This is a genomic window from Gordonia sp. SMJS1 (assembly GCF_029866425.1).
GTDB lineage: Bacteria > Actinomycetota > Actinomycetes > Mycobacteriales > Mycobacteriaceae > Gordonia > Gordonia hongkongensis.
Map to the genome: position 1 here is coordinate 2,993,132 of NZ_CP123381.1, position 57,097 is coordinate 3,050,228.

The 57,097-nt window shown below is 68.7% G+C and carries 54 protein-coding genes, 2 pseudogenes and 1 riboswitch (1 of these 57 only partly in view); of the genes and pseudogenes, 34 read left to right on the forward strand and 22 right to left on the reverse strand.

The genetic code is table 11. The features are described 5' to 3' along the window. Positions 1 to 4: 4 nt before the first annotated feature. The 7 genes from QAD21_RS13750 to QAD21_RS13780 form a co-directional block, all read right to left on the reverse strand. Entirely contained in the window at positions 5 to 733 is a 729-nt protein-coding gene (locus QAD21_RS13750; RefSeq protein ID WP_165630001.1) for an urease accessory protein UreD, read from the reverse strand. A 2-nt stretch (positions 734 to 735) separates the two neighbouring features. Beyond that, positions 736 to 1,422 (reverse strand): urease accessory protein UreG, encoded by a 687-nt coding sequence (ureG, locus tag QAD21_RS13755; RefSeq protein WP_068972432.1) that lies wholly within the window; start codon positions 1,420 to 1,422, stop codon positions 736 to 738. Positions 1,423 to 1,482: 60 nt separating this feature from the next. Then, complete coding sequence (locus tag QAD21_RS13760; RefSeq protein WP_068972433.1) at positions 1,483 to 2,148, reverse strand: urease accessory UreF family protein; 666 nt, start codon at positions 2,146 to 2,148, stop codon at positions 1,483 to 1,485. Beyond that, positions 2,148 to 3,866: an urease subunit alpha gene (locus tag QAD21_RS13765; protein WP_137810008.1), complete on the reverse strand. Its 1,719-nt coding sequence runs from the start codon at positions 3,864 to 3,866 to the stop codon at positions 2,148 to 2,150. Before QAD21_RS13765 ends, QAD21_RS13760 begins: the two co-directional genes overlap by 1 nt. A gap of 3 nt (positions 3,867 to 3,869) precedes the next feature. Further along, positions 3,870 to 4,244 (reverse strand): urease subunit beta, encoded by a 375-nt coding sequence (locus tag QAD21_RS13770; protein WP_068972435.1) that lies wholly within the window; start codon positions 4,242 to 4,244, stop codon positions 3,870 to 3,872. Between the two features lie 85 nt (positions 4,245 to 4,329). Beyond that, positions 4,330 to 4,632, reverse strand: a complete 303-nt coding sequence (locus QAD21_RS13775; protein ID WP_068972436.1) for an urease subunit gamma — start codon at positions 4,630 to 4,632, stop codon at positions 4,330 to 4,332. A gap of 132 nt (positions 4,633 to 4,764) precedes the next feature. Continuing rightward, entirely contained in the window at positions 4,765 to 5,187 is a 423-nt protein-coding gene (locus tag QAD21_RS13780) for a PaaI family thioesterase (RefSeq protein WP_058253196.1), read from the reverse strand. Between the two features lie 342 nt (positions 5,188 to 5,529). On the opposite strand from QAD21_RS13780, the gene QAD21_RS13785 reads away from it, so the two are divergent. The 9 genes from QAD21_RS13785 to QAD21_RS13825 all read left to right on the forward strand — a co-directional run bounded on the left by QAD21_RS13785 (position 5,530) and on the right by QAD21_RS13825 (position 17,001). Next, positions 5,530 to 5,928: a BlaI/MecI/CopY family transcriptional regulator gene (locus tag QAD21_RS13785; protein WP_068972449.1), complete on the forward strand. Its 399-nt coding sequence runs from the start codon at positions 5,530 to 5,532 to the stop codon at positions 5,926 to 5,928. Positions 5,929 to 5,972: 44 nt separating this feature from the next. After that, positions 5,973 to 6,926: a M56 family metallopeptidase gene (locus tag QAD21_RS13790; RefSeq protein WP_058253194.1), complete on the forward strand. Its 954-nt coding sequence runs from the start codon at positions 5,973 to 5,975 to the stop codon at positions 6,924 to 6,926. Positions 6,927 to 7,012: 86 nt separating this feature from the next. After that, positions 7,013 to 8,470 carry an NADP-dependent phosphogluconate dehydrogenase gene (gene gndA, locus QAD21_RS13795; protein WP_068972437.1) on the forward strand — a complete coding sequence of 486 codons (1,458 nt, stop codon included), beginning with the start codon at positions 7,013 to 7,015 and terminating at the stop codon, positions 8,468 to 8,470. Positions 8,471 to 8,486: 16 nt separating this feature from the next. Continuing rightward, positions 8,487 to 9,920 carry a GuaB1 family IMP dehydrogenase-related protein gene (locus QAD21_RS13800; protein ID WP_068972438.1) on the forward strand — a complete coding sequence of 478 codons (1,434 nt, stop codon included), beginning with the start codon at positions 8,487 to 8,489 and terminating at the stop codon, positions 9,918 to 9,920. A gap of 1 nt (position 9,921) precedes the next feature. Next, positions 9,922 to 11,391, forward strand: coding sequence for a hemolysin family protein (locus tag QAD21_RS13805; protein ID WP_083229503.1), 1,470 nt, complete (start codon positions 9,922 to 9,924; stop codon positions 11,389 to 11,391). After that, positions 11,381 to 12,457: a hemolysin family protein gene (locus tag QAD21_RS13810; RefSeq protein ID WP_058253190.1), complete on the forward strand. Its 1,077-nt coding sequence runs from the start codon at positions 11,381 to 11,383 to the stop codon at positions 12,455 to 12,457. The genes QAD21_RS13805 and QAD21_RS13810 overlap by 11 nt, the downstream gene beginning before the upstream one ends. 5 nt (positions 12,458 to 12,462) lie before the next feature. Continuing rightward, positions 12,463 to 13,398 carry a 3-methyladenine DNA glycosylase gene (locus tag QAD21_RS13815; RefSeq protein ID WP_137810010.1) on the forward strand — a complete coding sequence of 312 codons (936 nt, stop codon included), beginning with the start codon at positions 12,463 to 12,465 and terminating at the stop codon, positions 13,396 to 13,398. Between the two features lie 36 nt (positions 13,399 to 13,434). Beyond that, positions 13,435 to 15,627 carry a malate synthase G gene (locus tag QAD21_RS13820; protein ID WP_068972439.1) on the forward strand — a complete coding sequence of 731 codons (2,193 nt, stop codon included), beginning with the start codon at positions 13,435 to 13,437 and terminating at the stop codon, positions 15,625 to 15,627. Between the two features lie 138 nt (positions 15,628 to 15,765). Then, on the forward strand, positions 15,766 to 17,001 hold the full coding sequence (locus QAD21_RS13825) for a substrate-binding domain-containing protein (protein ID WP_280359723.1): 1,236 nt from the start codon (positions 15,766 to 15,768) through the stop codon (positions 16,999 to 17,001). A gap of 134 nt (positions 17,002 to 17,135) precedes the next feature. On the opposite strand, the gene gcvP is transcribed toward QAD21_RS13825, so the two are convergent. The 8 genes from gcvP to secA2 form a co-directional block, all read right to left on the reverse strand. Beyond that, positions 17,136 to 19,982 carry an aminomethyl-transferring glycine dehydrogenase gene (gcvP, locus tag QAD21_RS13830; protein ID WP_280361725.1) on the reverse strand — a complete coding sequence of 949 codons (2,847 nt, stop codon included), beginning with the start codon at positions 19,980 to 19,982 and terminating at the stop codon, positions 17,136 to 17,138. 278 nt (positions 19,983 to 20,260) lie between these two features. Further along, positions 20,261 to 20,364, reverse strand: a riboswitch (glycine riboswitch). A 29-nt stretch (positions 20,365 to 20,393) separates the two neighbouring features. Further along, positions 20,394 to 21,038: a MerR family transcriptional regulator gene (locus QAD21_RS13835; protein WP_055475395.1), complete on the reverse strand. Its 645-nt coding sequence runs from the start codon at positions 21,036 to 21,038 to the stop codon at positions 20,394 to 20,396. Positions 21,039 to 21,333: 295 nt separating this feature from the next. Continuing rightward, on the reverse strand, positions 21,334 to 21,846 hold the full coding sequence (locus tag QAD21_RS13840) for a bifunctional nuclease family protein (protein ID WP_055475394.1): 513 nt from the start codon (positions 21,844 to 21,846) through the stop codon (positions 21,334 to 21,336). A 174-nt stretch (positions 21,847 to 22,020) separates the two neighbouring features. Next, on the reverse strand, positions 22,021 to 22,707 hold the full coding sequence (locus tag QAD21_RS13845) for a MerR family transcriptional regulator (RefSeq protein ID WP_055475436.1): 687 nt from the start codon (positions 22,705 to 22,707) through the stop codon (positions 22,021 to 22,023). A 41-nt stretch (positions 22,708 to 22,748) separates the two neighbouring features. Then, the gene (gene garA / locus QAD21_RS13850) at positions 22,749 to 23,201 is read right to left on the reverse strand and encodes a glycogen accumulation regulator GarA (protein ID WP_055475393.1); all 453 of its coding nucleotides are present in this window, start codon (positions 23,199 to 23,201) and stop codon (positions 22,749 to 22,751) included. A gap of 315 nt (positions 23,202 to 23,516) precedes the next feature. Continuing rightward, positions 23,517 to 23,921 (reverse strand): glycine cleavage system protein GcvH, encoded by a 405-nt coding sequence (gcvH, locus tag QAD21_RS13855; protein WP_055475392.1) that lies wholly within the window; start codon positions 23,919 to 23,921, stop codon positions 23,517 to 23,519. A gap of 20 nt (positions 23,922 to 23,941) precedes the next feature. Further along, on the reverse strand, positions 23,942 to 24,571 hold the full coding sequence (locus tag QAD21_RS13860; RefSeq protein WP_055475391.1) for a CDP-alcohol phosphatidyltransferase family protein: 630 nt from the start codon (positions 24,569 to 24,571) through the stop codon (positions 23,942 to 23,944). Beyond that, positions 24,568 to 26,979 carry an accessory Sec system translocase SecA2 gene (gene secA2, locus QAD21_RS13865; protein WP_280359725.1) on the reverse strand — a complete coding sequence of 804 codons (2,412 nt, stop codon included), beginning with the start codon at positions 26,977 to 26,979 and terminating at the stop codon, positions 24,568 to 24,570. Before secA2 ends, QAD21_RS13860 begins: the two co-directional genes overlap by 4 nt. Before the next feature lie 152 nt (positions 26,980 to 27,131). Between secA2 and QAD21_RS13870 the strand changes: the two genes are divergently transcribed. After that, positions 27,132 to 28,679 (forward strand): hypothetical protein, encoded by a 1,548-nt coding sequence (locus QAD21_RS13870; protein ID WP_280359726.1) that lies wholly within the window; start codon positions 27,132 to 27,134, stop codon positions 28,677 to 28,679. A gap of 36 nt (positions 28,680 to 28,715) precedes the next feature. Here the strand turns inward: QAD21_RS13870 and QAD21_RS13875 are convergent, their stop codons facing one another. After that, positions 28,716 to 29,930, reverse strand: coding sequence for a hypothetical protein (locus QAD21_RS13875; RefSeq protein WP_205333679.1), 1,215 nt, complete (start codon positions 29,928 to 29,930; stop codon positions 28,716 to 28,718). A gap of 88 nt (positions 29,931 to 30,018) precedes the next feature. On the opposite strand from QAD21_RS13875, the gene QAD21_RS13880 reads away from it, so the two are divergent. The 4 genes from QAD21_RS13880 to QAD21_RS13895 are packed head-to-tail and all read left to right on the forward strand — an operon-like array spanning position 30,019 to position 32,553. Continuing rightward, the gene (locus QAD21_RS13880; RefSeq protein ID WP_280361727.1) at positions 30,019 to 30,435 is read left to right on the forward strand and encodes an META domain-containing protein; all 417 of its coding nucleotides are present in this window, start codon (positions 30,019 to 30,021) and stop codon (positions 30,433 to 30,435) included. Beyond that, a complete protein-coding gene (locus tag QAD21_RS13885; RefSeq protein WP_280359727.1) occupies positions 30,432 to 31,415 on the forward strand; it encodes a malate dehydrogenase in 984 nt (327 codons plus the stop codon). The genes QAD21_RS13880 and QAD21_RS13885 overlap by 4 nt, the downstream gene beginning before the upstream one ends. A gap of 11 nt (positions 31,416 to 31,426) precedes the next feature. Further along, a complete protein-coding gene (ppk2, locus tag QAD21_RS13890; RefSeq protein ID WP_280359728.1) occupies positions 31,427 to 32,257 on the forward strand; it encodes a polyphosphate kinase 2 in 831 nt (276 codons plus the stop codon). Beyond that, positions 32,257 to 32,553 (forward strand): DUF503 domain-containing protein, encoded by a 297-nt coding sequence (locus QAD21_RS13895; RefSeq protein WP_058253180.1) that lies wholly within the window; start codon positions 32,257 to 32,259, stop codon positions 32,551 to 32,553. The genes ppk2 and QAD21_RS13895 overlap by 1 nt, the downstream gene beginning before the upstream one ends. Here QAD21_RS13895 and QAD21_RS13900 read toward each other — a convergent pair. Next, entirely contained in the window at positions 32,534 to 33,121 is a 588-nt protein-coding gene (locus QAD21_RS13900; RefSeq protein ID WP_159370944.1) for a mismatch-specific DNA-glycosylase, read from the reverse strand. The genes QAD21_RS13895 and QAD21_RS13900 overlap by 20 nt on opposite strands. Positions 33,122 to 33,161: 40 nt before the next feature. Continuing rightward, positions 33,162 to 33,561 (reverse strand): annotated as a pseudogene (locus tag QAD21_RS13905) (VOC family protein). Positions 33,562 to 33,643: 82 nt separating this feature from the next. On the opposite strand from QAD21_RS13905, the gene QAD21_RS13910 reads away from it, so the two are divergent. From QAD21_RS13910 to QAD21_RS13960, 11 genes are all read left to right on the forward strand, one after another. Beyond that, positions 33,644 to 36,229, forward strand: a complete 2,586-nt coding sequence (locus QAD21_RS13910; RefSeq protein ID WP_280359729.1) for a BTAD domain-containing putative transcriptional regulator — start codon at positions 33,644 to 33,646, stop codon at positions 36,227 to 36,229. Continuing rightward, positions 36,139 to 36,843 (forward strand): hypothetical protein, encoded by a 705-nt coding sequence (locus QAD21_RS13915; protein WP_280359730.1) that lies wholly within the window; start codon positions 36,139 to 36,141, stop codon positions 36,841 to 36,843. The genes QAD21_RS13910 and QAD21_RS13915 overlap by 91 nt, the downstream gene beginning before the upstream one ends. 121 nt (positions 36,844 to 36,964) lie before the next feature. Beyond that, complete coding sequence (locus tag QAD21_RS13920) at positions 36,965 to 38,392, forward strand: FAD-binding oxidoreductase (protein ID WP_280359731.1); 1,428 nt, start codon at positions 36,965 to 36,967, stop codon at positions 38,390 to 38,392. 57 nt (positions 38,393 to 38,449) lie between these two features. Next, a complete protein-coding gene (locus QAD21_RS13925) occupies positions 38,450 to 38,863 on the forward strand; it encodes a hypothetical protein (RefSeq protein WP_280359732.1) in 414 nt (137 codons plus the stop codon). Positions 38,864 to 38,979: 116 nt separating this feature from the next. Then, on the forward strand, positions 38,980 to 40,608 hold the full coding sequence (locus QAD21_RS13930) for an FAD-dependent monooxygenase (protein WP_280359733.1): 1,629 nt from the start codon (positions 38,980 to 38,982) through the stop codon (positions 40,606 to 40,608). A gap of 88 nt (positions 40,609 to 40,696) precedes the next feature. Further along, the gene (locus tag QAD21_RS13935; protein WP_280359735.1) at positions 40,697 to 42,004 is read left to right on the forward strand and encodes a polysaccharide pyruvyl transferase family protein; all 1,308 of its coding nucleotides are present in this window, start codon (positions 40,697 to 40,699) and stop codon (positions 42,002 to 42,004) included. Between the two features lie 73 nt (positions 42,005 to 42,077). Further along, positions 42,078 to 43,277: a serine hydrolase domain-containing protein gene (locus QAD21_RS13940; protein ID WP_280359736.1), complete on the forward strand. Its 1,200-nt coding sequence runs from the start codon at positions 42,078 to 42,080 to the stop codon at positions 43,275 to 43,277. A 28-nt stretch (positions 43,278 to 43,305) separates the two neighbouring features. After that, positions 43,306 to 43,791: a PPOX class F420-dependent oxidoreductase gene (locus tag QAD21_RS13945; protein WP_137810022.1), complete on the forward strand. Its 486-nt coding sequence runs from the start codon at positions 43,306 to 43,308 to the stop codon at positions 43,789 to 43,791. 31 nt (positions 43,792 to 43,822) lie between these two features. Continuing rightward, entirely contained in the window at positions 43,823 to 44,821 is a 999-nt protein-coding gene (locus tag QAD21_RS13950; protein WP_068972177.1) for a daunorubicin/doxorubicin resistance ABC transporter ATP-binding protein DrrA, read from the forward strand. Continuing rightward, a complete protein-coding gene (locus QAD21_RS13955) occupies positions 44,818 to 45,621 on the forward strand; it encodes an ABC transporter permease (protein WP_280359737.1) in 804 nt (267 codons plus the stop codon). Before QAD21_RS13950 ends, QAD21_RS13955 begins: the two co-directional genes overlap by 4 nt. A 10-nt stretch (positions 45,622 to 45,631) precedes the next feature. Continuing rightward, positions 45,632 to 46,261 carry a GyrI-like domain-containing protein gene (locus QAD21_RS13960; protein WP_280359739.1) on the forward strand — a complete coding sequence of 210 codons (630 nt, stop codon included), beginning with the start codon at positions 45,632 to 45,634 and terminating at the stop codon, positions 46,259 to 46,261. 29 nt (positions 46,262 to 46,290) lie between these two features. Here QAD21_RS13960 and QAD21_RS13965 read toward each other — a convergent pair whose 3' ends face one another. After that, on the reverse strand, positions 46,291 to 47,322 hold the full coding sequence (locus tag QAD21_RS13965) for an LLM class flavin-dependent oxidoreductase (protein ID WP_280359740.1): 1,032 nt from the start codon (positions 47,320 to 47,322) through the stop codon (positions 46,291 to 46,293). 132 nt (positions 47,323 to 47,454) lie between these two features. Between QAD21_RS13965 and poxB the strand changes: the two genes are divergently transcribed. Then, on the forward strand, positions 47,455 to 49,191 hold the full coding sequence (gene poxB / locus QAD21_RS13970) for a ubiquinone-dependent pyruvate dehydrogenase (protein ID WP_068972175.1): 1,737 nt from the start codon (positions 47,455 to 47,457) through the stop codon (positions 49,189 to 49,191). Here the strand turns inward: poxB and QAD21_RS13975 are convergent. Continuing rightward, complete coding sequence (locus QAD21_RS13975) at positions 49,188 to 49,838, reverse strand: MBL fold metallo-hydrolase (RefSeq protein WP_068972188.1); 651 nt, start codon at positions 49,836 to 49,838, stop codon at positions 49,188 to 49,190. The genes poxB and QAD21_RS13975 overlap by 4 nt on opposite strands. A 140-nt stretch (positions 49,839 to 49,978) precedes the next feature. Here QAD21_RS13975 and QAD21_RS13980 point away from each other — a divergent pair. Next, a pseudogene (locus QAD21_RS13980) lies at positions 49,979 to 51,237 on the forward strand (oxygenase MpaB family protein). Positions 51,238 to 51,300: 63 nt separating this feature from the next. Beyond that, positions 51,301 to 52,353 carry a fused (3R)-hydroxyacyl-ACP dehydratase subunits HadA/HadB gene (locus QAD21_RS13985; RefSeq protein ID WP_137810029.1) on the forward strand — a complete coding sequence of 351 codons (1,053 nt, stop codon included), beginning with the start codon at positions 51,301 to 51,303 and terminating at the stop codon, positions 52,351 to 52,353. A 99-nt stretch (positions 52,354 to 52,452) separates the two neighbouring features. On the opposite strand, the gene QAD21_RS13990 is transcribed toward QAD21_RS13985, so the two are convergent. Next, on the reverse strand, positions 52,453 to 52,878 hold the full coding sequence (locus QAD21_RS13990) for a nitroreductase family deazaflavin-dependent oxidoreductase (protein WP_086536526.1): 426 nt from the start codon (positions 52,876 to 52,878) through the stop codon (positions 52,453 to 52,455). Between the two features lie 106 nt (positions 52,879 to 52,984). Between QAD21_RS13990 and QAD21_RS13995 the strand changes: the two genes are divergently transcribed. Together QAD21_RS13995 and QAD21_RS14000 are read left to right on the forward strand one after the other, a co-directional pair. Beyond that, positions 52,985 to 53,293: a hypothetical protein gene (locus tag QAD21_RS13995; RefSeq protein WP_280359741.1), complete on the forward strand. Its 309-nt coding sequence runs from the start codon at positions 52,985 to 52,987 to the stop codon at positions 53,291 to 53,293. Beyond that, a complete protein-coding gene (locus QAD21_RS14000) occupies positions 53,290 to 53,487 on the forward strand; it encodes an MGMT family protein (RefSeq protein WP_280359742.1) in 198 nt (65 codons plus the stop codon). The genes QAD21_RS13995 and QAD21_RS14000 overlap by 4 nt, the downstream gene beginning before the upstream one ends. A gap of 146 nt (positions 53,488 to 53,633) precedes the next feature. On the opposite strand, the gene QAD21_RS14005 is transcribed toward QAD21_RS14000, so the two are convergent. Further along, a complete protein-coding gene (locus QAD21_RS14005; RefSeq protein ID WP_280359743.1) occupies positions 53,634 to 54,548 on the reverse strand; it encodes an alpha/beta hydrolase in 915 nt (304 codons plus the stop codon). A gap of 271 nt (positions 54,549 to 54,819) precedes the next feature. Here QAD21_RS14005 and QAD21_RS14010 point away from each other — a divergent pair, with 271 nt between their 5' ends. From QAD21_RS14010 to pabB, 4 genes are all read left to right on the forward strand, one after another. Beyond that, a complete protein-coding gene (locus QAD21_RS14010) occupies positions 54,820 to 55,392 on the forward strand; it encodes a recombinase family protein (protein ID WP_065629821.1) in 573 nt (190 codons plus the stop codon). Beyond that, positions 55,389 to 55,691: a hypothetical protein gene (locus QAD21_RS14015; protein ID WP_065629820.1), complete on the forward strand. Its 303-nt coding sequence runs from the start codon at positions 55,389 to 55,391 to the stop codon at positions 55,689 to 55,691. Before QAD21_RS14010 ends, QAD21_RS14015 begins: the two co-directional genes overlap by 4 nt. A gap of 289 nt (positions 55,692 to 55,980) precedes the next feature. Beyond that, on the forward strand, positions 55,981 to 56,379 hold the full coding sequence (locus QAD21_RS14020) for a chorismate mutase family protein (RefSeq protein WP_065629819.1): 399 nt from the start codon (positions 55,981 to 55,983) through the stop codon (positions 56,377 to 56,379). A gap of 1 nt (position 56,380) precedes the next feature. Continuing rightward, on the forward strand, positions 56,381 to 57,097 hold the start of the coding sequence (gene pabB / locus QAD21_RS14025; RefSeq protein WP_159370959.1) for an aminodeoxychorismate synthase component I. The gene runs 1,425 nt beyond the window's last position; the window shows 717 of its 2,142 coding nt (coding positions 1-717); the start codon lies at positions 56,381 to 56,383; its stop codon lies beyond the right edge, outside the window.

Sequence of the window (57,097 nt, forward strand, 5' to 3'; positions counted from 1 at the left end):
TCGTCTACGGCACGACGGCCAGTGAGTCGATCTCCAGGCCGTCGGCCAGCCGCCGCGCGGTGCTGACCGAGGTCCCGAGGGCGGTGGTCAGACTGGCGCCGCCGGCCAGCTGCAGACGCGCGGCGAAATCGGTCCCGTGCACGTCGCCGGGCCGGTTGTCGGGGTACCGGAACACGCTGCTCGCCGCCCGGTGGCCCGCGGCCCCCGCGGGTGTGCCCTGACCGAGCGAGAGCCGATGGGCCAGCACGACTTGATCGTCGACCTCGACGCGCAGACCCCCGGTCCAGGCACCCATCCGGTCGCGGTCGACCAGGGTGGCGTCCGTCATGCTCGCCGCCCGGCCGATCTGGACGTGCTCGTGTAGATCGAGGGTGGCGCCGGCGGCGAGTCGTGCCGTGATGTCCGAGCGGTGGACCGCGCCACCGGCGACGACCGTCGGTTGCGGGTCGATGCGCAGGCGACCACCGTCGCCGACGGCGATCTCCCACCGAGCCGACGAGTCCGGACGGTCGCGGGCCGGCAGCGCGATCGTCGCCGCGACGCTGCCGAGGCGCAACTGCGCACCCGGTTCGACCTCGATGCGCACCACGATCTCGTCACCACCAAGCGGCGTGGCGGCGGTGCCGATCAGCTGAACGTGGCCCGGCGCGGTCAGCCGCACGCCCAGTCCCCCGACCGCCCGATGACGCACGCCACGCTCGACGGTGGCGACGATGTCGACCTCGGTGCGCATCGTCACCCGGCGGCGACCGGGGCCGCCAGTTGGGCCCGGACCCAGGCCAGCACGTCCGTCGCGGCCGGGTCCTCGGTCAGCGAGATCATGGCGGTCTGCCGGCCCTCGCGGACCTTCGCCGCGTCGCGCCGCATGACGTCGAGGTCGGCATTGACGCGCTCGGCCAGATCGATCTTGTTGATCACCAACAGGTCCGAGAACGTGACGCCGGGTCCGCCCTTGCGGGGCACCTTGTCCCCGCCCGCGACGTCGATGACGAAGATCTGCACGTCGATCAGACCTGTCGAGAATGTCGCGGTGAGATTGTCGCCGCCCGATTCCACGAGGATCAGATCCAGCGGTGGGTTCGCCTCGACGAGATCGTCGATGGCGTCGAGGTTGGCGGTGATGTCGTCCCGGATGGCGGTGTGCGGACATCCGCCGGTCTGGACGGCGGTGATCCGTTCGTCGGGCAGAACAGCGTTGCGGCGCAGGAAGTCGGCGTCCTCGGTCGTGTAGATGTCGTTTGTCAACACGGCGACCGACAACTCGTCCCGGAGCTGTCGGCACAGTGCGGCCACCAGCGCGGTCTTGCCCGATCCGACCGGGCCACCGACACCGATGCGCAGCGCCTCGCCGGGCTCGCGCTTGCGGCGCGGCCGGTTGTGGTCGTGGGTGTGCGGCTGCCCGTCGATGAGATGCGGGGGCATGGGAACTCCTCTCGGTTCGCGACGGCGACTTCGCCGGGTCACGGGATGGATGGGCGGTGGTCAGGACATGAACAGCGGCATCGGTTGCCGCTCATGGCGTTCGGCGAAGATGTCGAGCACCGGATCGGACAGGTCCGCCAGGCCGACCGCGGCCTCGGCGGCGACGCGTTCGCACTCGGGACCGAGTTCGGCGATCATGATCGACACGTCGGCCGGGTCGAGTGCGAGCAGGCGCTGGCCGGCGGTCGCCGACCCGCTCATCGTGGTGTACACGAGGATCAGGGCCGTGTGGAAACCCGACAGCGAGGACACCGCGCCGATCGACCCGCTGATGACGGGGAGATGCGTCGACGGCCGGTGGGCCGACCAATCGACGTCCGGCCACATCCGCCGCGCCAGCCGCACCATCCCGCGGCCCTGCGCCAGCGATGCCTTCCGTGCGGCCGCCGACGGCGTGCGCGCATCCGTTTCGCGTTGCGCGCGGGGCACGTCGAGTGCGCCGTCGGCCACGGCCGCCGCCACCGATGCCGCGACGAGACCGCTCGTGGTCACCCGGCGGTACAGGAAGGAAGCGAGATCGCCTGCGGTGCGAATGAATCCGTCGGTGATCGCCTGCTCGACGCCACCGGAGTGGACGTGCCCGCCCACCGGTAGACGCGAATCCGCCAGGGCCAGCATCATCGCCAGCGGCGCGGAGGCGCCCGGGTTCGTGTCGTCGGGTCGCATCAGAACAGGAAATACCGTTGCGCCATCGGGAGTTCGGCAACGGGCTCGGACTCCCACACCTCACCGTCGACCCGCACCGTGAACGTGTCGGGGTCGACCTCGATCGTCGGGCAGGCGTCGTTGTTGACCATGTCGGCCTTCCCGACGCCGCGGGTGTTCTTGACCGGGACGAGCCTGCGGTCGACCCCGATGCGCCCGGCGAGATCGGCGTCGGCACCCGGGGCGACGAAGCTGACCGACGTGGCGGCCGCGAGTTTCGGTGCGGCGCCGAACATCGGACGCGGGAAGACCGGTTGCGGCGTGGGGATCGACGCATTGGCGTCGCCCATCGCCGCCCACGCGATGGCGCCGCCCTTGATGACCAGATCGGGGCGGATCCCGAAGAACGCCGGGTCCCACAGCACGAGGTCGGCGAGCTTGCCGACCTCGACCGAACCGATCTCGTCGTCGAAGCCATGGGCACGTGCCGGACAGATCGTGTACTTCGCGATGTAACGTCGTGCGCGATTGTTGTCCGCCCGACCGTCGCCGGGCAGCGATCCGCGTTTGCGCTTCATCACGTGCGCCGTCTGCCACGTCCGAAGCACGACTTCGCCGATCCGGCCCATCGCCTGCGAGTCCGAGCCGATCATCGAGATCGCGCCCAGATCGTGCAGGAGGTCTTCGGCCGCGATCGTGGACGGCCGGATCCGGCTCTCGGCGAAGGCGAGGTCCTCCGGCACGGTGGGGTTGAGATGGTGGCAGACCATCAACATGTCGAGGTGCTCGTCGAGTGTGTTGACCGTGTGCGGGCGCGTCGGATTGGTCGACGACGGAAGCACATTCGGGTAGGCCGCGACCGTGATGATGTCCGGAGCGTGACCACCGCCGGCACCCTCGGTGTGGTAGGCGTGGATGCCGCGGCCGGCGATCGCGCCGAGGGTCGTCTCCACGAACCCGGCCTCGTTCAGGGTGTCGGAGTGCAGGGCGACCTGCACGCCGGTCTCGTCGGCCACCCGCAGGCAGGCGTCGATGGCCGCGGGCGTGCTGCCCCAGTCCTCGTGCAGCTTGAAACCCGAAGCGCCCGCGCGGATCTGCTCGTGCATCGACTCGGCGCTGACGGTGTTGCCCTTGCCGAGGAGCGCGATGTTCATCGGCCAGTGATCGGTTGCGGCGAGGATCGAGGCCAGATGCCATGCGCCGGGTGTCACGGTGGTGGCCTTGCTGCCCTCGGCCGGACCCGTACCGCCGCCGATCACGGTGGTGATCCCGTTGCCCAGCGCCTCGTCCATGATCTGCGGACAGATGAAGTGCACATGGCAGTCGATGGCGCCGGCGGTGACGATCTTGCCGTTGCCGGCGATGATCTCGGTCGACGGCCCGATGACCAGGTCCGGATGCACCCCGTCCATGGTGTCGGGATTACCCGCCTTGCCCATCGCGACGATGCGACCGTCCCGAATTCCCAAATCGGCCTTGATGATTCCCCAGTGATCGAGGAGCACGACGCCGGTGATGACGGTGTCGGGGGCGCCGTCGGCGCGGGTCGCCCGGCTCTGTCCCATCGACTCGCGGATCACCTTGCCACCGCCGAAGACGGCCTCGTCTCCGGCGCGACCCGGTCCGCCCGACAGGTCCTCGGTGACCTCGATGAGCAGATCGGTGTCGGCGAGGCGGATCAGATCGCCCGTGGTCGGGCCGAACAGCTGTGCGTACCGGTCGCGTCCCAGGATGGCCATGCGTCACTCACTCTCGTCGGTACGGACGGCGTCGACCGGTCCGCAGGCGCCGGGGGGCGCCAGGGAGATCCCGTACACCTCGCGGGTTCCGCCGAGCGGGACGAGACCGACGGTCATCTCGATACCCGGCTCGAACCGCACCGCGGTCCCGGCCGGGATGTCGAGGCGACGGCCGTGCGCACGGGCGCGGTCGAAGACCAGTGCCTCATTCGACTGCGGGAAGTGCACGTGACTGCCGACCTGCACCGGACGATCGCCGGAGTTCACGACCGGCAGTTCGACGGCGTCGGCACCCGCGTTGAGCTCGATGGTCCCGTCGGCCGCGATGACCTCACCCGGCACGAGCGTCGATCGCGGGCCGGGATGCGTACCCGACATTTCGGTCTCCTCTGGACTGCTGGTGTTCGATGGACGGGCGCGGGGCGCCACGATCCACCTCGGACGGTGCCCCGATCGCGGGGCGTCAGGCGATGGGGTCGTGCACGGTCACCAGCTTGGTGCCGTCGGGGAACGTCGCCTCCACCTGGACGTCGTGCAGCATCTCCGGCACCCCGTCCATGACGTCGTCGCGCCGGAGCACCTCGCGGCCGGAGGTCATCAGCTCGGCCGCCGACCGGCCGTCGCGGGCGCCCTCCAGGACGTGATCGGTGATCAGCGCGACCGACTCCGGGTGGTTGAGCTTCAGGCCGCGCCCCTGCCGCCGCCGGGCCAGCTCGGCCGCGTAGGAGATCAACAGCCGTTCTTGTTCATGCGGCGACAGTCGCACCGGGAGCGCTCCTCGAGAGTGTTCGGCCGGACGGTCTGTTCGGTGGGTCCGGCCGGGCAGTAGGAGTCATCCTGCCATGCCGACACGGGGTCGGCGCGCGAGTGGCGATGGGGTGACGCGGGCCTCAACGGCCTATGTGACCTCGATGTTCTGCAGCCGCACCTGCGACTTGGCCAGCATCTTTCCGTCCTGGTCGACCATGTCGACAGCCCACAGCTGCTGGCGACGGCCCCGGTGGATCGGGGTCGACGTCGCGGTGACCGTGCCGGCGCGGACGGACCGGAGGAAGTCGGTGTTGTTGTTCACCCCGACGGCGGTGCCGCCGATCCCGGAATCCTGCAGCCAGAGGAAACCGCTCATGCTGGCGACACTCTCACCGACCGCGCAATAGACGCCGCCGTGCACGATGCCGAACGGCTGATGATGACGCTCGGTGATCTCCATCGTGGCCACGATCCGGTCCGGCCCGGCCTCGACGACCTCGAGTCCCAGGACCCCGTCGAGCCCTTTGCCGAATGAATCCCGGAGAACATCGTCCGCACTGTCAGCAGTCATGACGTCAACAGTCGCATGTCGGTCGGATCGTGGCGACAGCAGTCCGGGACTCGGCGGGGAACCGGGCTCGACCGCCGATCGTTTGCCCCCCGAGGATCCCAGAAGGCCCCGCATCTCCCAGAGATGCGGGGCCTTCCGTGCCGTGGACCGGGGGTCTCTGCAGCCCTCAGGACTCTCGCGCGGTCCGACGTGACACTTAATGTAGGCTAGCCTTACCAACCTGTCAAGCGTTCGGGAAAAGGCCACGTCAGGAGCGTGGTGACCGACATCGGCGTCGCTCGGCACACCGACACGCAACAACTGGGTATCCACCGGACCTACAAACGGAGGCACAGCAGTAAAATGCGAAAGATGAATGGCCTGGGCGACCTCGAAGGCGCTGTGATGGACACGTTGTGGGAGAGTTCGACCCCGCAGACCGTGCGGCAGGTACACGCCGCACTGTCCCGGGACCGCTCCCTTGCGTACACGACCGTCATGACGGTCCTGCAGCGACTGGCGAAGAAGAACCTGGTGACGCAGATCCGCGACGACCGGGCCCACAAGTACGTCCCCACCCATCCCCGCGAGGACCTGGTCGCCAGCCTCATGGTCGACGCGCTCAGCGAGGCCGCCGCTCCCGGCTCCCGACATGCGGCCCTGGTGTCCTTCGTCGGTCGCGTGGGCGCCGACGAGGCGGCCGCCCTCCGTTCCGCACTCGATGAACTCGAAGCCGCCCGCGGAACGAGCGACACCGGCTAGATTCGCGGCACCACCACTCGCAGCCCACCCTGAGGAATCACCAGATGACCGCCTTGCTATTCGGCATCGTCAGCCTGGTGCTCGCCGGACCCGTACCCGAGGCACTGTCCCGGGCCCGCTGGCCGATCCGAGCACCACGCGCGGCGATGACGCTGTGGCAGGCCATTGCCCTGGCCGCCGTGCTGTCGGCGTTCAGCTGTGGCCTGGCGATCGCGGCGAACATCCTCGTGATCGGTCCCGACGGCACCCCGACGACCCACCCGGTCCGTGAGATCGAACGCCTCGGCTGGCCGCTGTGGCTCCTCTGCGTCGGGGTCTTCGTGCTCACCCTGCTCGTCGGCGCGCGGCTGTTCTACACCGTGATCCGCGTCGGCCTGCGCACCCGCGCCCGGCGCAAGGCGCACCGTCAGCTCATCGACATCCTCGACCGTTGCGACCGGACCGACGACGCCGACGATCCGCTCTACGCCCGCGACGTCCGGATGATCGACGTCGAACAACCCCTCGCCTACTGCCTGCCCGGGCTGCGTCAGCGCGTCGTGGTCAGCGAAGGCGTGGTGCATCGGCTCACCCGTGACGAACTCGTCGCGGTGATCGCCCACGAACGCGCGCACCTCCGCGCCCGCCACGACCTCGTCCTCGAGGCCTTCATCGCGTTGCACGAGGCGTTCCCCCGCTTCGTCCGCAGCAGCTCGGCGCTCGGCGCCGCGGAACTGCTCGTCGAGGCACTGGCCGACGACCAGGCCGTCCGCGCGACCACCCCGACGACACTGGGTCGCGCACTGGTCGCGTGCGCCGACGCGGTGGCTCCCCGCGGGGCGATGGCGGTCGGCGGGCCGACCACCCTGACCCGCGTCCACCGGCTCCGCGACGACCGTCCCGCACGCGTTCTCGCGGCCGGCGCCTACATCGCCGCCGCCGCGATCCTGGTCCTGCCGACCCTCGCGGTCGCGATCCCGTGGCTGACCGAGCTCAACCGACTCATGTCGGCGTTCTGACGACTCCTGTCCCCCGGCGGTATCGGACCGCCGTCACACGTGGAGGCAGATCGCCGCTTCGGACACAGAGGCAATAGGCTGTCCGCATGAACAATGTCGACGCATCGTCCTCCTCCGCGAAGGCCCAGATCGGTGTCACCGGCCTGGCCGTCATGGGTTCGAACATCGCACGCAACTTCGCCCGTCACGGGTATACGGTCGCGCTGCACAACCGCAGCATCGCCAAGACCGACGCGCTGCTCGAAAACCACGGCGGCGACGGCAACTTCATCCGCACCGAGACGGTGGCCGAGTTCGTGGCCGCACTCGAGCGTCCGCGCCGGGTCCTCATCATGGTGAAGGCGGGCGACGCGACCGACGCGGTCATCGAGGAACTCGCCGACGCGATGGAGCCGGGCGACATCATCATCGACGGCGGCAACGCCCTCTACACCGACACCATCCGGCGCGAGGCCGCGATGTCGGCCCGCGGACTCAACTTCGTCGGCGCGGGCATCTCCGGCGGCGAAGAGGGCGCGCTCAACGGCCCGTCGATCATGCCGGGCGGACCCGCCGAGTCCTACGAGTCGCTCGGGCCCCTCCTCGAGTCGATCGCCGCCCAGGTCGACGGCGAGCCGTGCTGCACCCACATCGGGCCCGACGGCAGCGGCCACTTCGTCAAGATGGTGCACAACGGCATCGAGTACGCCGACATGCAGCTCATCGGCGAGGCCTACGACCTCATGCGCAAGGCCCTGGACATGCCGGTCTCGGAGATCGCCGACGTCTTCCGCGACTGGAACACCACCGAACTCGAGAGCTACCTGATCGAGATCACCGCGGAGGTCCTCAGCCAGGTCGACGACGAGACCGGCAAGCCGCTGGTCGACGTCATCGTCGACGCCGCGGGTCAGAAGGGCACCGGCCGCTGGACCGTGAAGTCCGCACTCGACCTGGGCATCCCGACGACCGGGATCGCCGAGGCCGTGTTCGCCCGCGCCCTGTCGAGCGCCACCGATCAGCGCGTCGCCGCGCGCGGCCTGTCGTCGGGCAACCTCGGCTCGGCCCCCGCCGACCGCGAGAGCTTCGTCAACGACATCAAGACGGCCCTATACGCCTCCAAGGTCGTCGCCTACGCCCAGGGCTTCGATCAGATCGCCGCCGGCAGCGCCGAGTACGGCTGGGATGTCGACCGCGGAGCACTGGCCACCATCTGGCGCGGCGGCTGCATCATCCGGGCACAGTTCCTCAACCGCATCCGTGAGGCCTACCACGACGACCCCGCCCTTCCGAGCCTGCTTCTCGCGCCGTACTTCCGCGAAGCCGTCGAGGTCGGCATCGACAGTTGGCGCCGGGTGGTTTCGACCGCGACGCTGCTCGGTATACCCGTGCCGGCCTTTTCGTCGTCGCTGTCGTACTACGACGGTCTGCGCGCCGAACGGCTGCCGGCCGCGCTGACCCAGGGTCTGCGCGACTTCTTCGGTGCGCACACCTACCAGCGCATCGACAAGGAGGGCACGTTCCACACACTGTGGAGCGGCGACCGCTCCGAAGTGACCGAATAGGAGCCTGCGAACCCCAGTGCGATTCATCGAAGGCCACCGGCCGACACATGATCTGACCTACGACGATCTGTTCATCGTCCCCGGCAGGTCGGATGTCAGTTCCCGATTCGACGTCGACCTGTCGACGTCGGACGGCAGCGGTACCACGATCCCGCTGGTCGTGGCGAACATGACGGCGGTGGCGGGCAAGCGCATGGCCGAGACGGTGGCCCGCCGCGGTGGGCTCGTGGTCCTCCCCCAGGACCTGCCCATCGAGGCGGCCGCCGCGTCCATCGCCTTCGTGAAGTCACGGCACCTGGTGGCCGACACACCCGTCACCCTCGACCCGGACGCGTCGGTCACCGATGCGGTCGCGTTGATCCCGAAGCGTTCCCACGGCGCGGCCGTCGTGGTCGAAGATGGCCGGCCGGTGGGTGTCGTGACCGAGAGACGGTGCCGCGACGTCGACCGGTTCGCCCGGGTCCGCGAGATCGCCGACCCCGACATCGTGACGCTGCCCGTCGACACCCCGCCCCGCGAGGTCTTCGACGCGCTGGGTGACCTGCACCTGGGCCTGGCCGTGCTCGTCGAACCCGACGGCCGGCTCGCCGGGGTGCTCAACCGCGTCGGTGCCCTGCGGCATGCGATCTACACGCCGAACCTCGACTCCGCCGGCGCCCTGCGGATCGCGGCGGCCGTCGGCATCAACGGCGACGTCGTGGGCAAGGCTCGCGCGTTGGTCGCCGCGGGAGCGGATCTACTGGTGATCGACACCGCGCACGGCCATCAGGAGAAGATGCTCACCGCGCTGTCCGCGGTCGCCGACGCCGACCTCGGCGTCCCGATCGCGGCCGGCAATGTCGTGTCGGCCGAGGGCACGCTCGACCTCATCGACGCCGGCGCGTCGATCATCAAGGTCGGTGTCGGGCCGGGCGCGATGTGCACCACCCGCATGATGACCGGCGTCGGGCGTCCCCAGTTCTCGGCGGTCGCCGAATGCGCCGCGGTCGCCGCGGGACACGGTGCAGCGGTCTGGGCCGACGGCGGTGTCCGACACCCGCGCGATGTCGCGCTCGCACTGGCCGCCGGGGCGTCGAACGTGATGGTCGGCTCGTGGTTCGCCGGGACCCACGAGTCACCGGGCGACCTGCTCGTGGACGAGCGGGGTCCGTACAAGGTGAGTTTCGGCATGGCCTCGAAGCGGGCGGTCGCGGCCCGGTCGAGCGGCGACAGCACCTACGACCGAGCACGCAAGAGCTTGTTCGAAGAGGGCATCTCGAGTTCACGGATCCGCCTGGACCCGGAGCGGCCCGGCGTCGAGGACGTCATCGACCACATCTGTGCGGGCGTCCGCAGCACGGCCACGTACACCGGCGCCCGCAACCTGCGCGAACTCCACGACAAGGTGGTGTTGGGCATCCAGTCGCCCGCCGGCTTCGCCGAAGGACGGCCCCTGCCGGGCGGGTGGTGACGTGGAGATCCTGCTCCTGGTCGCGAGTCTCGTCGGATTCATCGCGCTGACGCTCGGGACGGCGCTGTTCGTGGCGGCCGAGTTCTCCCTCACCGCGTTGGAGCGGTCGACGATCACCGCCGACGTGGCCGATCGCGCGGACCGTCGTTCTCGGATGGTCCAACGCGCGCACTCCACCCTGTCGTTCCAGCTGTCGGGCGCGCAGCTGGGCATCACGATCACGACCCTCATCACCGGCTACATCGCCGAACCGGTCCTCGCCCGGATCCTCCGGCCGCCGCTGACCGCACTCGGCGTCGGCGAGTCGGTGGCCTCGGCGACCTCGCTCATCCTCGCGCTGGTGATCGCGACCTCCCTGTCGATGGTGCTCGGCGAGCTCATCCCGAAGAACCTCGCGATCGCCAAGCCGCTCGCGGTGGCGCGGGCCACCGCCGGCCCGATGACCGTGTTCTCCGCGGTCTTCCGCTGGGCGATCAACGGATTGAACGGCACGGCGAACTGGATCGTCCGCCGACTCGGCATCGAACCGACCGATGAGCTGGCCTCCGCGCGGTCGCCCCAGGAACTCGTCTCGCTCGTCCGTAACTCGGCACGTCGCGGTGCCCTCGACCAGCAGACGGCGACCCTCGTCGACCGCTCGCTGCGCTTCGGCGAACTGACCGCCGAGGACCTGATGACCCCCCGCGTGACCATCGATTGTCTCGACCGCGCCGACTCCGTCCGCGATCTCGTCATGGCGTCGTCGCGCACCGGGCATTCCCGTTTCCCGGTCGTCATCGACGGCGACCTCGACGACCTCGTCGGGGTCGTGCACATCAAACAGGCCTTCACCGTTCCGCCCGAGCGACAGGCCACCACCTCGGTCACCTCGATCGCCCGGCCGGTGCCACGTGTGCCGGCCAGCCTCGACGGTGACGCGCTGATGGAACGCATCCGCGCCGACGGGATGGAGCTGTGCGTCGTGATCGACGAATACGGCGGGACCGCCGGCATCGTCACCACCGAAGACCTCATCGAGGAGATCCTCGGCGACGTCACCGACGAACACGACGACGAACGCGCCGACGTCGCGGTCGACGGCAACGGTTACCTCTGTGCCGGACTGCTGCGCATCGACGAGCTGTACGACGCCGTCGGCTACCACGCCCCCGAAGGGCCCTACGACACGCTGGGTGGACTCGTCATGTACTGCCTGGGCCGCATTCCCACCGTCGACGACGAGGTGGACCTCCCACGACGCTCGGCCGTCGGCGAGACCGACGACGACACCGCCCAGTCGCCCGACCGCGGCTCGGACGTCACCTGGCGTGCGACCGTCACCCAGATGGACGGACGCCGGGTCGACGTGGTCGCGATCCGGCCGGCTCCCGCGGATCAGGTCCGGCCGGCTCACGCGGATCGAGACCTCTCCGCCGCTTCCGAACGAAACGGCGAACCGTCGAACATCCAGGGGGACCCGCATGGGCGGTGATCTGTGGGCGGTCGGGCTGACCGTCGTCCTCCTGGCCGGCAACGCGTTCTTCGTGGGTGCCGAGTTCTCCCTGATCTCGGCTCGACGCGACCGCCTCGAAGCCCTCGCCGAGAGCGGCAAGAGCCGCGCGAGGACCGTCATCCACGCCGGCGAACGGCTGTCGCTGATGCTGGCCGGTGCGCAGCTCGGCATCACGATCTGCTCGATCCTGCTCGGCCGGGTCGGCGAGCCCGCGGTCGCGCATCTCATCGAGGCGCCGCTGCACCTGGCGCACGTTCCCGATGCCCTTCTCCACCCGATCTCGTTCGCCATCGCGCTGTCTCTGGTCGTGGTGCTGCACATCCTGCTGGGTGAGATGGTGCCGAAGAACATCGCGCTGGCCGGCCCGGAGTCGTCCGCGATGCTCCTCGTGCCGGCACATCTGCTCTTCATCCGTCTGGTCCGGCCGTTGATCGCGTTCTACAACTGGCTGGCGAACATCTCCCTGCGGCTCCTCCGGGTGGAACCGAAGGACGAACTCGAGTCAACGGTGTCACTGGGCGAGCTGGCCGAGATGGTCGGCGAGTCCAAACAGGAAGGCCTCATCGACGCCGAGGAGCACGAACGACTGACCCGCGCCCTGCAGTCCATCGGCCGCACGGTGTCGGAGGTGATGATCCCGCTGGACCAGATGCGCAGTGTCGGTGTGCAGGTGTCCGGTTCCGGCGGCATCGGACCGACCCTGGGTGCGGTGGAGAAAGCGGTCGGCGAGACGGGGTTCTCCCGGTTCCCCGTCCGCGGACCCGACGGCACCTTCACCGGCTATCTGCACCTCAAGGACGTACTCGACGAGATCCTCGACGAGCACGTCGGACCGGACACCATCATCGGCGTCGACAAGATCCGGCCGCTGCCGGTCATCGATTCGACGACGCCCCTCGACGAGGCCACGGGAGTGCTGCGACGGACCAGTTCGCATCTGGGCGCGGTGGTCGACGACAGCGGCCGCACCATCGGCATCGTCCCGCTCGCCGATCTGGTGGAGGAGTTCGTCGGCAACGTCCGCGACGAGACACACCGGGTGTGACCACGATGACCGCGCAGCTGGAACATCCGGATCACGGCCTGACGGCGCAGGTCCTGGACGCCGACGAGTGGCGGGCACGCCGCGACGCCCATCGGCAGGCGGTGGACGAGCTGATCGGCCCCTACCTCGACGCCCGGCGTCGCGGCGCCCGTCACCCGGTGATCGACTTCTTGTTCACCTACTACTCGTCACGTCCGGCGCACGTGCTGCGCTGGCATCCCGGGTTCGGTGTGACGATCGAGGACGGCGACGAGTTCCTCGGCCTGCGTGGCTACGAGCGGACCGCCGCCGGTGTGAGCGTCGGCGACCCCTATCTCCGGCACCGTGGCGAAGCGCTCGCCGCCGCCGTGGACATGCTCGGCGCCACCGCCCGACGACCCGCTCGGCTCGGTTGTTTCGGCCTGCACGAGTGGGCGATGGTCTACCGCACCCACGACACCCGGCACGACCTGCCGCTGCGATTGGGGTCCGCGGGCACCGACGCGGTCGTCGAGTCCATGCCGCTGCGGTGCACCCACTTCGACGCCTTCCGGTTCTTCACCGACCCGGCGCGTCCGCGCAACGACACCACGCTGAGCCGTGTGTCGCAGATCGCGCACGAACAGCCGGGTTGCCTGCACGCGACGATGGACCTCTACCGGTACTGCTTCACCCTCGCGCCGCTCGTGCCGTCGAACCTGACGCTCGACTGCTTCGCGCTGGCACTCCGAGCCCGCGACCTCGACATGCGCGCCAGTCCCTACGATCTCAGCGACCTCGGTTACGAGCCGGTCCGCATCGAGACAGCCGCCGGCAGGGCCGACTACGTGCGCGAGCAGTCGGCGATCGCCGAACGGGGAATGACCCTGCGGGCGCGGTTGCTCACCATCTGTACGGAACTCGCGGACCTCGCGACCGTACCCGGCGGGAGGCGCCTGCCGTCCGCCTTTACCGACGAGTAGCATGTATGCGTCGTCATTCGCTCGAGAAAGGCTGCCATGTCTGACCGGATCACCGTCAACGGGTTGCAGGTCGCTACCGTCCTGCACGACTTCATCAACAACGAGGCGTTGCCCGGTACCGGTGTAGATGCGGACGCCTTCTGGGCCGGTGCGGCCTCGGTCATCGCCGATCTCGTCCCGCGCAACCGCGAACTGCTCGCCGTCCGCGACGACCTGCAGACCAAGCTCGACGCCTGGCACCGAGATCACAAGGGTGCCGATCTCACCCCCGGCACCGCCGATTTCGACTCCTACAAGTCGTTCCTGACCGAGATCGGCTACCTCGCGGAGGTCCCCGCCGACTTCCAGGTCAGCACGTCGAACGTCGACCGCGAGATCGCCGACACCGCGGGTCCGCAGCTCGTGGTCCCGATCCTGAACGCGCGCTTCGCGCTGAACGCCTCGAACGCCCGATGGGGTTCGCTGTACGACGCGCTCTACGGCACCGACGCGATCTCCGAGGCCGACGGCGCGGAGAAGGGTTCGTCGTACAACAAGGTGCGCGGTGACAAGGTCATCGCCTACGCCAAGGACTTCCTCGACCAGGCGGTGCCGCTCGAACAGTGCAGCTACACCGATGTGCGGGCGTTCGCCGTCACCGACGGCGCGCTGCAGGTGAGGCTCGACGGCGACAAGACCTCCACCCTGGCTGACCCGACCGCGTTCGTCGGCTACCGCGGCGACGCGGCTTCGCCGACCTCGATCCTGCTGCGCAACAACGGTCTTCACCTCGACATCGAGATCGATCCGTCCTCGCCCATCGGTTCCACCGACCCGGCCGGCATCAAGGACGTCGTCGTCGAATCCGCGATCACCACGATCATGGACTTCGAGGACTCGGTCGCTGCGGTCGACGCCGAGGACAAGGTCGTCGGGTACCGGAACTGGCTGGGCCTCAACAAGGGCGACCTGTCCGAAGATGTCACCAAGGGCGGCAAGACCTTCACGCGCGTGCTCAACGGCAACCGCGAGTACACCGCGCCGGACGGAACCACCTTCGACCTGCACGGGCGTTCGCTGCTGTTCGTCCGCAACGTGGGCCACCTGATGACCAACGACGCGATTCTCGACGCCGACGGCAACGAGGTCCCCGAGGGCATCCTCGACGGTCTGATCACCTCGCTGATCGGCATCCACGGTTTGAGTGCAGAGGGTCTACAGAACTCGCGGACCGGATCGGTCTACATCGTGAAGCCGAAGATGCACGGCCCCGACGAGGTCGCCTTCACCGTCGAACTGTTCGGCCGTGTGGAGAAGGTCCTCGGCCTGCCCGAGAACACGCTCAAGGTCGGCATCATGGACGAGGAGCGCCGCACGACGGTGAACCTCAAGGCCTGCATCAAGGCAGCCGAGCAGCGCGTGGTGTTCATCAACACCGGCTTCCTCGACCGCACCGGCGACGAGATCCACACGTCCATGGAGGCCGGGCCGATGGTCCGCAAGGCCGAGATGAAGCAGCAGACCTGGATCGGCGCGTACGAGAACTTCAACGTCGACACCGGCCTGCACGCGGGCCTGCAGCACAAGGCGCAGATCGGCAAGGGCATGTGGGCCATGCCCGACCTGATGGCCGACATGCTCGAGCAGAAGATCGGGCACCCGAAGGCCGGCGCCACGACCGCGTGGGTCCCCTCGCCGACGGCCGCGACCCTGCACGCGCTGCACTACCACCTCGTCGACGTCTTCGAGCGCCAGGACGAGATCGCCAAGCGCGATCCCGCCCGGGTCGAGGACGTCCTCACCATCCCGCTCGCGCCGAAGACGGACTGGTCCGACGAGGAGAAGCAGCAGGAACTCGACAACAACTGCCAGTCCATCCTGGGTTACGTGGTGCGATGGATCGACCAGGGTGTCGGCTGCTCCAAGGTCCCCGACATCCACGACGTCGCTCTCATGGAAGACCGTGCGACGCTTCGGATCTCGAGCCAGCTGCTGGCGAACTGGCTGCGCCACGGCATCGTGGCGGAGTCCGATGTCGTCGCATCCCTCGAGCGGATGGCCCCGGTCGTCGACCGGCAGAACGCCGGTGACCCGACCTACCGTCCGCTGGCGCCGGACTTCGACTCCAACATCGCCTTCCAGGCGGCCAAGGAGCTGATCCTCGAGGGCACGACGCAGCCGAGCGGCTACACCGAGCCGATCCTGCACCGCCGTCGCCGCGAGTACAAGGCGGCCAACCCGGCCGGCTGAGCACCGGGTTCCACGTAGGCGATACGACCGTGCCGAACCGCCGAGGATCGGCACGGCGTATCGTCGTACCCTGCACTGCGCACCGGCTCGCCACGGCCGACCGGGCGAGGGACGCACCGAGCAGGGAGGGCATCGGCGTTGGCACATCACCGGAGTAGCGGCGGGGAGAGCATCCGAAGCCGCGGCGTGAGCCGAGGTGTCGTCGCCACACTCTTGTCGATCCTGCTCGTCGCGGCCGTGGTCGTCACCTGGCAGGACCTCGGCGATCAGATCGATCGCCAGGCCGAGGAGGCCGCCGCGCAGTGCGTCGAGGGTCGTGAGTCGGTACCGATCGTCGCCGATCCCGACATCGCGCCGGGACTGGCGGCCGTCGCCCGCAACTTCGGCGAGACGAGCCCCGTCGTGCGCGACAAATGCGTCAGCGTCGACGTCCGGCCGGGCGACGCGAAGATCACCCTCGACGGTCTGTCGGGGTCGTGGGACACCGAGTCCATGGGCGCGTACCCGGCCGCCTGGGTGCCGCAGTCGTCGGTGTGGTCGGCAGATCTGGCGGCGGCGAAACCCGATGCGATCGAGGGCAACACCCGATCACTGGTCTCGACGCCGGTCGTGCTGGCGGTGTCCCCCGAGCTCAACAGCTCCCTGGCCGGCCGCCTCGACTGGTCACAGATCCCCACCCTGCAGCGCCGCGACAACTCCCTCGCCGACTTCGGACTCGAAGGTTGGGGATCGTTGCGCATGGCGATGCCGATCGGCGCACAATCCGACGCCAGCGCGCTGGCCGCCCAGGCGGTCGCGACACGCGTCACCCGGACCACCGGACCGCTGACCACCGCCGACGCCGAGTCGCCGCGGGTCAGTTCCAGTGTCCGCGCCATGCTGGAGGGCGCGCCGCTCTCCCCGGACGGGACACCCCAGGGCGCGGCAACGGCCATCGCCGACGCACCGGACGCGGCCCGAGCGGAGATCCACGTCGTGCCCATCACCGAACAACGCCTGTTCCAGATGACCCGCGAGGACGACCGCGCACGCCTGGCCGAACTCATCCCGTCGGGTCCGACGCCCATCGCCGACTACCCCGTCATCCGGATGTCGGGTCCCGAGGTCACCGAGTCGGCCGCCGATGCCGTCGCCGAGTTCATCCAGTTCGCCTCGGAGCCCGAGCAGTTGCAGTTGCTCACCGAGCTCGGTTTCCGCGGCGACGCCCCGATGCCCTCCCCGACCCCGACCGTGACGTTCCCGCGCACGCCGAATCCGATGCCGACGCCCGAGAACGGCGCGATCGTCGCCATCAATCGGCTCGTCTACGGGCCGGCCAGCGTTCCGGCGAGCTCCACGCCGCCCTCGGTGCCGTCGGGAAGCGCGGGGGGTTAGAGCTCGCGAGGACGGGTCGCTTCGACACGGCTCGTCGCTGCGCTCCTCACCTGCTCAACGAGCGGTAGAGAGGTTCGTCGCTGCGCTCCTCACCTGCTCAACGAACAGGTGAGGAGCTTAAGACGATGAAGAAATCAGCTGCTGTAGGCCTCGATCGGCGGGCAGCTGCACACCAGGTTGCGGTCGCCGTACACCCCGTCGATCCGCCGGACGGCCGGCCACACCTTCGCCCGGCCGCCCGCGGACGGCAGTCCCTGCGGGTAGACGGCGAGTTCCCGCGAGTACGGGTGGTCCCACTCGCCGACGAGCGACTCGGCCGTGTGCGGGGCGCCGCGGAGCGGATTGTCTTCGGCGGGCCACTCCCCTCGTCCGACGAGTTCGATCTCGCCGCGGATGGCGATCATCGCATCGCAGAACGCGTCGATCTCGTCGAGGTTCTCGCTTTCGGTGGGCTCGACCATCAGCGTGCCGGCCACCGGGAAACTCATGGTCGGTGCGTGAAAACCGTAGTCGGCGAGTCGTTTCGCCACGTCGTCGACGGTGACGCCGGTGGCCTTGGTGATGGCCCGGAGGTCGAGGATGCACTCGTGGGCGACGAAGCCGTCCTCGCCGGTGTAGAGCACCGGATAGTGCTCACCGAGCCGCTTGGCGACATAGTTGGCGGCGGTGATCGCCGTGAGCGTCGCCCGCCGGAGACCGTCCGCGCCCATCATCGCGATGTAGGCATAGGTGATCGGCAGGATCGCCGCCGAGCCATACGGGGCCGCGGCGATCGTGGCCGACCCGGGCAGCTCGTCGGCGAGCGGGTGTCCGGGGAGGAACGGGGCCAGATGCTCCCGGACCGCGACGGGTCCGACGCCGGGCCCGCCGCCGCCGTGCGGGATGCAGAACGTCTTGTGCAGGTTGAGATGGCTGACGTCACCGCCGAAATGACCCGGCCGTGCGACACCGACGAGCGCGTTGAGGTTGGCGCCGTCCACGTAGACCTGGCCGCCGGCGTCGTGCACGGCGCCGCAGACGTCGCGGACGTCGTGCTCGAAGACGCCGTGCGTCGACGGGTACGTGATCATGATCGCCGCGACCCGGCCTTCGTTCGCCGCGATCTTGGCGCGCAGATCGTCGAGGTCGACGTCGCCGTTCTCGCGGCACCCGACCACCACGACGCGCATCCCGGCCATCACCGCCGACGCGGCATTCGTGCCGTGGGCGCTCGACGGGATGAGGCAGACATCCCGGTCGACGTCACCGCGGCTGAGGTGGTATCCGCGGATCGCGAGCAGTCCCGCGAACTCCCCCTGTGAACCCGCGTTGGGCTGGAGGCTGACGCGGTCGTAACCGGTGACCGCCACGAGCCAGCCCTCGAGCGTGGTGATCAGCTCGCGGATGCCCGCGGTGTCGTCGACCGGGGCGAAGGGGTGCAGCTGGGCGAAGCCGGGCCACGTGATGGGTTCCATCTCGGTGGTGGCGTTGAGTTTCATCGTGCACGACCCGAGCGGGATCATGCTGCGGTCGAGCGCGATGTCCTTGTCCGACAGGGCCCGCAGGTAGCGCAGCATCGCGGTCTCGGTGCGGTACCGGTTGAACGCCGGATGGGTCAGGTACTCGCTGGTGCGATTCTCGATCGGCTGCGCGAGTGCCCGCGGGGTGACGCCGGCGACGTCGAAGGCCCGCAGGACGGCATCGATGTCGGCGTCGGTCGTCGTCTCGTCACAGGCGATGCCGATGGTGTCGGCGTCGACGCGTCGCAGGTTGATCCCGTCGTGGCGGGCGCGGGCGAGGATCGTGTCGGCCTGACCGGGTGCGTGCACCTCGACGGTGTCGAAGAAGTTCGCGTGCGCCACCGAGAACCCGCCCGCGGCGATCGAGTCGGCGATCCGGGCCGCTGCGTCGTGGGTGCGTCGTGCGATGGCTCGCAGGCCGTCCGCTCCGTGGTACGAGGCGTACATGGCGGCCATCACCGCCAGCAGCACTTGCGCGGTGCAGATGTTGCTCGTGGCCTTCTCCCGGCGGATGTGCTGTTCGCGGGTCTGCAGCGCGAGCCGGTAGGCCAGGTTGCCGTCGGCATCCTTGGAGATACCGACGAGCCGCCCGGGAAGCTGTCGGGCGTGCATCGACCCGACGGCGAGGTAACCCGCGTGCGGTCCGCCGAAGCCCATCGGCACACCGAAGCGTTGCGTCGTGCCGAAGCAGACGTCGGCTCCCTGCTCGCCGGGCGGCGTGACCAGTGTCATCGCCAGGAGATCGGCACCGGCCGCGACGAGAGCGCCGCGCTCGCGCGCGGCGTCGACGATCGCGGTGGCGTCGACGATGCGACCCGATGCGCCGGGCACCTGAAGGATCACGCCGAAGAAGTCGCCGTCCGGCAGTCCGCATCCGGGCAGATCGGGGTGCAACGAGGCCTCGACGACCTCGATGCCCAGGGGCTCGGCGCGCGTGTCGAGGACGGCACGCGTCTGCGGGAACAGGTCCGCGTCGACGATCACGCGGTTCGACTTCGACTTGCCCGCGCGACGCATCAGCGTCATCGCCTCGGCGGCCGCGGTGGCCTCGTCGAGCATGGAGGCATTGGCCACCTCCATGCCGGTGAGGTCGGCGACCATGGTCTGGAAGTTCAGCAGCGCCTCGAGACGTCCCTGGCTGATCTCGGGCTGATATGGCGTGTACGCGGTGTACCAGGCGGGGTTCTCCAGCACGTTGCGCAGGATGACGCCGGGCGTGTGGGTTCCGTAGTAGCCGAGCCCGATCATCGACCGGGCCACGGTGTTACGGGCTGCGAGGTCACCGAGTTGTGCGAGGACCGCACTCTCGCTCAGCGGTGCGGGCAGCGCCCCCAGGACGTCGGAATCGAGTTCGTCGGCGATGACTGCGGGTATGACACGGTGCGCCAGATCATCGAGGGAAGCCGCGCCGATCGCCTCGAGCATCCGGCGGGTCTCGTCGGCGTCCGGACCGACATGACGGTCGACGAAGGCGGCCGACAGATGGGGAGCGGCCGGAGTGGGATCCGGGCCGGAACCTTCTGGGCCGGATCCTTCTGGGCTGGATCCTTCTGGGGCGTCGGACGGGGTCGCTTCAGTGGTGGACACGGTGGCGGGCAACCTCTCGCAGGCGCCGGTACACGGACCGGCTGCTGACCCTCCCCCTCTGTCATGTCTTCGGCCACAGCCGATGTGACGCCTGAGAGATTCGGCGCCGCGCAACTCTGCGCGATCGCCTTTCACCGTGGGCGGACGACGGATCGTCACTTTCCAGAGACGTCGTCACCACCGCGGTCCTGGGTGCCTGAGAGTTTGACGGAGAGGTGTTGCTCCTTCGGCGGCCGCCGGCGATGAGTATCCGACGGCGCTCTCCCGCAGCGTAGCGACGCGGGGCCAGTCTACGCGGAGTCTCGACTACCCGGTGCGACGGGCGCGGTTCTTGCGCCGCGCGGCCAGTTCGTCCTCGGGTGCGGTCTCACTGACACCGCCGTCGGCCCGCTCGCCGGGGAAGTCGGCGATGGTGCCGGTGAGTTCGCGCATCGCGCCGCTGACGGCGATGCCGAACACGCCCTGCCCGCCTTGCAGGAGGTCGACGACCTCCTCGGCCGAGGTGCACTCGTACACGGTCGTACCGTCCGAGAACAGGGTGATCTTCGCGAGGTCCTCGACACCGCGCTGACGGAGGTGGTCGACGGCGACGCGGATGTTCTGCAGGGAGATCCCGGTGTCGAGCAGACGCTTGACGATCTTGAGGACGAGGATGTCCTTGAACGAGTACAGGCGCTGGCTTCCGGAACCCGCCGCTCCGCGGATCGACGGGACGACCAGCGATGTGCGGGCCCAGTAGTCGAGCTGGCGGTAGGTGATCCCGGCGATCTGGCACGCACTCGGCACGCGGTAACCGACGAGTTCGTCGGGCACGGTGTCGTCCGGGAACAGACCTGGGGCGATCTCGCCGAGGCTGCCCTGGGTCGGGACGGCGTCGGGACGCTCGCCCACCGGACGATCGGGTGACTGGTCGCTCGACGTCGTTTCGCTGTCGACCGGACGATCGCCCACTTCTGACTCCCTCGCAAAGCTCGGATCGGACGCCGCACCACGGTGCCTGACGTCCACGTCCACAGTACGCGGTCCAGGCTGTTTCCGGTCGGCCGATCATCTTCATCGGCCCGTGTCCGGTGCTCGATGTCGCTGATGACGCTATGCGGCGGAGGACGGTGGATCAACGCGACTCGCCACGACACTCAACCTCAACTTGAGATCAAGACAAATGGTGATCGGGCGGTGTCGATTCCGTGATCTGAGTTTCGGTTCCGGTCGGCGAACACGTTCCTCGACGGATTCCACGAACCGGTCAGGCGCCGCTTGCCTTGAAGTCGTCCGGGGACACGTTGTCGAGGAACTCCTTGAACTTCTCGACCTCGTCCTCTTTGACCTCTTCGGGCTGCACCTCGGCGGACTCGTCGGAATCCTCGTCCGGGATCAGCAACCCCGCCTCGGCGAGAACCTCTTCGTCGGCGATGATCGGCACCTCGGCACGCATCGCGACCGCGATCGAATCCGACGGCCGCGCCGACACCCGCAGATCGCCGGTGAAGATCATCTCGGCGTAGAAGGTGCCCTCCTGCATGTCGACGATCCGGACCTCGACGAGGGTCTGCCCGAACTCCTTGATGAGGTTCACGATCAAATCGTGGGTCAGCGGACGAGGAGGCTCGATCCCCTTCTGCCGCAGCGCAATCGACGCAGCTTCACTCTGCCCGATCCAGATCGGCAGGTAGCGTTCGCCCTCGACCTCGCGCAGCAACAACACCGGCTGACTCTGCGGGGGTTCGACCCTGATGCCCACCACACGCATCTCGCTCATCTCGCACCTCCCAGACGCCTTGTACGGCGCTCGATTCAGTGACCTCGACGCTACACCGACCGAGCGGACAGCGGCGGCCGACTCGCGGCACCCCAGCGGATCCCCCCAGCGGGCGCCCTCGGCGGATCGTCGCTGTTCAGTCCGGTGCGGCGGCCGCACGCGCGCACCGCGATCTCAGTCCAGCGCACCCTTGACGGCCGCCTTGACCAACTGCGTGTGCAGCGTCACCGACAGGGCCGCGATCTCGCGCACGAGTTCCTCGGCACGGTCGCGCGCACCGGTGCCCTTGCCCTTGGCGATCGGGTTGGCGATCTGGGCGACGAGGCCCGCCTCGCGATCCGCGGACACCTTGAATGCCCGGAGATGACGCGTCTCCAGGCCGTAACTGGCCAGGGCCGCGGCCGCCTCGACGAGCCGTACGGCGTCCTCGTCGAAGAACCCGGCGGGCCCGGCGGTCAACAGGCCGTTGCGCTGGAGTTCGGTGACGAACGCCGAATCCACCCCGGTGCGTTCGATCAGCGACTCCCGGGAGACGCGTCCGGCGCGCGCACCGAAGTCGGTGGCCGGCGCCACGGTCCCGCGGGCCGCGGACAGCACGCGCGTTCCGCCGGGACCGAAACCGCCGTTGCCGTTGTCGATCGCGTCGAGCTGTTCCTTGATCACCTTCAGCGGGAGATACCGGTCCCGCTGCGCGGTCAGCACGAACCGCAGCCGTTCGCAGTCGGCCTGACTGAACCGCCGATACCCCGACGGAGCCCGCTCCGGGGTCACCAGACCCTCCGACTCCAAGAATCGGATCTTCGAGATCGTGATGTCCGGGAAGTCATCACGCAATTGGGCGAGGACCGTGCCGATCGACATCGATCCTTCGCCGCGGGGGGCCGTGGACGCCGTCACGGGTGTCAGGCGTCTGCTTCGTCGCGGGGACCGCTGAGGAACACCAGACGGAACTTGCCGATCTGAACCTCGTCGCCATTGCTCAGCGACGCGGTGTCGACCGGCTCGCGGTTGACGTACGTGCCGTTGAGGCTGCCCACGTCGACGACCTGAAAGTCGTTGTCGCCGAGACGGAACTCGGCGTGACGACGGCTGACGGTCACGTCGTCGAGGAAGATGTCGCTGTCGGGGTGCCGGCCGGCCGAGGTCGTCGGCTGATCGAGGAGGAACCGCGACCCCGCATTGGGTCCTCGCTTCACGACAAGCAGCGCGGTCCCGGGAGCGAGTCGTTCGACCCCCGTGTCGGCCGGCTCACTCGAGGTGCTGGTCCCGGCATCGAGTTCATTGATGAACTCCTCCCGGAACACCGATGTGGTCTCCACCGGCGCCTCGAAGTCCCTGTCGTTTTCGCTCACCACTTCTCCTTCGTCGTCGTCAGTGCCGACCGCACAGTCGCCAACCTCGTTCTCGGAACCGCCGGCATCGCCTGGGACGGTGCCCGTCGGCTCTCGCCACGATGGCCGGTCGAATCTACATGACTTGTGCGGCCGGGTAGTTCTCGGCGCGAGATCGTGAGCATCGGTGTCACGTCGCGCCTCGTTCCCACTGCCGTAACCGTACCGGTCCTGCCGATCCCACCGGCGCGCGAGTCGACTCCGGCATCGACGATCATATCGTTCCGGAGGCGATCAGCCGGGTCGATCGGGGCACCGGCCGTTCACGGCCGGGAGAACTCACCCCTCGATGACGGCGCGGTACCCCGCGGCGTCGAGTACCTCACCCAGGTGTTCGTCGAGGGTCGCCTCGTCTGCCGCCTCGATCTCGACCAGCCACCCCTCGCCGTACGGGTCCGAATTGACCAGTTCCGGCGAGGCGTCGAGGGCGTCGTTCACCGCCGACACCGTGCCTGCGAGCGGCCCGAAGATGTCCGAGACACTCTTCGTCGACTCGACCTCGGCGAACGACTCGCCGACGGTCACCTCCGCACCGCTCTCGGGTAGCTGGACGAACACCACGTCGCCGAGAGCGTCCTGGGCGTAGTCGGTGATCCCGACGCGCACCGTCGTCGGCCCGAGTCGCTCGATCCACTCGTGCTCCGCGGTGTAGCGCAAGGTCTCTGGCACTTTGCTGTCGGTCACGCGAACCCCTTTCGTCCTCGTCAGACTCTACTGTCTGCCGAGTCGCCTGCCGGGTGACGCGGCGGCATGAGCCGCATCACCAGGATCGTCTGATACCAGTACAGGACGAAGGACCACAGATACAGTCCGACGCCCCAGATCATGAAAGCCCAGCCGATCGGGTACGCGATGGTCCCCACGATCGAATCGAGCTGTCCGGCAAGAAGCCACGGGAATGCGCTCATCAGCGCGAAGGTCCCCGCCTTGCCGATGTAGAGCACCGGGAGCGCCAGCACGCCCCGCGATCGCAACAGTGGAGCGGACGCGAACAGCAGGACGTCGCGCGCGATGATCACACCGATCAGCCACCACGGCAGGAACTCCCGGATGCCGAACGCGATCGGGATGATCACGATGTAGAGCCGGTCGGCGGCCGGGTCGAGCAGCGCACCGATCTTCGACGACTGGTCGAGGAGTCGCGCAATCTTGCCGTCGGCCCAATCGGAGAAGCCCGAGAACATGAGGACGGCGAAGGCCCAGCCGTCCGCCTTCTCGACGAGGAGCAGCCACACGAACACCGGGATGAGTGCGAGCCGAAGCACGCTCAGCGCGTTCGGGACCGTGACGATCCGGTCCGGAGCCGGCGTGGTCGCCGCCTCCGGCTCGGTCACCGGAAGATCCCGATGATGCCCTGCAAGGTTTTCGCTCCGCCCGAGGAGAACAGGTTGTCGTGGACCATGTAGGTCCAGGTGGTCGTCGACCGGTGCAGATCCGCCGACCCGAGGTCGACGCCGTCGGGGGTGATGTCGGCCTCCCGGAACGTCTCACGCGCCTTCGCGAGGGCCGTACCGGGCAGATCGGCGAACTCGGCGAGGATCAGCCGGTGGAACTCGTCCAGCGGGCTCTCCTTGCCCAGCGACCGGAGGTGGATGCTGGCGCGGACGTCGGAGACGAACGCGAGATGGTCGGCCCAGGCGCGGTCGAGATGGTAGAGCACGATCTCGCGCGCGGCCTGTGACAACACCTCGCGAGGCACGGGCGCGACGGCGGGGGTGGCCCCGTGATCGGTCGCGGCCTTCTCGGCGTCGGCCTTCTCGGCGTCGGCCTTCTCGGCGTCGGCCTCGTCGGTGGTGGTCTCCACCGTCGTCGTGCTCCCGGTCAACTGCGCGTAGCGGTCCGGTTCCAGATCCGCCAGCTCTTCGAGCGCGGCGTCGGTGGTCAGGATCTGCATACGACGTTCGACGATGATGTCCCGCTGCTGATTGACCAGCTTGTTGTAACGCCAGGTATTCGCGTGCAGTTCGAGCATCACGCCCTCAGCGATCCGCTGGGCCTGCTCGATGAGGTCGACGCCCTTGCTGCCCATCGAACCGTCCTCGTTGGGCGACACGGGATCTCGTTTGAACGCGAGGTTCTTGGTGACGACCGGGTCCTCGAGGCTGGAGAAGAACACCGACGTACCGGGATCGCCCTGACGGCCCGCGCGTCCACGCAGCTGACTGTCGAGGCGTTCGGTGTCGTGGCGGCCCGTTCCGACGACGCACAACCCGCCGAGTTCGATGACCTCGTCGTGGGCGTCCGTGTCGTCCTTCGAACCGCCCAGGCGGATGTCGGTCCCCCGTCCGGCCATCTGGGTGGACACGGTGACGGCGCCCCGGGCGCCGGCCTCGGCGATGATCTTCGCCTCTTCGGCGTCGTTCTTCGCGTTGAGCACGACCGACGACACCCCGGCCTTGTCGAGGAAGTACGCGAGCTCCTCGGACTCGGCCACGTCGTGGGTACCGATGAGGACGGGTTGTCCGGTCTCGTGGATCTCCTTGACGTAGGCGACGATCGCCTCGACCTTGTTTGCCTTGGTGTCGTAGACCCGGTCGGGCAGGTCGGTCCGGACGTTGGGGGTGTTCGGCGGGATCTGCGAGACGCGCAGTTCGTAGAACTGGCGGAACTGCTCGCCGGCGGCGAGCGCGGTGCCGGTCATGCCGCAGACCTTCGGGTAGCGGCCGATCAGGGCCTGCACCGTGATGGTGTCGATGACCTCACCCGAATCGGTCTGGGTCAGCCCTTCCTTGAGCTCGACCGCGGCCTGGACCCCGTCGGGCCAGCGCTGGAGCTGCGCGACGCGGCCGCGCGAGGCGTTGATGAGGTGCACGCCGCCGTCGCGGACGATGTAGTGGATGTCGCGTTCGAGGAGATAGTGGGCGTGCATGGCGATGCTGACGTGTACGAGCGTCGTGCCGACGTGTTCCTCGCTGTAGAGGTCGATGCCGCCGAGTTCTTCCTCGACGAACACCGCACCCTCGTCGGTCAGGGTGACGTTGCGGCCCTCCGCGTCGACCTCGTAGTGCTTGTTCTTCATCCGCGACACGACGTCGTGGATCGCCGCGTCCGGTACCTCGGTCTCGGTCGAACCGGCGAGCACCAGCGGCACGAGCGCCTCGTCGACGAGCACCGAATCCGCCTCGTCGATGATGGCCACGTCGGGTGTCGGTGAGACGAGGTCCGCTTCGGACAGGGCGAGCTGATCGCGCAGGACGTCGAAGCCGATCTCGTTGACCGAACCGTAGGTGACGTCACCGGTGTAGGCGCGTCGCCGTTCCTCGCGGCTCGAGTTCTCCGAGACCGCGTGGACGGTGATGCCGAAGGCGTCGAACAGCGGCTTCATCCACTCCGCGTCGCGGGTCGCCAGATAGTCGTTGACCGAGATCACGTGGACCTGATGTCCCTGCAGCACATGGCCGATCGCGGCGATGGCGCCGGCGAGCGTCTTGCCCTCACCGGTGGCCATCTCGACGATGTCGCCCTCCAGGAGTCGGAGGGCGCCCTGCAACTGGACGTCGAACGGCCGCAGGTCGATGGTGCGGTCGGCGGCTTCCCGGACCAGGGCGAGGAACTTCGCGCGGTCCGCGGGCTTCTCGGCGATGTCGAGTTTCTCGGCCTCCGCGCCGAACGCGTCGTCGGCGAGTTCGGCGGCCCAGTCGGTGTGGGCTTCGGCATCCTTGATCACACCCAACGACTTCGACTGGTTGCGAGTCGACTGGGCGCCCAGAAGGCGCCACATGCTGTTGCTCAGCTTTCCCACCGAAACATTTCTCCTGATCGTTCCCGGTTCCGTCGCGACCCACCCCCTCCGGGCGGTCAGGTCAGCAACAACGGTACGCGGCCGCTGGTCGACCGAGGACGCCGACATTATGATCAGTCCACCCGATTCGGCTTGAGGACTAAGGACGGCCCATGACCAGGACTCGCCGGACCAGGGTTCGACTCCGCCTCCTGCGCGCGACGATCGCCGGGTCGCTCATCGCGGTCGGGGTCGGCCTCGGCGCATTCAACGACTGGTGGGTCGCGCTGTTCTTCGGGATCCCCCTGGTCTTCGCCGGCATCGCGGTCAGTCCCCGCGCTTCCCGGGTGTCGGAACTGCCGGAGTTCCGGCGCGCCACGTCGCCGGACGCACCGCAGGTGGAGGTGGAGGCACTCACCCGCAGCAGCCTCACCGCCGACGACTCGCAACCGACCATGGTCACCGCGACGATCAACCCACCGAACGACACCGCGTACCGGGCGCGCTGGATCACCTCGATGACCAAGGGGAATTTCCAGTCGCTGACCGACACCCCGTTCACGACACTGCCGCCGGACGCTCTCCCGCCCCGCGACCAGCCGGAGACCCCCGAATTCGACGACCAGCCCGGCCGCTGGGCGCTCGTCTATCCCGCGGTGACCCTGCTCGTGGTCGGCGCCTTGCTGTTCGGTGTCGCCGGCGGGTGGCACGTCGAGGGGCCGTCGCTCTCCGGGTTCGATTCCGCGATCGATTCCGACGACGAGGCCGACGAAGACAACGCGGCGACTCTCGCCGATCACCATCGGCGGATGCTGGATGCAATCGCTGAATACGCGGGCCCGCAGGGCGTACACAACGTGCTGCAACTCGACTACGAGATCGGCTCTCCGTCGGCCTCTGCGCGCGTCTTCGATCCCACTACCGGCCGTGCCAGGACGATCAACATCGGTGACGGGTACTCGAATTCGTCAGTCGTGCCCAACACCGAAAGAGCGAACAAGACCTTCGACGCCGCGGCCATCGACCCGAACACGCTTGGCTCACTCGCCGACCCGATGGTGGCGGCGGTCCGGCCGTACTCCACCGAACCGGAACTGGACAAGGTGGTCATCGAACGGCGCGGACCGGACGGTCCGGTATTGATCACCGGGACCATCGAACCCGACGAGGGCGTCGTCGATGATTACGTTGTCCAGGCGACACCCGACGGCACCGTCGCCGAGTTCTTCGACCCCGCGGACTTCGCCAAGTCGTTTGAACTGGCACGACGTGAACTGGCGGCTGCGCGTGTCCCTCTGGACGCACCCGTCATCGAGGAGTTCATCATCCAGGGGACAGCGGACGGTGTGTCCCCGGTCACAGCGAGCATCATCCAGAACTCTGGCGGGGTCCTGGTCCGGTACCGGCTCGGCGACCGTGGCGGCGAAGTCGCCGTCGCGCCCGGCGAATTCCCGGTGGCCTCTGTCAGCGAAGGCCGTTACCGAAGCGAAGGCTTCCGCTTCGACAGCATCTCGGCAGACACCCTCGACCAGGTCAGGGCCGACTTGATGAGACGTGCGTCTGTCCCGGAGTACGACCGCGATGCGGTGGGCGTCGAAGTCGAACGCAACTACATCGACGAGGCTCCGCAGTTCGTCATCCGCATGGACATCGCCAACACCGACGACGCCGAGGCGGTCTATTCGTTGGACGGACGCTTCATCAAGGAAGGCCGGTACTGACGCCGGAGCCGGCCGGCGCGACCACACTGGCCGGCCTCACACCTTCGGCGTCCCCGCTTCCAGCGCCCTCCGCGTGACGGCCTGCAGTTCGGCCACCGCCGCTTCGGGCGGATGCAGCACCCCGCGATCGGTCATCGTGGTGACGATGTCGCGGACGCGGCCGTAGTACGTCGCCTGTTCGGCCGGCGTGCTGCTGGCGGCGGCGTGGTTGTAGAGCTTGAGCGCGCGATCGAGGTCGTCCTGATCGGTCTGCTCCAGGTAGCTTGCGCCCACCCGCCGGCCGTTCTTCTCGCAGGCGATCCAGGCCCGCCGCAGTCTGGCGACGGACTGCTGGTAGGCGTCGGCGCGCGAGCGGTTGTCCGGGTAGTCGTCGGTCCGCAGAGCCATCGCCTCGTCGAGCGCGAGATGGAAGGTCTGCGTCTGTTCGACCGTCACGTCGGTCACGGCCGGATACCTCAGCAGCATGGCGGGATCGAGTTCGTATGTTCCGTAGGCGCCGAGGACCTCGTCGTGGCGACGCGCCGCTTCCTCCCACAACCGTTGCGCCGCTTCGTCAGAACCCGCGTCGGCGATCCGGGGCCCGCCGGATGCGGGTCGGGTCAGGTCGACCGTTTCGTCCGGCGGGGCGCTCGCCGCTGCCGCCCGCGACCCGGCCGGCGTCGGGGCGCCCTTCTTCTTCGTGGCGATGCGTTCGGGCGCGTGCCGGCGGAGTCGGGCCAGGATCTCCGCGACCGCCGGATCCCCCTCGACGACGGCGACCCGCCAGAACTCCGTCTCGGGCGTGTCGTCGGACTCGTCCCGCGAGCCGGGTGGCGTCCGGTCGGCGGGAACGGGCTCACCGTCCCGGCTCGCGAAGGTGAGTTTCAGATACTTCTGCCCGACGACCGTCAGGTGACGCGCACGCTCGCCGGCCATCTCCGAAGTCGCGTCCGCCGGCCCACCCACGGCCACCGTGACGAGCGAGTCGAGCGGGTAGCCGACGAGTGTGCGGTCCTCGTTCCCGAAGTAGACCGTGTCGTCGTCGACGGTCAGCAGGACCGCGCCGCGTTCACCGAGCCGGCCGAAGGCCGCCCCGAGCAACGACGCCGCGATCGCGCCACCGACCACCGCCGACGTGATGAGACCGTCGACCCCGGCGATGTTGAGCGCGACGAGTGCGATCATCCCGGCGACCATGAGGACCCAGGCGGCGGTGGCCGAACGATGGTGGCGACCGGTCAGGTACTCGGTCCGACACGTCACCGGGACCATGGATCCCCCACATTCGTCATATCCATCCCCTGTCCGGTCGGCTACCGTTGTGCACGTGAGTTCCGGCGAACACCGCATCAGCCTACGCATGGCCTTACTGCTCAGCGCGGTGATCGCCGCGGCCGGCACGATGCTCGTCGGCCCCGGGTCCGCGGTCGCCGCTCCCCCCGCCCCCGGCTTCGTCGGCAAGACCTACACCTCGACCGCGGTGGCCGGGGAGCAGATCCCCGGTGGCGGACCGCTGGAGGTCAGTTTCCCCGCCGCCAACCGGATCGCACTGTCGGCCGGCTGCAACCGACACATCGGCGACCTCCGCGTCGACAACTCGCTGTTGCGCCTGGGTTCCCTCGCCTCGACGATGATGGCCTGCCCCGGGCCGCGCGCCGAGGCCGACACCTGGGTCACCGAGTTCACGAAGGAACCGCTGACCTGGTATTCGGTCGGCCACTCCCTCATCCTCGTCGGCCCCGCGGCGCAGGTCCTGTTGACCGAGAAGCCGGCATGAACCGGCGGATACCGGTGACGGTGACCGTGACGGGTGCCGCCGGCAGCATCGGATACGCCAGCGTCTTCCGCATCGCCGCCGGCGCGATGCTCGGTCACGACCAACCGGTTGCTCTCCGACTCCTCGAACTCCCGCAGGCGATCTCCGGCGCAGTCGGCACCGCGATGGAACTCGACGACGGCGCGTTCCCCCTCCTGAAGTCCGTCGACGTCCTCGACGATCCGCGCAAGGCGTTCGACGGGGCGAGTTTCGGTCTGCTCATCGGGGCCCGTCCGCGCACCAAGGGCATGGAGCGCGCCGACCTGCTGGCCGCCAACTCCGACATCTTCGCCGCCCAGGGCTCGGTCATCAACGACGTTGCCGCCGATGACATCCGGGTGATCGTCGTCGGCAACCCCGCCAACACCAACGCCGCGGTCGCCGCCGCCAACGCACCCGAGGTCCCGCCTGAACGGTTCACCGCGCTGACCCGGTTGGACCACAACCGCGCCATCGCCCAGCTCGCTCGCCGGACCGGCGCGAGCGTCGACGAGATCAGCCGGGTCACGGTGTGGGGCAACCACTCCGCCACCCAGTACCCCGACATCTTCCACGCCCGGGTCGGCAACCGAAGCGGCGCGGACATCGCCGCCGACCGTGACTGGCTCGTCGACGACTTCATCCCGACCGTCGCCCGCCGTGGCACCGCGATCATCGAGGCTCGCGGATCGTCGTCGGCGGCCTCGGCAGCGAACGCCACCATCGACCATGTCCACGACTGGGTGCTCGGGACACCGCCCGACGACTGGACGTCGGTGGCGCTGCCGTCCCCGGGAGCCTATGGAGTCCCCGAGGGACTCGTGTGCTCGTTTCCGGTGCGCTCGGTCGACGGCCGGTGGCAGATCGTCGAGGGTCTCGACATCAACGAGTTCTCGCGGGCGCGGATCGACGCGTCGGTCGCCGAACTCCAATCCGAGCGCGAGGCCGTGTCCACCCCGTAGTGTTTCTGCTCATGTCGAAGAAGGACAAGGCGAAAAGGGCCAAGATCGGGAACAAGGTCTACGAGGCGGAGTTGTTCCGGTTGCAGACCGAACTCGTGAAGCTCCAGGAATGGGTCCGTGACAGCGGCACCCGCGTCGTGGTCATCTTCGAGGGGCGTGACGCTGCCGGCAAGGGCGGAACGATCAAGCGCATCACCGAGTATCTGAGCCCACGGATCGCACGGGTCGCCGCGCTCCCGGCGCCGACGGATCGTGAACGCGGACAGTGGTATTACCAGCGTTACGTCGCGCATCTGCCCGCGCCCGGCGAGATCGTCTTGTTCGACCGGTCCTGGTACAACCGCGCCGGCGTGGAGAAGGTCATGGGTTTCTGCACCCCCGAGGAGCACTCGCGGTTCCTGCGGCAGACCCCGATCTTCGAGCAGATGCTCATCGACGACGGCATCCTGCTGCGCAAGTACTGGTTCTCGGTGTCCGACGACGAACAGCTCAAGCGGTTCCGGTCACGCATGAACGACCCAGTGCGGCAATGGAAGCTGAGCCCGATGGATCTCGAGTCGGTGTACCGGTGGGAGGACTACTCGCGCGCCAAGGACGAGATGATGGTCCACACCGACACCGCGCTGAGTCCCTGGTACGTCGTCGAATCCGACGTGAAGAAGCATGCTCGCCTGAACATGATCTCGCATCTGCTGTCGACCATCGAGTACGCCGAGGTCCCCCGCCCCCGCGTGTCCCTGCCCAAGCATCCGATCGAGTCGGGCAACTATCACCGCCCGCCGCGCTCGCTGTCCAAGTACGTACCCGACCACGTGGCGACGCTGATCCGCACCGACCACTGATGTGGATCGGGTTCTGCGAGTTCGACTATCTGCTCGGTGACGTGCACTCGCTGAAACAGAAGCGGTCCGTGGTGCGACCGATCGTCGCCGACCTGCGCAAGCGGTACACGGTCTCGGCTGCCGAGGTCGGACACCTCGACGTCCATCGGCGAACCGTCATCGGGGTCAGTGCGGTGGCCGCCGACCGCGGACATGTCGTCGACGTGCTCGACGCCGTCGAACGTTCTGCGGCAGCCCATCCCGAAGTCGAGTTGCTGTCGGTGCGACGCCGGGTCGTCAGCTCGGAGGACTTCTGAGGTCGTCGACGACCCCGGCGGCAGCCGCGGCCCGGCGGTAGGCGGCCGCGAGGGACTCGACCGTCTCGTGCGCGTTCAGTCCGCTCGGGTTGGGGACCACCCAGAGTTCGGCCCCGTCCCACGTCTCGTCCTGCCGCCCCGGCACGGCATCGCGGCGCCCGAACGCGCTGCGATACGCGGTGATCCCGGCGACCGCGACAACCCGTGGGCGGATCTCACGAACCCGTTCGCGCAGGCGGCGTCCCCCCTTGCGGAACTCCTCGACGGTCAGTTCGGCGGCGGTCGCGGTGGCGCGTGGCACGACGTTGGTGATCCCCACGCCGCGGTCGAGCAGCATCGTCCGGTCGGCGTCGGACATGCCCGTCGATGCGTCGATCACGTGGTCGACGATGCCGGCCCGGGCGAGCGCCGGGTAGAACCGATTGCCGGGCCGGGCGAAATGCGCACCGGTGGCCGCGGTCCACAGGCCGGGGTTGATGCCGACGAACAGCAGCTTGCAGCCCTCGCCCACGAGGTCGTCGACGGTGCGGTCTCGGTAGGCGAGCAGGTCGGCCCGGGTGAATCCCATCAGGCACACCGGGTATCCGGCCGGGCGATGCGGGAACGCGTCAGGATGCCGTCTCCGCACCGTGTCGGGCCGACACGCAGAACTGGTTGCCGTCGGGGTCGGCGAGCGTCACCCACACGAAGCCGGGCATCTCACGATCGGCGATCCGGCTCGCGCCCGCCGCCACGAGTCGATCCACCCTCCGTCTCGAGATCGTCGGTGGTCAGGTCGAGGTGGACGCGGTTCTTGCCGGGCGTGGGGTCCTCGACCTGCTGGAACGCGAACAGCGGCTCGCCCTCCCCGACCGCGACGACGACGAAGTAACCGTCGTTGTCCTCGACGATGCGGCCGCCGAGCTGCTCGGCCCACCACGTCGCCAGGGGCGCGGGCGCGAGTGCGTCGACGGTGATCATGCCCAGTGCGAGACTCATGCCTGCCAAGCTACTCCCGGCCACCGACATCCCCGGGCGGTCGCGGGCAGATCGTCGGCACGTTCGCCGCTAGCCGCCCGGACGGACCCGATCACCACTTACACTCACGCTGATGCTCGAAATCTCCTATACGGTCTTGGGCGGCCTCGGGGCTCAGATCGGTTCCGACCCCGTCGAACTCGGCACGCGCAAGCAGCGGGCGACACTCGCTCAGCTGATTCTCGCCGAGGGTGTTCCGGTGCGCGCCGACAGTCTGATCGAGGGCATCTGGGGCGATTCGCCTCCGGAGCGCGCCGAGGTGTCGCTCCAGTCCTACATCTCGGGCCTGCGCAAAGTCCTCGAGCCGCATCGAAAGCCTCGGACTCCCTCCACGGTCCTGCTCACCCACGGGACGGGGTACAGCCTCCCGACGGCCGCCGACAACGTCGACGTGCGCAGGCTGACCGCCCGGGTCGGCGATGCTCGTGCATTGATGCAACAGGGCGACGCGGCGGGTGCCGCACCGCTGCTGCACCAGGTGCTCGCCGACTATCGTCCCCTGCTCCCCGAGTTCGAGGGCCTCGCCTTCCGGGACGAGGCCGCCGATCACCTCGACCGCATGCTGCAGGCGGCGCGGGAGATGTCCTTCGAGGCCCGCATGGCCGACGGCGACCACCGCCTGCTCGTCACCGAACTGGAGACCGAGGTCGAACGCGCGCCGCTCGACGAGGGCTTGTGGGTGCTGTTCGCCACCGCCCTCTACCGACTCGGCCGTCAGTCCGACGCACTCGGGGCGATCGCCACCGCCCGCCGGACCCTCGCCGAGGAGATCGGCGTCGACCCGGGACCCCGTCTCCGCACCCTCGAACGCGACATCCTCGACCACGCTCCGCATCTCGACGCCCCGGCCGCCACCGCCGCGGGCAAGGTGACGCTTGCGCCGGACGTCCCGGCACCGGGCCCGCGGACGTCGACGCAGTCGATGACGGACGAATCGGTCGACGACGTCGACCTCGACGACGCCCCGTCCGTGGTCGGCCGGACCGACGAACTCGCCGCCTTGCATCGGGCGGTGCTCGCCTCGATGACAGGACACGGCGGCGTGGTCGTGGTCGAGGGCGAACCGGGCGCGGGCAAGACGGCGCTCATCGACGAAGCCGGCCGTCGGGCCGCGGGCGCCGCCGACCTCCGGGTCCTGTGGGGGCGCTGCGTCGACGACCCGGCCGCACCCTCGATGTGGCCGTGGGTGCAGATCCTCGGTGCGGTCCTCCCCCGGCTCGACCCCGCCGATCGGGAACGACTCCTCGACAGTCCACTCGGCCGGATGGTGACCGAGGGCGTCAACGTGATCCCGCCGCCCCGGCAGATGCCGGACGCGGCCGCTCGATTCCAGTTCTACGACCAGGCCGCCGATCTCCTCGAGGGGGTGGCCGCGACGTCGAAGCTGATCATCGTGCTCGACGATCTGCAGTGGGCCGACGGTGCGTCTCTGGAGTTGTTCGCGCACATGGCCGCACGACGCACCGCCGGGGTCACGTTCTTCGCCTCGTTGCGTTCGCCGTCGAACCGGCCCGTCGTCGCCACCACCCTGGCGACGCTGGCCCGGTTGCCGGAGCATCGCCGCCTCCACGTCGGCCCGCTCGGCGGCGACGACATCTCCGAGCTCATCCGGCGCGAGACCCGGCAGTGGCCGGAGGTCGCCACCGTGTCGTCGATCCAGCGACGCACCGGAGGCAACGCCTTCTTCGTGCGCGAGCTCGCCCGCATCCTGGCCGACCGGGGGTCCATCGCGGGCAGCGCCGTCCCGTCCGGCATCCGTGATGTGGTGCGCCAGCGACTGGTCGGCATGTCCGCGGCGACGACCGAACTGCTCGAACTCGCGTCCCTCATCGGGACCCGCGTGGACCTGGTCCTGCTGGCGACCGCCGCGAAGCGCCCGGTGGACGAGGCGCTCGACCTCCTCGAACCCGCGGGCGAGGCGGGTGTCATCGATCTCGGACCGGACGACCCGTTCGGATTCGGCTTCAGTCACGACATCATCCGGGAGGCGATCGCGGACGGCATCTCGGCCATGCGGGCCCGGCGACTGCATCTCGCGGTCGCCGACGCCCTCGCCGGCAACTCCTCGCCGCATGCCGTGGCGAGAGTCGCGCGGCATCTGTGGTCCGCCGGGCCGCTGGCCGACCGCGAGCGCACCACGACCGCCCTCCTCGCGGCGGGGAACATCGCCCTGCGCACCTACGATTTCGACGGGGCCCGCCGGCATCTCGGGGATGCGGCGACACTCGCCCGCGCGACCGGCGACCAGCAGGCGGAGCTCGTCGCGATCACCACCCAACTGGCCGGAGACGTCGCGGCGCACGGGTACTTCGCCGCCGATCCCGAGCTGCAGGACCGCGCCCGTGTACTCGCCTCCGCCCTCGGCGACGCCCGGCTCCTCGCCACCCTCGACTACGCCCGCTGTGCGGCCCACATCCAGATCGCGGATACACACACCGGGCACCGCCTCGCGGAGGATCTGCGTCGCGCGCCGAGAGATCCGACGACCCGGTCGTCACCCATCTGGGCATGCACGCCGCCGGCATCGACGAGTTCACACGCGGCAATTTCGGTGCGGCGCATCGCATCTTGGAGGACTATGCGCCGATCGACGTCGTCGTCGACGGTCTCCGCGACGATCAGCTCGCGATGGCCCGCGGTTTCCGCGCCTGGGCGGTGACCGTGCATCGCGGTGTCGACGCCGGCCGAGACCTCTTCGCCGCGATGGCCGATGCCCATCCCGATCCACGGTCCCGGCTCGCCATGGCCATCTTCGCCGTCGGCGCGGCGTCGATGCTCGGCGACACGAGGTGGGTTCTGGACGCGGGCCCGGCCATCACGTCCGACGGCGTCGGACCCCTCGCCTACCTCCGTCGCGGCGGCGAACGCATGTACTGGTGGGCGCGCGCCCTCACCGGCGACCTCGACGACGCCCTGGAGCACATCGAGCGACTGGGTGCCGACGAGGTCGGCATGGAGGATCACCCGCGGACAGGTGAGGGCTACTGGCTGGGTCTGCACGCCGAGGTCCTCGTCGTTGCCGGCAAGCTCACCGACGCCGCCACACTGCTCGACCGGGCCGACGACTTCGCCGACCGCACCGGTGAACGCTATGCCGACGCCCACCGCCTCCTCGTACGCGCACGTTACGAGTACGCCAACGGGCGTCCGGCATCCGTGGTCGGCGCCACGCTGGCGACCGCGCGCGACACCGCCCGCGCGCAGGAGGCGGACGGGTTGATCCGACGGATCGACTCACTGGCCACGACCTGGGGTCTGACGTCCCCGACCTGAGTCGCCAAGTCCGCCTCAAGTCGCCTTCAAGCGCCGTCGGCGACCCTGGTCAGGACTCCGGCGTCGTCCGGAGCCCGACGAATTCCGCCGGATCGTTCCGGCCGCGACCGAGGACCTGCCGATGCCCGCAACACCCGCCTCCTCCCTGCCCGAGCACGCCGAGCGCCTCACCGTCCGGACCCGTACCTCGGTCCTCGCGCAACTACGCGACAGGATCGCCGGCGACGTCTTCGGCCCCGGCGATGCCGGCTACCTCGACGCGCGATCCGGCTTCAACCGGCTCGACGTGCACCGCCCGGCCGTGATCGCCGTGCCCGACAATCATTTCGACGTGGTCGAGGCGGTCCGCTTCGCCGTCGAGGAAGATCTACGCGTCGCCGTCCAGGCGACCGGTCACGGCACGGGGAGACCGGCCGACGGCGGACTGCTGATCAACACCTCCCGGCTCTCGTCGGTGAGCGTCGACCCCGTCACCCGGACCGCCCGGGTCGGCGCCGGCGCCCCATGGCGAACGGTCGTCGACGCGGCGGCGCCGTACGGTCTCGCGCCACTGATGGGCTCGGCCGGCGGGGTCGGGGCGGTCGGTTACACGCTCGGGGGCGGTTTCGGCTGGCTCGGTCGACGCCACGGCCTCTCGTCGGACCGCGTGCTCTCGTTCGACCTGGTGACTCCGGACGGGACACCGATCCGGGTCACCGATACCAGTTTCCCGCACCTCTTCTGGGCGTTGCGCGGCGCCGGCGCCGGCGGTCTCGGTGTCGTGACGTCCATGGAGATCGCGCTCGTCGAAGTGTCGACCGTGTACGCCGGCAATGTCTTCTATCCGGCCGCCGACGCCGAGGAGATCATCCGCCGGTTCCGCGACTGGGCGCCCGCCCAGTCCGAGGAGCTGACGTCGGCCGTCGCGATTCTCAACCTCCCGCCCACGGACGACGTCCCGGCGCCGCTCCGCGGCCGGAGCTTCGCCGTCGTGCGCGGCTGCTGGTCCGGGGATCTCGACGCCGGTCGCGCGGTCGTCGACGAATGGCGCGAGTGGCGGACGCCGGTCGTCGACATGTGGGGTGCGCTGCCGTTCGCGGCGATCGACGCCGTCAGCATGGACCCGACCGAGCCGATGCCGGTGATGGTCACCACCGAATGGTTCGACGATCTCCCCGACGAGGCCGTCGACATCGTCGCCGCGCGGGTCCGGCCGGCCCCGGCGTCGGCGCCGCTCATCGTGTGCGGCGAGATCCGCCACGCCGGTGGAGCGATCGCTCGCAGCGCGGACAACGCGCCCAACGATCGGGGGCGACAGGGCCGGTTCCTACTCGAACTCGTTGCGGCGGTGCCCGATCCGCACGTCGCATTGGCCGTCGAGTCGACGTTGCGGGTGACCCGCGCCGAGCTCGAGCCCTACGTGACCGGCGCCGCCTACCTCAACTTCACCTCGGGCTCCGAACGCGTCGCCCGGGCCGCGGACGCGTTCAGCGCGGACAACCGTCGCCGGCTCGACGAGATCAAGGCCGCCCTCGACCCGGCGAATCGCTTCTGTCACGGCGACCTGTGATCGGCCGACCGGACGGCGCACTTGCCCCGGGTGGCCGGATGTGGACTGATGGTCGGCATGTCTGAACCGTCCGAACCCCGGCACGATCGCACCCCAAACGACCGGCCCCTGCTCGTCGTGGACGCCGCCAACGTCGTGGGTTCGGTGCCCGACGGGTGGTGGCGCGATCGCCGCGGAGCCACCGAACGGTTGCGGACGCGTCTCGAGTCCGTCGCCGTCGGCGGACTCGAAGGACTGCCGGGGCCACTCGAGGTGGTGCTGGTCGTCGAGGGTCGGGCCCGCGGTGTCGTGGCGAGCGAACAGGTCCGAATCGTCGACGCGCCGGGTTCGGGGGACGACACGATCGTCGGCGTCGTCGCGGATTCGGATCCTCGTCGCGAGCGCATCGTGGTCACCGCCGACCGTGAATTGCGGGCCAGAGTCGCGCAACTCGGCGCCCAGACGATCGGCCCCGCCGCCATCCCGAGATGACCGGGGCCGGAATCAACCGTCGTCTTGACGTCCGATTTCTCCGTTCTGGTGCGGTGGGATGGCACCCGCCCGATAATCCTCAGAGTGTCGGCGACTGCCGACAACGGGAGGATTCCATGACCGAAGTCGATGTCCTGATCGCCGGCGCCGGCCCCATCGGCTTGACCGCCGCCATCGAGCTGCGCAGGCGCGGAGTTCGCGTGCGGATCGTCGATCCGCTCCTCGAACCCCCGCAGTACGCCAAGGCGGTCGGCATCCAACCGCGGACGCTCGAGGTCTTCGAGAGCATGGGCGTCGTGGGACAGGTGCTCGACGCCGGGCTCGAGATGCGCGGACAACTCGTCTACGTCAACGGAAGTCAGGTCTCGCGGGTCGATCTGTCGACGCCACCCGACGTGCCTTACCGATTCCACCTGCTCCCCCAGTACGCGACCGAGCGCATCCTCCGTGAGCGCCTGACCGATCTGGGTACCGAGATCGACCGGGGCACCGCCGTGTCCGCGTTCGACCAGGACGCGGACGGGGTGACCGTGACCCTGACGGGTCCGGACGGGGACACCACCATCCGTGCGGGCTATCTGCTCGGCGCGGACGGCGCCCACAGCGTGGTGCGCAAAGGACTCGGACTGTCCTTCGAAGGGGCCGCCTTCACCGAGCAGTATATGCTCGGCGACGTCGTGGCGGACTGGTCGATGCCCCAGGGGTACGCGATCCGCTCGATGCACCAGACCGCGGACGGCACGACCGACGACCAACTGGTGTGCATCCCCCTTCCCGGCCGCGGCCGCTACCGGATGTCGATGCTCGTCCCCGACGAACTCGCGGTCGCACCGACCACCGGCGGAGACGGTGTGGCGCACGGTTTCGAGGGAACCCGGGCGCCGGAACTGTCCCACATCCAGGCCGTGGTCGACCGCCTCGCACCGGAACCCGCGACGGTGTCGAACCTGCGCTGGTCCTCGGTGTTCCGGATCAGTCACCGCATCGTCGATTCCTACGGTCGTGAACGCGTGTTCGTCGCCGGCGACGCCGCCCACATCCATCCGCCCACGGGGGCGCAGGGGATGAACACCGGCGTGCAGGATGCACACAACCTCGCCTGGAAGCTCGCCCTCGCCGTCGCGGGTGTCGGCTCCGACAGGCTCCTCGACAGCTACGACCTCGAACGTCGGCCCGTCGGCGAGGAGGTCGTGGGACGCACGGTCCGGGACGCCCGCGAAGGCATCGGCACCGATTCCAACGACTTGGACTTCATCATGCGGCGCGAGGGCCAATTGCTGATCTCCTACGCCGACAGTCCGCTCGTCGCCGGGTCGGCGGTACCCACGGCGCCGGCCGCACCGCGCGCCGGTGAACGCGCACCGGATGCCGCCGGCCTCAGCCGCGATTCCGTCAATTTCCCGCTGCGACTGTTCGACGTGATCGGCGGCGTCGACCATTCGCTCGTCCTGTACGCCGACCCCACCGCCGGCGCCGACGAGGTCGCGGTGCTCGAATCACTCGCCGACGAGATGTCGGCGAAAGCGCACGGCCACATCGACATTCATGTGATCGCCGCGCCGACCGCGCAGGTCGGCAGCACCGAACTACCGCTGCTCCGGGACACCGACGGCCGCTTCACCGATGGCTACCGCCCCGACGGTTCGACGGTGTTCGTCATCCGGCCCGACGGGTATGTCGGGTACCGCGGGCCGACCACCGACGGCAAGGCCGCGCTGCGTCATCTCGAGGGCACCTTCGGGTAGCGCCGGCACCTCGTACCGGCGCGCGGCCGTGTCGTTCGATCTCTGTCGGCCGGGGCCACCGGCCGCGCACGCCGTAACCTTGGGGATCGTGACCAGCAGACCGGCACCCAACCGCCCCCTGTTCCGGGCCGCGGGCGCGCTCGCCGACCGCATCGGCACCTCGGTCCGGCAGCGCTCCGCCGACTCACGTCTCGGCCGCGCGATGGGTGCCGGCGAGGTGATCTACCTGGTGGCGCCGGCCGGCCACCCGAACTACGGCGACGAACTGATCGCGAGAACCTGGTTGCGGCACCTGACCCGGGTGCGTCCGAACGCCACGATCGTGCTGGACTGCCACAGCCCGGGCACGGCCACGACGCTGCTGCGCGATGCCCACCCGAACATGCTCGTCGTCGACACCCTGTGGCAATTGACCACTTACGCCGCGGAGGCCGAACAACCCGCGCCCTGGGAGTGGGTCGGCGCCGCCGCCCTCGACTCAGGTCTGGCGCCGCGACTGACCGCCGGGATCGACCTCCTGGAGTCGGCGACCACCATCCACCTCCTGGGCGGCGGCTACCTCAATACCGTGTGGCCACACCATGTCTCGTTGTTCGTCGCAGCTGCTGCGGTGGCCCGGCGCTCCGGGGCGCGCCTCGCCGCGACGGGTCAGGGACTCGTTCCCGCGCTGCAGGGCGCCGCGTGGGCGGCGTTGACCGAGGCGTTCGCCGCATTCGACGTCGTGGACGTGCGCGACACCGCGTCGTACGACGTGCTCGACGGCGTCGTCGGCGCACGGCATTCCGGCGACGACGCGTGGCTCGCCTTGCACCGACCGCGACCTCCGCTGTATCGCGAGATGGATGCACCGGCCGAGAACGGCGTCGTCCTGTGCCTGCAGTCCGATCTCACCGAGCGGTTCACCGGACCGCGGGCGACCGGCGTCGAAGCCCTGGCCGACTTCGTGCGGGCGACGCTCGACGCGTGGGACGTACCCGGTTCGGCGGTCACCGTCGTCGAGGGAATCCCGGGGCACGACAACGAGGTTCCCTACCGGCTCGGAACACGACTGGCCGGCGCCACCGTGCTCACCTTCCGCGACGTCTGGAACGACGGGCTGCCCGCCGGACACCGCAGCACCTGGATCAGCACCCGGTTCCACCCGCACCTGATGGCCGCGGCCGCCGGCGACCCCGGGATCGCGGTGGTGGCGATGCCGGGTTACTACACCACCAAACATCGATCACTGGTCGAGGCCGGCTCGGACTGGACCGTGGTGGATTCCGGTACGTCCGTCCCGGAGCGGCCGCACGGGCGGGGTTTCGACCCGGTGGCGCGGGAGCGGGCCGTCGCCGCGAAGCTCGCCACGGCCGTCGACATCTACCCGGTCTCGCCGGCGCTGGCGCACCGCATCTGACACACCCGCCCCGGAGGTTGTCCCATTTGCGCCAAGTCGCCTCGGTGCGCCGACCTCCCGTTAGAGTGACCACATGAGCCGAAACCCCGTGCGCGCCAGGGCCCTCCTCCGCATGGCGACGATCGGCGCCGCGGCCGTACTCGGCCTCGCCGCATGCTCACCCTCGGAGACGGCATCCGGTGCGGGATCGTCGAGTGCAGCGCCCGGCTCGGGTCAGACGACCTCGGTGCCGGCCGACACCGCGGCGGCGTTCCAGAAGGCGATCGACGACACCCGGGCCGCCGGGAATCTCCCCGGCGTCATCGCCCGGGTCATCTCACCGGCCGGAACCTGGACGGGGACATCCGGGGTCCGGGCGGCCGGCGGGGACGATCCCATCCAGACGGCCGATCACACCCGCATCGGCTCGCTCACCAAGACGATGACCGCCACCCTGCTGCTGCAGCTTGTCCAAGAGGGCCGCGTCTCGCTCGACGACCGCATCGACAGGTTCGTCCCGGACGCCCCCAACGGCAGCGCGACGCTGCGCCAGGTCGCCGACATGACCAGCGGCATCCCGTCGTACACCGCGTCCGAGTCCTTCGACCGGAAGTTCTTCGCCGACCCCGAATCCGTCTGGACGCCCACCGAACTGGTGGACACCGCGAAGGCGCTGCCACCGAGCTTTCCGCCGGGGCAGGGCTGGGAGTACTCCAACACGAATTACGTCCTGCTGGGCCTGGTCATCGAGAAGGTGCTGGCGAAACCCATCGGCGAGGTGTTCGCCGACCGGATCTTCACCCCCTTGGGCATGGACGAGTCCTCGTGGCCCGGCGGGTCGGTCGAGATCCCCGATCCACATCTCGACGGCCTCACCGATCAGGGTCAGCCCGACGGGCAGACGGTCGACTCGACGCGCCGGAATCCGTCCTTCGCGTCCACCGCCGGTGCCGTCATCTCGACCGTCGACGACCTCCAGACCTGGGGTGAGGCCCTGTTCACCGGGCAGGGCGTCCTGAATCCGCCGACCCAGCAACTGCGCCGGGATTCGATTCTCACCTCGCCGCCGCCGAACACCGCCACCTCCGGATACGGCATCGGTATCGGCAACCGCGACGGATGGTGGGGTCACGACGGTGACTTCCCCGGCTACAACACCTCGTTGTTCCACAACTACGATTCGGACACGACGATCATCATCGTGATCAACACCGACGACGCGATGACGGTCGACGGCAAGTCGACGACCCCCGTCAGCGCCGTCCAGGCCGGCCTCATCGCCGCGCTGCCCTGAGACCCCGGTCCCGGCGTAAGGTCGGCGCATGGCCAGAACAGTCGCGAAAGCCGATGGTGTCGACCGTGCCGAACTGCTGGAGTTCATCCGGCCGCGCCACCACATGATCCTCAGCACCGTCCGTTCCAACGGCAGCCCGCAGATGTCGCCGGTCACCGGTGGGGTCGACGAGCAGGGCCGCATCGTCATCTCGACCTATCCCGGCCGGGCGAAGGCGGCGAACCTCCGGCACACGCCGGTGGCCAGTGTCGTGGTGCTCTCCGACGACTTCAACGGCGCCTGGGTCCAGGTCGACGGTGATGCCGAGGTCCTCGACATGCCCGAGGCCGAGGACGCGCTCGTCGACTACTTCCGCAGCATCTCCGGTGAGCACCCCGATTGGGACGAGTACCGAGCAGCGATGCGAACACAGGGCAAGTCGCTGATCCGCATCACGCCGACGAGGTGGGGTCCGGTGGCCACCGGCGGATTCCCCGCCGAGGTCGCGGCCCGGCTCGACGCGCAGGACCGATGAGCGCACCGGCCCGCCGGACGGACCCGATCGGTTGACCACCGGCGCCGACATCGAGATCCGCGGGTTGACGAAAAGCTATGGCGGACATCGCGTTCTCGACGGCATCGATCTCGAGATACCCGCCGGCAGCGTGACCGCCCTGCTGGGGCCGAACGGTTCCGGCAAGACCACGACCGTCGGCATCGCGTCGACCCTGTTCCCCGCCGACTCGGGGACGGTGACGATCGGCGGATACGACACGGTCGCGCAGACGCGTGCGGTGCGCGCGATGATCGGTGTCACCGGCCAGTCGGTCGCGGTCGACGAGTTGTTCAGCGGGCGGGACAATCTGGTGCTCATGGCCGACCTACGACGGCTGGGCAGACGCAACGGACAGGCCCGCGCCCAGGAGTTGATCGAGCAGTTCGATCTGGTCGCGGCCGCCGACCGCGCGGTGTCGACCTACTCCGGCGGCATGCGTCGGCGCCTCGATCTCGCCATGACTCTGGTGTCCATTCCGCGAGTGATCTTCCTCGACGAACCGACCACGGGTCTCGACCCCAGGAGTCGACGGATGCTGTGGGAGACCATCTCCCGGCTCGCCGCCGAAGGCGTCACGATCTTCCTCACCACGCAGTACCTCGAGGAGGCCGACCAGCTCGCCGACCGCATCGCCGTTCTGGACCACGGCCACATCGTGGCCGAGGGCACCGCCGCCGAATTGAAGAGCCGGGTGCACGACTCCGAGGTGCGCCTGACCTTCGCCGACCGCGACTCCTTCGACAAGGCGGCCTCGCTTCTGCCGGATGCGCGTCCGGTTCCCGAAGCACGACGCCTCGACATCGCGACCGACGACACCGTCACCACTGTCCGGACCACCCTGAACCAGCTGGAGGCCGCCGGCATCACGGTCACCGACGTCGGTGTCCATGCCCCGACCCTCGACGATGTGTTCTTCGCGCTCACCGGCAATCCCGCTTCCGCGGCCGCCGATGCCGACATCGGCGAACCCGGTGCCACCGACCCGGATCCGTCCGGAGCCGCCTCATGACGACCCTGGCACACACGGTGTCGGATTCGCGGGTCATGGTCCGCCGCAACGTTCGGCGGCTCATCAAGTTCCCGGTGCTCACCGTGATGCTGGTCGGCATCCCGGTGGTCTTCCTGCTGCTGTTCGTCTTCGTGTTCGGGGGCCAGCTCGGCGCCGGGATGACCACGCAGTCCGGCGACAGCGGGCGGGCCGCCTACCTCGACTATGTGGTGCCCGGAATCCTGCTGGTCACCGTCGCGTCGGCGGTCCAGGGCACCGCCATCGTCGTTGCCATGGACATGACCTCGGGGATCATCAACCGCTTCCGCACCATGGACATCGCTCGCTCCGCTGTCCTCACCGGTCACGTACTCGCCAGCCTCCTGCAGGCGCTGTTCAGCATCGTCGTGGTGCTGGCCGTCGCCGTCGCGATCGGATTCCGGCCGTCGGCCGGTCCGCTCGACTGGCTGGGCGCGCTCGGCGTGACCACCGTGTTCTCCGTCGCGCTGATCTGGCTGTCGGTCTATCTCGGGCTGGCGGCCAAGAGCGTCGAGACCGCCAGCAACACACCGATGTTCCTCACGATCCTGCCGTTCCTCAGCACGGGTTTCGTACCGGCCGAATCCCTACCCGCCGGCCTGAGGCAATTCGCCGAGTATCAGCCCTTCACCCCCGTCATCGAGGTCCTGCGCGGAACCCTCACCGACGCCCCGGTCCCCACCGCGAATGTTGTCGCCTCGCTCGCCTGGAGTCTCGCCATCGGCGGGGCCGCATACTTTCTCGCGCTCCGAACCTATGAGCGGCGACGCATTCCCGGATAGTGTCGAGGGCGTGCCCGAGAAGGTGGACTTCAAGAAGACGCTGGACTCGTACAAGGCCCGGCGCGGCCACTTCCGCATTCTCGACGTTCCGGCCAGGCGCTACCTGATGATCGACGGATCGGGCGATCCCAACTCGACACCACAGTTCGCGGCGTCGATCGAGACGCTGTATCCGGTAGCGTACAAGCTGAAGTTCGCAAGCAGTCGTGAACTCGGCCGTGACTACGTCGTCCCGCCACTCGAGGGGCTCTGGTGGGCCGACGACATGAGCACCTTCACCGGCGCCCGGGACAAGGGCCGCTGGAGGTGGACGCTCATGCTGATGGTCCCCGAGTGGATCGGCGAGGACCTGCTCGACGCCGCTGTTCTCGAGGCCGGCGCGACGAAGCCGCCGCCGCGTCTCGCCGATCTACGCACGGAGTCGCTGGACGAGGGGTCGTGTGTTCAGACGCTGCACCACGGGCCGTTCGACGACGAGGGGCCGGTGCTGGCCGAGATGCACGATCGGTTCATACCCGACAACGGCTTACGCATGTCGGGCCGTCACCATGAGATCTACTTCAGCGACTTCCGCCGAGTAGCTCCCCAGAAACTTCGGACCCTGCTGCGTCAACCGGTCGAATCCACCATCGTCCCGTAGCGAAAGATGGCTTATCGCAGGGTTTCTCGCTACGGAGTCCCGATGGCCGGCGTCCATCCGAGTGCCGGTCCGAGCTGCCCGGCGAGATCACCCACGATCTGCAGGTAGTCCGGCTCGTCGAAGGAGAACGGCAACGCGAAGGCCACCTCGGTGGCGCGTTGGAATCCCGCGTGCTCATACAGTCTCTCGGCGAGTTCATCGGACGGTCCGACGAGATCCGGCGAGAACAGGAGGCCCCGCGGGCCCTGCGGGGTGAGCGTGCGCTCGAACCGACTGTCGGCATACGCCCGGTACTTGCGGATCTGGTCCGCGGTCGCGGAATCCGTGGGGATCACCACGAGCCCTTGGGACACGCGCGCACGGTCGGGATCGACTTGATGGGCACGGTAGGCGTCGATGTGTTCGGCCTGGATGGTCGCGAAGTCGCGCGACTCCGTGCCCTCGGTGGTCACCACCGACGAGGTCAGATAGTTGATGCCTTGCCGGCCCGCCCAGATCGCCGAGCTCAATCCACCTCCGTACCAGACCCGATCGGCGAGACCCGGCGAATGCGGTTGCACCCGTCGGGAGAACGTCTCTATCCCGACGGTGCCCTCGAAGTCGCTGACGGGTTCGCCCCGCAGGTTGTCCAGGAGCCTCACCACCCGGTCCTTCGAGAAGTTCTCGAGCGCATGGGTTTCGGGGTACAGCGCGGTCTTGAAGTCGTCGTAGCGCATCGGCACACCGACGGAGACCCCCGGGTTGAGCCGTCCCCCGCTGAGGATGTCCCCCGTCGCCAGGTCTTCGGCCAGCCGCAGCGGATTCTCCAGACCGAGCGGGATCACCGCGGTACCGAGCTCGATACGGCTGGTGCGCACCGCCGCGGCCGCCAGCAGGGCCACCGGCGAGGAGATGCCGTACTGCAGGTGCCGGTTGCGCACCCACACGCTGTCGAAGCCGAGTTGCTCGGCCAGCTCGATCATCCGGAGCGTCTCGAGGTGACCGGGGCGCGGGTCGTCACCGTCGAAGCGTCCGATCGTCAGGAAACCGAGCTTCCGGAGTGGTTCACCGCGTCGTGGCATGCAATCGATCTTCACACCGTCTGGCAGCGGAGACATGTCGGCGAATCAGGGTGGGTCGAATTCTCTGGAGGTCACACCGGCGCGCGCCGCGTCTATAGTCGGGGCACACCGTCGCCGACCGAACGGATCGCCATGCCGCCCACTGTCGCGGAGAGGATCGTCGAGGAACTCGAGCGCGCCGGAGTCCGGCACGTCCACGGGTTGCCCGGTGATTCACTCAACGGTTTCACCGATGCCCTGCGGAGAAACGACACCATCTCGTGGCAACATGTGCGACACGAGGAGTCGGCGGCGTTCGCCGCGTCCGCCGAAGCCGCGCTCACCGGTGAACTGGCGGTGTGCGTGGGAAGTTGCGGGCCCGGCAACCTGCACCTGATCAACGGACTGTTCGACGCACACCGCAGTCGTGTCCCGGTCCTCGCGATCGCCGCGCACATCCCGGCGACGGAGATCGGCACCGGCTACTTCCAGGAGACCCACCCCGAGCAGCTGTTCCGGGAATGCAGCGCCTTTTGCGAGATGGTCGGCACGCCCGACCAGATGCCGCGCCTCCTCGACATCGCCCTGCGCACCGCGGTCGAGAAACAGGATGTGGCGGTCCTCGTCATCCCGGGCGAGACCTTCCTGGCGCCGTGCCCGAAACGACGCGCCGGCGCCCCCATCCGCCGTATCCCGCGGGTCACCCGGCCCACCGATGCCGAGATCGCCCGCGCCGCAGACACTCTCAACGCCGCCGAGCGCGTGACGATTCTCGCCGGGGCGGGGGTGCAGGGGTCCCACGACGAGGTCGTCGAGCTCGCCCGTGCCCTGCAGGCCCCCGTCGTGCACGCGTTGCGGGGCAAGGAATTCATCGAGTACGACAACCCCTACGACGTGGGAATGACCGGGCTGCTCGGCTTCTCGTCCGGATACCGGGCGATCGAGAAGTGCGACACACTGCTCATGCTGGGCACCGACTTCCCCTATGAACAGTTCTATCCGTCGAAGGCGACCATCATCCAGGTCGACATCCGTGGCGAGCAGATCGGTCGACGCTGCCCCGTCGACGTGCCACTCGTCGGCGATGTCGGCGACACCTCCCGTGCGCTCCTGCCGAAGATCTCCACCGGCCGCGACTCCGAACACCTGTCGACCTCGTTGGCGCACTACGCCACGGCACGTCGCCGCCTCGACGACCTCGCCGACAACGACCGCAACCGGGCACCGATCCACCCGCAGTACCTGACTCGCCTGATCAGCGAGAAAGCCGACCGCGACGCGGTGTTCATCCCCGACGTCGGCTCACCGGTGGTGTGGGCGGCGCGCTACCTCGAGATGAACGGGGCCCGTCGCCTGATCGGCTCGTTCACCCACGGCTCGATGGCCAATGCCGTGTCCCAGGCGATCGGCGCACAGACCGCGTTCCCGGACCGCCAGATCGTGGCGCTCGCCGGCGACGGCGGGCTCGCGATGCTGCTCGGCGAGCTGCTGACCATCTCGCAGAACAACCTGCCGGTGAAGATCGTCGTCTTCGACAACTCGTCGCTGAACTTCGTCGAGGTCGAGATGAAGGCGGCCGGGTTCGTGAACTACGGAACCGATCTGGAGAATCCGGACTTCGCCGCGCTGGCGGAGTCGCTCGGTATCCGCGGTCGGCGCGTCGAGCGGCCGGACGACCTGTCCGGTGCGGTCGACGAGTTCCTCGCCCACGACGGTCCGGCGCTACTCGATGTCGTCACCGCTCGCCAGGAGCTGTCCATCCCGCCGACGATCACCGCCGCCCAGGCCAAGGGCTTCACGCTCTACGCGCTCCGCACCGTACTGTCCGGACGCGGCGACGAACTGGTCGACCTCGCCGAGACCAATCTCTTCCGGCGGCTGTTCGACTAGGCGTTTCGGTCCGCAGCCACCCGCAGGCCGAGAATCGCTTCGGTGACACCGGCTGTCCAGGTGGACGTGTCGACACGGTGAACGGCCGACTCCCCCGCATACGCGCTCGATATGACGACGTCCGGGGCAAGAGTGGCCAGCAGTTCGAGGCTCCCCGCGAGCTGGACGGGGTCACTGATGCCCGGGAGATACCCGGCGGTCCACCGCCCCGACTCGCTTCGATAGAGGGTGTCCCCGGTGAACAGGTAGCGGTCGCCGTCGGCGCCGTGCACCAGGTAGCTCGTGCTACCCGGGGAATGGCCGGGTGTCGGGATCGCCTCGACCCCGTTGCCGTCCGTGTGCCGGTCCGCGAGCCCCACCCCGATCCGCGCGTAGCGGCCGATCCGGTCCGCTTCGGCGGCAGGAGCGTGCAGTGTCGTCCCGAATCGTTCGTTAATCGCGGCCAGCAGCGGCCCGGCCTCATCCTGATGCGACAGATATTGCTCGTCGATCCCGCCCAGGCGGTAGAGCTCATCGAACTCGGAATCCGACGCAACCGAGTAGAAGAGGACATTTCGAGTCGACCTCCACAGGTAGGCATGCGTGGTCAGTCCCGGAAACGGGTTGTCGGAGCTGGTCTCCCACAGGTCGGCGAATACGCGGCGCATCGATACCTCCTCGGGTTGGTTGAATCTCCCACCACGGTGCAACTTCGAGTTCACTTGAAGTCAAGACGCCGTTGCCGACTGGTCAGCAGAGCACCGCGGGTGATACACATCTAGGAATCCGTCTCACGTCAGGAGTCCCCGTGTCCACCTCGCTGCCACCCGATACTCCTGCCTTTCCGGCGGCGGTCGCCTATGAGTCCGCGATGACCAACCAGCGTCTGCGAGGCGTGCGGGCGCTGGTACGGCAGTTCACCCGCAAAGACCTCTTCCCGGAGCCGGAAAACCTACGCACCTTCGCCGAGGACATGTTCCGCACCGACCCCGTGGCCGAACGTTTCGTCGACGAGGTCTACGGCACGTTGGGCGGTGAGGCGGCCCGGGCCCTGCTCGATCAGGCACTCACCGACGGCCTGGACAGCATCGACGATCCCCCGCCGGCACTGGTCGACCTGTTCGAGGAATTCGAGACGGTGCCCGACTGGGTCGACCCCGAGCTGATCGCGGAGGGCGAGGCCATCTGGCGCCGGTGGGGTACCGGCCTGTTCAGCGTTGCCGGGGGATCACCCTGGAGATGTACACCGAGGCCGCGGTCGCGAAACCGCTCTCGCTGGCCGGGGGCTATGCGGGCGACAACGCTCTGCGCCGGTTCCTGGAGACCTCGCGTTTCTGGATCGACGTCTCGCAACCCGACGCGTTGCTCACGCCGGGGTCGCAGGGTCGTGCGACGGCGATGCGGGTACGCATCATGCACGTGTGGGTCCGGCGCACCGTCGCCGAACACCCGGAATGGGACCGCCAACGCTGGGGCGACCCGATCAGTCAGTCCTACCAACTACTGACCCTGCTGGGCGGCAGCGTGGTGCCCGCGATGGCGCTGTGGCTGACCGGAGTACAGACGACACCCCGCGAGATCCGCGTCCTGCTGCACTATCAGCGCTACCTCGGCCACCTACTCGGGGTGCGCACGCAGTGGTATCCGGAAACGATCGCCGACTCGTTGCGATTGCTGGCCTTCGTCACGTCCACCCGCACCTACGACGCCGGGGCCGACGGCGCAGAGCTCATCGAGTCGTTCCCGGCCGCGTTCGCGAAGAGCGGGTCGACCGGCTTGCAGCGGTTGCGCGGCACATACAACGCGGCGATGTACGCGGCGTACTCGAGCATCTACATGCTGCCCACGACGCGGCTGCGCTACCGGATGCCCAGTCCGGTTCCGGGGATGCTCGTCATCGTGCTCCGACTACCGGTGGTGATCGTCGTCGAAACCACCCGTCGACTCTCACCTCGATTCCGTCGACTTCACGAGAAGTGGATGTGCCGCCATCGGGAGAACTGGCACGACTGGCAGACCTCGGGTCGCCCGGCCGAGTACGCCCACGGGAAAGGTCTCCGGCGCTGACCGCGGTGTCGGAGAGTTACTCCAGAGTTGGACTCGAATGCGCACACCGTTAGCGTGTTCGGGGTGACGCACACCCCGACGACCACCGCCACGACCACCGACGATCCCTCCGGGATCGGATCCCGCGTCGGCCACTACTACGTGCTCGACGGCTCGTATCAGGTCGGCCGCGAGAAGGTGCGTGAGTACGCACGCGCGGTCCAGGACTACCACGGCGCCCACTGGGAGCCCGAAGCCGCAGCCGCCCTTGGCTATTCCGGTCTCGTCGCGCCGCTCACCTTCACCTCCATCCCGGCGATGGCGGCGAACCGGGAGCTGTTCGAGAAGGTCATCGTCGGCTACGACACCTACGTCCAGACCGAGCAGGTCTTCGAGCAGCACCGCCCGATCGTCGCCGGCGACGAACTGACGACGGACGTGGAGCTGACGAGTGTCCGCCGGATCGCGGGCAAAGACCTGATCACCGTGACCAACACCATGACCGATGCCTCGGGCGAGCGTGTCCACACCATGCACACGACGGTCGTCGGGGTCACCGCCGACGAGGTCGACCCCGAGTTGAGCAGTGCGGTCCGCAAGGTGATGATGCACGACGTCAACATCTTCAGCCACGACGAAGCGGCGGAGCGATACGTGCGGACGGTCCGTCCCGACGCTGACGTCCGCACCGCTGACGACAGCGGGCGCACCTCGGGCGCACGGAACTTCGACGAGTTGAACGTCGGCGACGAACTGCCTCTGCACACGATCAGGTTGTCGCGCGGCGATCTGGTCAACTACGGCGGTGTCGCGGGCGACGCGAACCCCATCCATTGGGACGAGACGAGCGCGAAACTGGCCGGCCTGCCCGATGTCATCGCGCACGGCATGCTGACCATGGGGCTCGGGGCCGCTTTCGTGTCGTCGTGGTCGGGCGACCCGGGTGCCGTCACCCGCTACGCGGTGCGCCTGTCCCAGCCCGCTGTCGTGTCCGGCGCCGAGGGCGGCGAGATCGAGTACAGCGGGCGGATCAAGTCGCTCGATCCGGCGACCCGGACGGGCGTCGTGATCGTGGTGGCCAAGTCGGGCGGCCGCAAGATCTTCGGTCTCGCCACACTGAATATCCGCTTCTCGTGACCCCGGGGGGTCAGTACTCCCCTTTGATGACAAAGTACGACCTGAGACAGCGTAAAGCCCCCGACCGCGGTCGGGGGCTTTATCGATGCAGCGCGACGCTCACTCGAGGACGAACACCGGGATCTGCCGATCGGTCTTCGTCTGGTACTCGGCGTAGGGCGGGAAGGCGGCGACGGCCAGCTCCCACCAGTGATCGCGCTCCTCGCCGTCACTCAGCTCGCGCGCGGTCAATTCCTTCACCTCGGTACCGTCCTGCGCGGTGACCTGGGGGTTCGCCTTCACGTTGTGGTACCACGCCGGATGCTCGGGCGCGCCGCCCTTCGAGGCGACCATGAGGTACTTGCCGTTCTCTTCCACGCGCATCAGCGGGACGTAGCGCTTCTTGCCCGACTTCGCGCCGGTCGTGGTGAACAGGACGATCGGGCGGTCCATCACGGTCACACCGTCGGTCGTGCCCTGCTCCAGAATCTTCTCGGTCTGCTCGCGGACCCAGCCTTCAGGACTCAACTCTGCATTAGCACTCATGGTGGGCGGAACACCACGGGCGGGCCGGGTATTCCCCGCGGCGCCATCTGCGTCGTGACTCTTCGATACTGCGGCCGGACCTGACCTCGACCGTGAGATCTCACCGATGACCACACCATGCCGTGCTCTCGTACCGACGCCGGTCGGCACCGTGGCCGTCGACAGCGACGGGTCAGCCGTCACGCGCGTGGCCTGGCGAGTGGTCACCGACCTACCGGCCGACAATCGGACCACCGATCCCGTTCTCGCAGAGGCAATTCGACAGATCCGCGCCTACTTCGCCGGTGAACTGACCGAGTTCGACCTGCCCGTCGATCTCGATCGAATGTCGGACGCCGCCCGGGCGTCCTGTCGACGCTGCACCGGACGGTCGCCCACGGCGACACGGTCACCTACGGCGAACTCGCGGCGATGAGCGGCACGCGGGTCTCTGCGCGCGGCGTCGGCACGATCATGGGGATCAATCCCCTGCCGTTGATCATCCCGTGTCATCGCGTCGTCGCCGGCGACGGACTCGGCGGCTACTCGGGCGGCGCGGACGGTCAGGGTCTGGCGACCAAACGCTGGCTGCTCGAGTTCGAGGGCGCTCTCCCGCCGACGCTGTTCTGATCAGGAGCCCAGCCGACTACGCCGACCCTGGGATCGATGTCGCATGCGACATCAATCCGTCTACGCGACCTCGATCGAAGTCGCATCAGCGGACCGATGTCGCACGCGACGTGAGTTCGTGATCCGGCATCCTCGAGCGTCGAGCGTCATGTGCGCGACGCCCCGGACAGATGTTCGACGACCAGCGACTGCAGCCTTGGAGCGTCCGAGCCGAGCCACAACGACAGGTGCGTTCCCTCGTCGACGGCTTCGAGGCGAGCATCGGGCAGCGTCTGCGCGGCATGGACACTCTGATCGAACGGGACGTCGGCGTCGGTTCGGGCGTGTATCGCCAGCACGGGTGCGGTCACCTCCGCGAGCGGTAGGTCGAGTTCGCGAAATTGGTCGAAGTCATTGTCGAAGCCAGCTTTTCGCGACCCCGACACGGTGTCGAACAGATCGATTGCCAGCGTGCGCTGGTCGTCATCGGCGATGATCTCCGCGGTGAGCGCCCTGATCTGTACACGCGACAGGTCTCCCTCACCGGACAGGAGTGTCGAGATGGCCGTGGACGGCGCCTTCGACGCGACCGTGGTCGCCAGCCACTCACCGAAACGGCTGAAGAGGAGTTTCTCCTCGGACAGTTCGAGTCGTCCACGCAGGCTGCTCCGCGGATCGAATCGGGTGCTGACCGCAGCGACCGCGACGATCGCGGACACCCGCTCGGGCAGCGCAGCCGCCAACGAGTAGGCGACGGGCCCGCCACCGGACCAGCACATCAGCCCGAAACGATCGATCCCCACCGAGTCCAGCACCGCCCTGACCAGTTCCGCCTGCGCGGCCGGATCTCGACTGTCGCCGCCCAAGGGCGTACCCAGGTAGCCCGGTCGGGAGACCGCGAGGACGCGATGCGCCCCGGCCAGGAAGCGCGTCATCGGGACCCCCTGGTCGCAGCCACCCGGGGACCCGTGCACGAACACCAGCGGCGGCCCGGATCCGACGTCGACATACTCGACCGGCCCGGTCGGCGTCTCGACGAGGCGCGGTTTCGTCGAGTGACTGTCCGAGTGAGCGAGCCCCATGGATGTACCTCCTCCGACGACCGTGGTGCGACGGTAACGCCGGCGCGGCGCCCGCGCGGCACAACGCGGTGAAACGGTGCGAACTGGTGAACCCCGAACGCGGCCGCACCTGAGTCATCCCGCCTATTTCGAGACTCTTTTTGCGACTATCAAGACCTTCAAACTTTATTTGGCACGAACATCTCGAATTACCGGCCCGTCTTTTGAGTCTGTCTCGATACTTCTGAGATACGCTGTCGCGGTGACAGCAGACGCAACACAGCCGTCGGGGATGGCCCTCGGTTACGCACGCGACTCCCCCGGTGCCCACGCGCTCGCGCCCCAGATCGACGCGCTCACCGATGCCGGGGTGGACCCCGCGCGGATCTACACCGATGCGACCGATCGCTCCGCGCCCGCGGGTCAGCGGCCCGGGATGGCCGCCCTCCTCGACTACGCGCGAGCCGGCGACACCACGGTGGTCGTCGGCATCGACCGCCTCGGCCGGAACGTTCGCGAGGTCATGGAGGTCGCGAACCAGATGGCCGGGCGCCGCATCGGACTGCGCTCGCTCCGCGAGGGAATCGACACCGCCGACCCGGCCGGAGCGATGATCGTCGCGGTGCTGGCGTCGCTGGCCGAACTCGACGACGACGCGCCGAGACGGTCGGACCGTTCCACGCCGAGAACCCTGCGTGGGTCCACGTCGGCGATCGGCCGGCCGCGGGCGCTCGATGCCGATCAGGTGGTGCGCGCCGAACAGATGCGCGCGCAGGGGGTTTCCGTACCCAGGATCGCGCAAGAGCTCGGGGTGAGCCGCGCGACCCTGTATCGCACCCTGGCCGAGAGGCGTTCGGTCCGTTGAAGAATCCCGACTCCGACCTCCCCGAACTCGACATCGTCACCGAGTACGGCGTCGTCACGCGCCTGCCCACCTCGTTCCCGATCTTCGACGCCGAACTCGACGAGCACCTCGATCCGGACCTGTTCCAGCAAGGTTTCGTCGATGCCGCGGCCGATCTCGGTGCGCTTCCCGCGCCGTGGGCGCGACAACTGGCGTCGTCGACGCTCGCGTGTCCGCCGGACCCCGACGACGAGGAACCGAGCTACACACGCGGCTATCGCGCCGCCCTCTACGGACACCTCCGGCACGCCGGAAAGTAAGCGCCGCAAAGGGTCTCGGCAACGAAGCCCGGAAGGTCGGACTTGCCGCATTCGAACCGCCGCCCCGGCAACGGATCTCGTGCGCTGACGTACTGGTCGTTGGCGAATCGTGATCACCTGGTGACGTCAACGCCCCTCGCGACATGCACGCTCGGTGCGACCATGGACCGAGTCGGGGATGCGGTTCGCGAACGCGGGCCGGGCGCAATGCCGCACGGGGGCAGGCGCCGCATGTCGGGCGGGTCAAGTCGGCGGGCCGCACTTTCGGACACTGCTAGGTGGTCGCGCCATGACCCGATCGACGAACATCAACAGCCGTGCGCCGGGTGGAGACGACCCCACCGCACGCGAACTGGAAGCCCTGCGAACGGAATTGGACGGGATCGACGACCGTCTGCTCGAAGACGTGCGGGCCCGGATCGAGGTCTGCACACGCATCGCGGAACTCAAACGACGGCACGCCATCCCGGTGATGCAGCCGCGCCGGGTCGGCGCTGTACACGAACACGCCCACCGGTTCGCCATCGATCACGATCTGTCCACCGATTTCCTGCATGCCCTCTACGACCTCATGATCTCGGAGACCTGTCGGGTCGAGGATCTGATCGTCGGGACCGAGACGTCGCAGCGAGCGGGGCCGGATCGTGACCCCGCCCGACACCCGTCCGCCGTCGCGAGCGCGGACTGAGGTGGACCCGGTGCGCACACTGCTGATCGACAACTACGACTCGTTCACGTACAACCTGTACGCGTTGTTGACCCAGGTCAACCGCCGGGAGCCGGTCGTCGTCGCCAACGATGTGCCCTGGACGTCGGTGGACCTGACAGCTTTCGACAACGTCGTGGTCTCCCCCGGCCCGGGCCGTCCGGACTACCCCCGCGACTTCGGGATCAGCGCACGGGCGCTGACCGACAGCGGACTACCCGTGCTCGGGGTGTGCCTGGGCCACCAGGGCCTGTGCCATGTGTTCGGCAGCCCGGTGGTACGGGCCCCCGAACCGCGGCACGGACGACTCAGCGCCGTCCACCACGACGGCCGCGGCTTGTTCGCGGGACTGCCCTCCCCGTTCCGGGCGGTCAGGTATCACTCGCTGGCGGTGGTGGATGTCCCCGACGAGTTGGAGGAGCAGGCGTGGTCCGACGACGGCGTCCTGATGGCGGTGCGCCACCGGGTGTTGCCGATGTGGGGGGTGCAGTTCCATCCGGAGTCGATCTGCAGCGAGTACGGCCGGGAGCTGTTGGCCAACTTCGCGGCGGCCACACGGGTGCGAGCGCACCGCGGGGTCTCGGTCGGGGCGAGTCGGGCGTCGGCGACGACGGAGCGCCCGGCCAGTGAGGCGTCGACGAGTGAATCGGCGGGGAGTGAACCGACGGGGAATCGGCACGAGGAATACCGGGTCCGATCG

What these genes read in the sequence shown, in the direction of transcription:
- QAD21_RS14005 (WP_280359743.1), bottom strand. Translation starts at nt 54,548, where the DNA reads ATGGGGCTCGCTCACTCGGACAGTCACTCGACGAAACCGCGCCTCGTC.
- QAD21_RS13780 (WP_058253196.1), bottom strand. Translation starts at nt 5,187, where the DNA reads ATGACTGCTGACAGTGCGGACGATGTTCTCCGGGATTCATTCGGCAAA.
- gndA (WP_068972437.1), top strand. Translation starts at nt 7,013, where the DNA reads ATGAACAATGTCGACGCATCGTCCTCCTCCGCGAAGGCCCAGATCGGT.
- QAD21_RS13845 (WP_055475436.1), bottom strand. Translation starts at nt 22,707, where the DNA reads ATGTCGATCGGCACGGTCCTCGCCCAATTGCGTGATGACTTCCCGGAC.
- QAD21_RS13990 (WP_086536526.1), bottom strand. Translation starts at nt 52,878, where the DNA reads ATGAGTGCTAATGCAGAGTTGAGTCCTGAAGGCTGGGTCCGCGAGCAG.
- QAD21_RS13785 (WP_068972449.1), top strand. Translation starts at nt 5,530, where the DNA reads ATGCGAAAGATGAATGGCCTGGGCGACCTCGAAGGCGCTGTGATGGAC.
- QAD21_RS13920 (WP_280359731.1), top strand. Translation starts at nt 36,965, where the DNA reads ATGCCCGCAACACCCGCCTCCTCCCTGCCCGAGCACGCCGAGCGCCTC.
- QAD21_RS13870 (WP_280359726.1), top strand. Translation starts at nt 27,132, where the DNA reads ATGACCAGGACTCGCCGGACCAGGGTTCGACTCCGCCTCCTGCGCGCG.
- QAD21_RS13820 (WP_068972439.1), top strand. Translation starts at nt 13,435, where the DNA reads ATGTCTGACCGGATCACCGTCAACGGGTTGCAGGTCGCTACCGTCCTG.
- QAD21_RS13760 (WP_068972433.1), bottom strand. Translation starts at nt 2,148, where the DNA reads ATGCGACCCGACGACACGAACCCGGGCGCCTCCGCGCCGCTGGCGATG.
- QAD21_RS14000 (WP_280359742.1), top strand. Translation starts at nt 53,290, where the DNA reads ATGAGCGGCACGCGGGTCTCTGCGCGCGGCGTCGGCACGATCATGGGG.
- QAD21_RS13945 (WP_137810022.1), top strand. Translation starts at nt 43,306, where the DNA reads ATGGCCAGAACAGTCGCGAAAGCCGATGGTGTCGACCGTGCCGAACTG.
- QAD21_RS13900 (WP_159370944.1), bottom strand. Translation starts at nt 33,121, where the DNA reads ATGGGATTCACCCGGGCCGACCTGCTCGCCTACCGAGACCGCACCGTC.
- QAD21_RS13765 (WP_137810008.1), bottom strand. Translation starts at nt 3,866, where the DNA reads ATGGCCATCCTGGGACGCGACCGGTACGCACAGCTGTTCGGCCCGACC.
- QAD21_RS14020 (WP_065629819.1), top strand. Translation starts at nt 55,981, where the DNA reads ATGACCCGATCGACGAACATCAACAGCCGTGCGCCGGGTGGAGACGAC.
- ppk2 (WP_280359728.1), top strand. Translation starts at nt 31,427, where the DNA reads ATGTCGAAGAAGGACAAGGCGAAAAGGGCCAAGATCGGGAACAAGGTC.
- ureG (WP_068972432.1), bottom strand. Translation starts at nt 1,422, where the DNA reads ATGCCCCCGCATCTCATCGACGGGCAGCCGCACACCCACGACCACAAC.
- QAD21_RS13880 (WP_280361727.1), top strand. Translation starts at nt 30,019, where the DNA reads ATGGCCTTACTGCTCAGCGCGGTGATCGCCGCGGCCGGCACGATGCTC.
- QAD21_RS13895 (WP_058253180.1), top strand. Translation starts at nt 32,257, where the DNA reads ATGTGGATCGGGTTCTGCGAGTTCGACTATCTGCTCGGTGACGTGCAC.
- QAD21_RS13885 (WP_280359727.1), top strand. Translation starts at nt 30,432, where the DNA reads ATGAACCGGCGGATACCGGTGACGGTGACCGTGACGGGTGCCGCCGGC.
- QAD21_RS13940 (WP_280359736.1), top strand. Translation starts at nt 42,078, where the DNA reads ATGAGCCGAAACCCCGTGCGCGCCAGGGCCCTCCTCCGCATGGCGACG.
- QAD21_RS13840 (WP_055475394.1), bottom strand. Translation starts at nt 21,846, where the DNA reads ATGAGCGAGATGCGTGTGGTGGGCATCAGGGTCGAACCCCCGCAGAGT.
- QAD21_RS13750 (WP_165630001.1), bottom strand. Translation starts at nt 733, where the DNA reads ATGCGCACCGAGGTCGACATCGTCGCCACCGTCGAGCGTGGCGTGCGT.
- QAD21_RS13810 (WP_058253190.1), top strand. Translation starts at nt 11,381, where the DNA reads ATGGGCGGTGATCTGTGGGCGGTCGGGCTGACCGTCGTCCTCCTGGCC.
- QAD21_RS13955 (WP_280359737.1), top strand. Translation starts at nt 44,818, where the DNA reads ATGACGACCCTGGCACACACGGTGTCGGATTCGCGGGTCATGGTCCGC.
- QAD21_RS13910 (WP_280359729.1), top strand. Translation starts at nt 33,644, where the DNA reads ATGCTCGAAATCTCCTATACGGTCTTGGGCGGCCTCGGGGCTCAGATC.
- QAD21_RS13995 (WP_280359741.1), top strand. Translation starts at nt 52,985, where the DNA reads ATGACCACACCATGCCGTGCTCTCGTACCGACGCCGGTCGGCACCGTG.
- QAD21_RS13815 (WP_137810010.1), top strand. Translation starts at nt 12,463, where the DNA reads ATGACCGCGCAGCTGGAACATCCGGATCACGGCCTGACGGCGCAGGTC.
- poxB (WP_068972175.1), top strand. Translation starts at nt 47,455, where the DNA reads ATGCCGCCCACTGTCGCGGAGAGGATCGTCGAGGAACTCGAGCGCGCC.
- QAD21_RS13965 (WP_280359740.1), bottom strand. Translation starts at nt 47,322, where the DNA reads ATGCCACGACGCGGTGAACCACTCCGGAAGCTCGGTTTCCTGACGATC.
- QAD21_RS13925 (WP_280359732.1), top strand. Translation starts at nt 38,450, where the DNA reads ATGTCTGAACCGTCCGAACCCCGGCACGATCGCACCCCAAACGACCGG.
- QAD21_RS14010 (WP_065629821.1), top strand. Translation starts at nt 54,820, where the DNA reads ATGGCCCTCGGTTACGCACGCGACTCCCCCGGTGCCCACGCGCTCGCG.
- QAD21_RS13930 (WP_280359733.1), top strand. Translation starts at nt 38,980, where the DNA reads ATGACCGAAGTCGATGTCCTGATCGCCGGCGCCGGCCCCATCGGCTTG.
- QAD21_RS13875 (WP_205333679.1), bottom strand. Translation starts at nt 29,930, where the DNA reads ATGGTCCCGGTGACGTGTCGGACCGAGTACCTGACCGGTCGCCACCAT.
- QAD21_RS13790 (WP_058253194.1), top strand. Translation starts at nt 5,973, where the DNA reads ATGACCGCCTTGCTATTCGGCATCGTCAGCCTGGTGCTCGCCGGACCC.
- QAD21_RS13770 (WP_068972435.1), bottom strand. Translation starts at nt 4,244, where the DNA reads ATGTCGGGTACGCATCCCGGCCCGCGATCGACGCTCGTGCCGGGTGAG.
- QAD21_RS13975 (WP_068972188.1), bottom strand. Translation starts at nt 49,838, where the DNA reads ATGCGCCGCGTATTCGCCGACCTGTGGGAGACCAGCTCCGACAACCCG.